This window comes from Pseudomonas sp. C7.1, assembly GCF_056312395.1.
This window is the reverse complement of sequence record NZ_JBWDTL010000003.1, coordinates 1600940-1657085: the sequence shown is the minus strand read 5'-3', so window position 1 is coordinate 1657085 and position 56146 is coordinate 1600940. Positions and strand designations below refer to the sequence as shown.

The 56146-nt window shown below is 57.8% G+C and carries 54 protein-coding genes and 3 pseudogenes (2 of these 57 cut by a window edge); 41 read left to right on the top strand and 16 right to left on the bottom strand.

Annotated elements, in window-relative coordinates:
* Positions 1 to 155: pseudogene (locus tag AC0T4W_RS11080) on the bottom strand (ATP-binding cassette domain-containing protein); its annotated part reaches 222 nt to the left of the window's first position; the annotation flags it as partial.
* A gap of 554 nt (positions 156 to 709) precedes the next feature.
* On the opposite strand from AC0T4W_RS11080, the gene AC0T4W_RS11075 reads away from it, so the two are divergent.
* Positions 710 to 1219 (top strand): ProQ/FinO family protein, encoded by a 510-nt coding sequence (locus tag AC0T4W_RS11075; RefSeq protein ID WP_476319047.1) that lies wholly within the window; start codon positions 710 to 712, stop codon positions 1217 to 1219.
* A gap of 109 nt (positions 1220 to 1328) precedes the next feature.
* On the opposite strand, the gene AC0T4W_RS11070 is transcribed toward AC0T4W_RS11075, so the two are convergent.
* The 4 genes and pseudogenes from AC0T4W_RS11070 to ytfE form a co-directional block, all read right to left on the bottom strand.
* Entirely contained in the window at positions 1329 to 1778 is a 450-nt protein-coding gene (locus AC0T4W_RS11070) for a ribonucleotide reductase subunit alpha (RefSeq protein ID WP_476319046.1), read from the bottom strand.
* 229 nt (positions 1779 to 2007) lie between these two features.
* On the bottom strand, positions 2008 to 2199 hold the full coding sequence (locus tag AC0T4W_RS11065) for a DnrP protein (protein ID WP_476319045.1): 192 nt from the start codon (positions 2197 to 2199) through the stop codon (positions 2008 to 2010).
* A gap of 9 nt (positions 2200 to 2208) precedes the next feature.
* Positions 2209 to 2891: pseudogene (locus tag AC0T4W_RS11060) on the bottom strand (Crp/Fnr family transcriptional regulator).
* Between the two features lie 197 nt (positions 2892 to 3088).
* Positions 3089 to 3775 (bottom strand): iron-sulfur cluster repair protein YtfE, encoded by a 687-nt coding sequence (gene ytfE / locus AC0T4W_RS11055; RefSeq protein WP_476319044.1) that lies wholly within the window; start codon positions 3773 to 3775, stop codon positions 3089 to 3091.
* A 152-nt stretch (positions 3776 to 3927) separates the two neighbouring features.
* Here ytfE and norR point away from each other — a divergent pair, with 152 nt between their 5' ends.
* The 4 genes from norR to AC0T4W_RS11035 all read left to right on the top strand — a co-directional run bounded on the left by norR (position 3928) and on the right by AC0T4W_RS11035 (position 7898).
* A complete protein-coding gene (gene norR / locus AC0T4W_RS11050) occupies positions 3928 to 5457 on the top strand; it encodes a nitric oxide reductase transcriptional regulator NorR (protein WP_476319043.1) in 1530 nt (509 codons plus the stop codon).
* A 416-nt stretch (positions 5458 to 5873) separates the two neighbouring features.
* Entirely contained in the window at positions 5874 to 6878 is a 1005-nt protein-coding gene (locus tag AC0T4W_RS11045) for an oxygen-independent coproporphyrinogen III oxidase (protein WP_476323581.1), read from the top strand.
* Positions 6879 to 6986: 108 nt separating this feature from the next.
* Positions 6987 to 7409: a hypothetical protein gene (locus AC0T4W_RS11040; RefSeq protein ID WP_476319042.1), complete on the top strand. Its 423-nt coding sequence runs from the start codon at positions 6987 to 6989 to the stop codon at positions 7407 to 7409.
* A gap of 48 nt (positions 7410 to 7457) precedes the next feature.
* The gene (locus tag AC0T4W_RS11035; protein ID WP_476319041.1) at positions 7458 to 7898 is read left to right on the top strand and encodes a hypothetical protein; all 441 of its coding nucleotides are present in this window, start codon (positions 7458 to 7460) and stop codon (positions 7896 to 7898) included.
* Positions 7899 to 7940: 42 nt separating this feature from the next.
* Here the strand turns inward: AC0T4W_RS11035 and AC0T4W_RS11030 are convergent, their stop codons facing one another.
* A complete protein-coding gene (locus tag AC0T4W_RS11030) occupies positions 7941 to 8276 on the bottom strand; it encodes a cupin domain-containing protein (protein WP_476319040.1) in 336 nt (111 codons plus the stop codon).
* 277 nt (positions 8277 to 8553) lie between these two features.
* On the opposite strand from AC0T4W_RS11030, the gene AC0T4W_RS11025 reads away from it, so the two are divergent.
* From AC0T4W_RS11025 to AC0T4W_RS10980, 10 genes are all read left to right on the top strand, one after another.
* Positions 8554 to 9300, top strand: a complete 747-nt coding sequence (locus AC0T4W_RS11025; RefSeq protein WP_476319039.1) for an SDR family NAD(P)-dependent oxidoreductase — start codon at positions 8554 to 8556, stop codon at positions 9298 to 9300.
* Between the two features lie 261 nt (positions 9301 to 9561).
* Entirely contained in the window at positions 9562 to 10353 is a 792-nt protein-coding gene (locus tag AC0T4W_RS11020) for an AAA family ATPase (RefSeq protein WP_476323578.1), read from the top strand.
* Positions 10337 to 10936: a cytochrome c oxidase subunit 3 gene (locus tag AC0T4W_RS11015; protein ID WP_476319038.1), complete on the top strand. Its 600-nt coding sequence runs from the start codon at positions 10337 to 10339 to the stop codon at positions 10934 to 10936. Before AC0T4W_RS11020 ends, AC0T4W_RS11015 begins: the two co-directional genes overlap by 17 nt.
* A gap of 14 nt (positions 10937 to 10950) precedes the next feature.
* Positions 10951 to 11208: a cytochrome C oxidase subunit IV family protein gene (locus tag AC0T4W_RS11010; RefSeq protein ID WP_476319037.1), complete on the top strand. Its 258-nt coding sequence runs from the start codon at positions 10951 to 10953 to the stop codon at positions 11206 to 11208.
* A 288-nt stretch (positions 11209 to 11496) separates the two neighbouring features.
* Positions 11497 to 11937, top strand: coding sequence for a c-type cytochrome (locus AC0T4W_RS11005; RefSeq protein WP_476319036.1), 441 nt, complete (start codon positions 11497 to 11499; stop codon positions 11935 to 11937).
* 3 nt (positions 11938 to 11940) lie between these two features.
* A complete protein-coding gene (locus AC0T4W_RS11000) occupies positions 11941 to 13371 on the top strand; it encodes a cbb3-type cytochrome c oxidase subunit I (protein ID WP_476319035.1) in 1431 nt (476 codons plus the stop codon).
* Positions 13372 to 13479: 108 nt separating this feature from the next.
* Positions 13480 to 15321: a nitric oxide reductase activation protein NorD gene (locus AC0T4W_RS10995; RefSeq protein ID WP_476319033.1), complete on the top strand. Its 1842-nt coding sequence runs from the start codon at positions 13480 to 13482 to the stop codon at positions 15319 to 15321.
* A 164-nt stretch (positions 15322 to 15485) separates the two neighbouring features.
* Positions 15486 to 16103, top strand: coding sequence for a molybdenum cofactor guanylyltransferase MobA (gene mobA / locus AC0T4W_RS10990; protein WP_476319032.1), 618 nt, complete (start codon positions 15486 to 15488; stop codon positions 16101 to 16103).
* Positions 16090 to 17277, top strand: coding sequence for an NnrS family protein (locus AC0T4W_RS10985; RefSeq protein WP_476319031.1), 1188 nt, complete (start codon positions 16090 to 16092; stop codon positions 17275 to 17277). Before mobA ends, AC0T4W_RS10985 begins: the two co-directional genes overlap by 14 nt.
* Positions 17278 to 17288: 11 nt before the next feature.
* Positions 17289 to 17729 carry a CopD family copper resistance protein gene (locus AC0T4W_RS10980; RefSeq protein WP_476319030.1) on the top strand — a complete coding sequence of 147 codons (441 nt, stop codon included), beginning with the start codon at positions 17289 to 17291 and terminating at the stop codon, positions 17727 to 17729.
* 95 nt (positions 17730 to 17824) lie between these two features.
* On the opposite strand, the gene AC0T4W_RS10975 is transcribed toward AC0T4W_RS10980, so the two are convergent.
* Positions 17825 to 18172 (bottom strand): hypothetical protein, encoded by a 348-nt coding sequence (locus AC0T4W_RS10975; RefSeq protein ID WP_476319029.1) that lies wholly within the window; start codon positions 18170 to 18172, stop codon positions 17825 to 17827.
* A gap of 640 nt (positions 18173 to 18812) precedes the next feature.
* On the opposite strand from AC0T4W_RS10975, the gene moaC reads away from it, so the two are divergent.
* The 4 genes from moaC (at position 18813) to AC0T4W_RS10955 (ending at position 20721) form a co-directional block, all read left to right on the top strand.
* On the top strand, positions 18813 to 19280 hold the full coding sequence (gene moaC / locus AC0T4W_RS10970; protein ID WP_476319028.1) for a cyclic pyranopterin monophosphate synthase MoaC: 468 nt from the start codon (positions 18813 to 18815) through the stop codon (positions 19278 to 19280).
* Positions 19281 to 19346: 66 nt separating this feature from the next.
* Positions 19347 to 19994 carry a pyridoxamine 5'-phosphate oxidase gene (gene pdxH / locus AC0T4W_RS10965; RefSeq protein ID WP_476319027.1) on the top strand — a complete coding sequence of 216 codons (648 nt, stop codon included), beginning with the start codon at positions 19347 to 19349 and terminating at the stop codon, positions 19992 to 19994.
* A gap of 18 nt (positions 19995 to 20012) precedes the next feature.
* Entirely contained in the window at positions 20013 to 20261 is a 249-nt protein-coding gene (gene moaD, locus AC0T4W_RS10960; RefSeq protein WP_476319026.1) for a molybdopterin converting factor subunit 1, read from the top strand.
* A 1-nt stretch (position 20262) separates the two neighbouring features.
* Entirely contained in the window at positions 20263 to 20721 is a 459-nt protein-coding gene (locus AC0T4W_RS10955; RefSeq protein WP_476319024.1) for a molybdenum cofactor biosynthesis protein MoaE, read from the top strand.
* A 51-nt stretch (positions 20722 to 20772) separates the two neighbouring features.
* Here AC0T4W_RS10955 and AC0T4W_RS10950 read toward each other — a convergent pair whose 3' ends face one another.
* Positions 20773 to 20988, bottom strand: coding sequence for a DUF3079 domain-containing protein (locus tag AC0T4W_RS10950; protein ID WP_476319022.1), 216 nt, complete (start codon positions 20986 to 20988; stop codon positions 20773 to 20775).
* A 173-nt stretch (positions 20989 to 21161) separates the two neighbouring features.
* Here AC0T4W_RS10950 and moaB point away from each other — a divergent pair, with 173 nt between their 5' ends.
* The 5 genes from moaB to ubiT all read left to right on the top strand — a co-directional run bounded on the left by moaB (position 21162) and on the right by ubiT (position 25418).
* Positions 21162 to 21716: a molybdenum cofactor biosynthesis protein B gene (moaB, locus tag AC0T4W_RS10945; RefSeq protein WP_476319020.1), complete on the top strand. Its 555-nt coding sequence runs from the start codon at positions 21162 to 21164 to the stop codon at positions 21714 to 21716.
* Positions 21713 to 22951 carry a molybdopterin molybdotransferase MoeA gene (locus AC0T4W_RS10940; protein WP_476319018.1) on the top strand — a complete coding sequence of 413 codons (1239 nt, stop codon included), beginning with the start codon at positions 21713 to 21715 and terminating at the stop codon, positions 22949 to 22951. Before moaB ends, AC0T4W_RS10940 begins: the two co-directional genes overlap by 4 nt.
* 79 nt (positions 22952 to 23030) lie before the next feature.
* Entirely contained in the window at positions 23031 to 24026 is a 996-nt protein-coding gene (ubiU, locus tag AC0T4W_RS10935; RefSeq protein WP_476319017.1) for a ubiquinone anaerobic biosynthesis protein UbiU, read from the top strand.
* Between the two features lie 7 nt (positions 24027 to 24033).
* A complete protein-coding gene (locus AC0T4W_RS10930; RefSeq protein WP_476319016.1) occupies positions 24034 to 24924 on the top strand; it encodes a U32 family peptidase in 891 nt (296 codons plus the stop codon).
* Positions 24918 to 25418: a ubiquinone anaerobic biosynthesis accessory factor UbiT gene (gene ubiT, locus AC0T4W_RS10925; protein ID WP_476319015.1), complete on the top strand. Its 501-nt coding sequence runs from the start codon at positions 24918 to 24920 to the stop codon at positions 25416 to 25418. The genes AC0T4W_RS10930 and ubiT overlap by 7 nt, the downstream gene beginning before the upstream one ends.
* A gap of 66 nt (positions 25419 to 25484) precedes the next feature.
* On the opposite strand, the gene AC0T4W_RS10920 is transcribed toward ubiT, so the two are convergent.
* Together AC0T4W_RS10920 and AC0T4W_RS10915 are read right to left on the bottom strand one after the other, a co-directional pair.
* The gene (locus AC0T4W_RS10920; protein ID WP_476319014.1) at positions 25485 to 25883 is read right to left on the bottom strand and encodes a putative zinc-binding protein; all 399 of its coding nucleotides are present in this window, start codon (positions 25881 to 25883) and stop codon (positions 25485 to 25487) included.
* 38 nt (positions 25884 to 25921) lie between these two features.
* Positions 25922 to 26602, bottom strand: a complete 681-nt coding sequence (locus AC0T4W_RS10915; protein WP_476319013.1) for a Crp/Fnr family transcriptional regulator — start codon at positions 26600 to 26602, stop codon at positions 25922 to 25924.
* Positions 26603 to 26783: 181 nt separating this feature from the next.
* On the opposite strand from AC0T4W_RS10915, the gene can reads away from it, so the two are divergent.
* Complete coding sequence (gene can / locus AC0T4W_RS10910) at positions 26784 to 27410, top strand: carbonate dehydratase (protein WP_476319011.1); 627 nt, start codon at positions 26784 to 26786, stop codon at positions 27408 to 27410.
* 617 nt (positions 27411 to 28027) lie between these two features.
* Here can and AC0T4W_RS10905 read toward each other — a convergent pair.
* Positions 28028 to 28417, bottom strand: a complete 390-nt coding sequence (locus AC0T4W_RS10905) for a hypothetical protein (RefSeq protein ID WP_476319010.1) — start codon at positions 28415 to 28417, stop codon at positions 28028 to 28030.
* A gap of 134 nt (positions 28418 to 28551) precedes the next feature.
* On the opposite strand from AC0T4W_RS10905, the pseudogene AC0T4W_RS10900 reads away from it, so the two are divergent.
* A pseudogene (locus tag AC0T4W_RS10900) lies at positions 28552 to 28749 on the top strand (IS110 family transposase); the annotation flags it as partial.
* Between the two features lie 10 nt (positions 28750 to 28759).
* Here the strand turns inward: AC0T4W_RS10900 and AC0T4W_RS10895 are convergent.
* The 5 genes from AC0T4W_RS10895 to AC0T4W_RS10875 form a co-directional block, all read right to left on the bottom strand.
* Entirely contained in the window at positions 28760 to 29059 is a 300-nt protein-coding gene (locus AC0T4W_RS10895; RefSeq protein WP_476319009.1) for a lipoprotein, read from the bottom strand.
* 1425 nt (positions 29060 to 30484) lie between these two features.
* Positions 30485 to 30919 carry a GNAT family N-acetyltransferase gene (locus tag AC0T4W_RS10890; protein WP_476319008.1) on the bottom strand — a complete coding sequence of 145 codons (435 nt, stop codon included), beginning with the start codon at positions 30917 to 30919 and terminating at the stop codon, positions 30485 to 30487.
* Between the two features lie 77 nt (positions 30920 to 30996).
* Entirely contained in the window at positions 30997 to 31470 is a 474-nt protein-coding gene (locus AC0T4W_RS10885; protein ID WP_476319007.1) for a hypothetical protein, read from the bottom strand.
* Between the two features lie 969 nt (positions 31471 to 32439).
* Positions 32440 to 33078 carry a two-component system response regulator NarL gene (narL, locus tag AC0T4W_RS10880; protein WP_476319006.1) on the bottom strand — a complete coding sequence of 213 codons (639 nt, stop codon included), beginning with the start codon at positions 33076 to 33078 and terminating at the stop codon, positions 32440 to 32442.
* Positions 33075 to 34874 carry a HAMP domain-containing protein gene (locus AC0T4W_RS10875; RefSeq protein WP_476319005.1) on the bottom strand — a complete coding sequence of 600 codons (1800 nt, stop codon included), beginning with the start codon at positions 34872 to 34874 and terminating at the stop codon, positions 33075 to 33077. Before AC0T4W_RS10875 ends, narL begins: the two co-directional genes overlap by 4 nt.
* A gap of 234 nt (positions 34875 to 35108) precedes the next feature.
* Here AC0T4W_RS10875 and AC0T4W_RS10870 point away from each other — a divergent pair, with 234 nt between their 5' ends.
* From AC0T4W_RS10870 to nosZ, 15 genes are all read left to right on the top strand, one after another.
* The gene (locus AC0T4W_RS10870; RefSeq protein ID WP_476319004.1) at positions 35109 to 36392 is read left to right on the top strand and encodes an MFS transporter; all 1284 of its coding nucleotides are present in this window, start codon (positions 35109 to 35111) and stop codon (positions 36390 to 36392) included.
* A gap of 2 nt (positions 36393 to 36394) precedes the next feature.
* Positions 36395 to 37810 (top strand): NarK family nitrate/nitrite MFS transporter, encoded by a 1416-nt coding sequence (locus AC0T4W_RS10865; RefSeq protein WP_476319003.1) that lies wholly within the window; start codon positions 36395 to 36397, stop codon positions 37808 to 37810.
* A gap of 99 nt (positions 37811 to 37909) precedes the next feature.
* Positions 37910 to 41695, top strand: a complete 3786-nt coding sequence (locus AC0T4W_RS10860) for a nitrate reductase subunit alpha (protein WP_476319002.1) — start codon at positions 37910 to 37912, stop codon at positions 41693 to 41695.
* Between the two features lie 11 nt (positions 41696 to 41706).
* Complete coding sequence (narH, locus tag AC0T4W_RS10855; RefSeq protein ID WP_476319001.1) at positions 41707 to 43245, top strand: nitrate reductase subunit beta; 1539 nt, start codon at positions 41707 to 41709, stop codon at positions 43243 to 43245.
* Positions 43246 to 43247: 2 nt separating this feature from the next.
* A complete protein-coding gene (gene narJ / locus AC0T4W_RS10850; protein ID WP_476319000.1) occupies positions 43248 to 44003 on the top strand; it encodes a nitrate reductase molybdenum cofactor assembly chaperone in 756 nt (251 codons plus the stop codon).
* A complete protein-coding gene (gene narI, locus AC0T4W_RS10845; RefSeq protein WP_476318999.1) occupies positions 43996 to 44691 on the top strand; it encodes a respiratory nitrate reductase subunit gamma in 696 nt (231 codons plus the stop codon). Before narJ ends, narI begins: the two co-directional genes overlap by 8 nt.
* 79 nt (positions 44692 to 44770) lie before the next feature.
* Positions 44771 to 45721 (top strand): peptidylprolyl isomerase, encoded by a 951-nt coding sequence (locus AC0T4W_RS10840; protein ID WP_476318998.1) that lies wholly within the window; start codon positions 44771 to 44773, stop codon positions 45719 to 45721.
* A 44-nt stretch (positions 45722 to 45765) separates the two neighbouring features.
* On the top strand, positions 45766 to 46758 hold the full coding sequence (gene moaA, locus AC0T4W_RS10835) for a GTP 3',8-cyclase MoaA (protein ID WP_476318997.1): 993 nt from the start codon (positions 45766 to 45768) through the stop codon (positions 46756 to 46758).
* A 251-nt stretch (positions 46759 to 47009) separates the two neighbouring features.
* Positions 47010 to 49028, top strand: coding sequence for a ribonucleoside triphosphate reductase (locus tag AC0T4W_RS10830; protein ID WP_476318995.1), 2019 nt, complete (start codon positions 47010 to 47012; stop codon positions 49026 to 49028).
* Positions 49029 to 49096: 68 nt separating this feature from the next.
* Entirely contained in the window at positions 49097 to 49246 is a 150-nt protein-coding gene (nrdD, locus tag AC0T4W_RS10825; protein WP_476318994.1) for an anaerobic ribonucleoside-triphosphate reductase, read from the top strand.
* Between the two features lie 83 nt (positions 49247 to 49329).
* A complete protein-coding gene (locus tag AC0T4W_RS10820) occupies positions 49330 to 50067 on the top strand; it encodes an anaerobic ribonucleoside-triphosphate reductase activating protein (RefSeq protein ID WP_476318993.1) in 738 nt (245 codons plus the stop codon).
* 161 nt (positions 50068 to 50228) lie between these two features.
* Entirely contained in the window at positions 50229 to 50591 is a 363-nt protein-coding gene (locus AC0T4W_RS10815; protein WP_476318992.1) for a cupin domain-containing protein, read from the top strand.
* Positions 50592 to 50875: 284 nt separating this feature from the next.
* Positions 50876 to 53140 (top strand): TonB-dependent receptor plug domain-containing protein, encoded by a 2265-nt coding sequence (locus tag AC0T4W_RS10810; RefSeq protein ID WP_476318991.1) that lies wholly within the window; start codon positions 50876 to 50878, stop codon positions 53138 to 53140.
* Positions 53141 to 53507: 367 nt separating this feature from the next.
* Complete coding sequence (gene nosR / locus AC0T4W_RS10805) at positions 53508 to 55676, top strand: transcriptional regulator NosR (RefSeq protein WP_476318990.1); 2169 nt, start codon at positions 53508 to 53510, stop codon at positions 55674 to 55676.
* A 54-nt stretch (positions 55677 to 55730) separates the two neighbouring features.
* Positions 55731 to 56146: the start of a TAT-dependent nitrous-oxide reductase gene (nosZ, locus tag AC0T4W_RS10800; RefSeq protein WP_476318988.1), read on the top strand. 1525 nt of this gene lie beyond the right edge of the window; the window shows 416 of its 1941 coding nt (coding positions 1-416); the start codon lies at positions 55731 to 55733; the stop codon falls past the right edge of the window.

Here is a 56146-nt window from a genome sequence, read left to right as displayed (position 1 = left end):
AGAAAGCCGGCGCACAGGTGTAGCAGCGTGGTCTTGCCGCAGCCGGAAGGGCCGACCAGGGCGACAACTTCGCCAGCGTTGAAGGGGGCGTTGCGCTGGTCGCTATTGAACAATGGCTCGTTGTTGTTGATGTGCCGCTCGGGATCGCCGGTCATCTTCCAGCCTTCGCCGCCTACCGTCAGCAGGTGCGAGCCCACTGGCACCAGGTAAGAGGTGCGCAGGCCGTGGGTGATAAATCTGACGTCGTTGCGCGCCTGGTTGCGGTCAAGCGTTGACGAATAAGAGCGGATTTCGCGGTAAACCTCCTGACGATAAACTTCGGTATTTAGCGTGCCCTCGCCGAGGCGGTTCTCCAGCCCGAGTTGATACAGCTCGCGGCGTTGCTCCGGCGAATGCAAGGTCACTTCACCGAGCCGCGCCGGCGAGGGTACTGGCGCTGAAGGCGAAACAGGCTAGCGCGAGAGGATGAATGCGAAAAATCATTGAACGACTCCCCAGAGTAGAAGCCGGCGCAAAAAAAAGGCCGGTTGCGTGGAGTCGATTGTTTATTAATAATAACGATTATCATTTGATTTCAGTCAAGTTTTGCTGATGCCGGCCAAAACCCGACCCTCATAATTAATCATGCCGCCTCTTGATTAGGCTGTGTCAAACGTCTGCATGGGATAACCTTGCACTTCATTTCAACCATGAAGCTGCGAACTGAACGATGGGTTTTGAACAACTAGCTGAGTTACGTGACCGCCTGCGGGCCGAAAAGGTGCAGGTAAAGACTGATAATACGAAGCAGCCTATGCGCAAACCTTCTGCGCAGACGAAGCCTCGCGAGCAAGATCCTGCGGTAGAAGCGATCTGGCTATTGCAGAAGCACTTTCCATTGGCCTTTCCGGTCAGTCCGGCCCCCAAGGTTCCGCTGAAGGAGGGCATTCTCAAGGATGCCGAGCAACACCTGGAGCTGCTCGGCATAACCAGCGAGCAGCTCAAGCAGGGCCTCGCTACGTGGTGCCGAGGAAGTCGATACTGGGCGAGCATGACGGAGAATGCGCCGCGCTTGGACTTAAGCGGCCAGGCTGTAGGCGTGGTGACGGCGGCTCAGGCCCTTCACGCGAAGCATCAGGCGATGCGGCAGCGCGGACAAGTGCGACGGAATCAGACAAAGCCGAAAGCGCTTACACAGGCCGAGGCAGTCGATACCGCTGCGGAGCAGATTGTGGTTTAAAAAACTCGCGCTCGGCACCGAGTCGGCAGGTCAATGACGAAGTGCGCGAGGCGATGATGAGGCGGCTCCTTTTCAGCTATCGCCTTAAGTAAGCGTAAGGCTTGCGCAACTATAAGAAGCGCACGGGTGCCCCGTCTTTGTCGAATGCCATGTAGTTAGATAGGTCGCCACCATTTTCTACAGTGGTTTGCATAACGGTCAGCGGTTGTGTTGCGTCATCAGAGCTGGGCATTATTCCATTGCGTCCGGAAAGGCAAGCCACTAGTACAATGTGCCATGCTTGTTCCATAGTTTCAGCTTCTGATACTAAATCAGCAAAAGTTCCAAGTTCTTCCAGGGTTTTATCAACGCACATTACTGGTTGTAATTGACCCCCTTGGCCAGAATGAAAGCGAGCGGCTTCTTCGGTTTCATGATCTTCAGGTAAAGATGCTTTTAAGAAAACAAAGAGTACCCGCTGTGGCTCTGATTGGTTTTTCGCTGCTAGCAATAAAGATTCATAGTCTGTGATATTAATTTTATGCTCTCCTTTAATTGCCTGATAGTTAGTGTCTGGCATATTTGTGGCTTGCCGTGTGATCGACTTAAACGTGGATGGTCAAGTCTTGGGCATGTAGTCCCGTCAGGCCAAGTGGCATTGGCGTTGCGGGTTAGTGCTCTCGCATTACCGGCGCTAGCATAATCAGTGCTGTGTTGAGCTAAAAATAACTGTTTTCCAGTACAAAGGTATTATTTTGAACGCTTCCTTCGTGCTTTTCTATATCCCCAAAGGGGTAGTTGAGGCCGGTTTAGAACAGTGCTCGTGGTAGCCATACGATCATTATTAAGCAAAATATTGTTAGCGCAGCGCAAAACCAGATGAAGCGACGCTCGCGTTGCTGTTTATCGCGCTGGTTATGGGCTGGCAAAAGCATGCCGCAGTTGTGACAGTCAGTGCTGTTCTCTGGGTTTTCACGCTGGCAATATAAGCATTTAGGCATGGGTGGACCTCACTCGAACTGTTCCAGCCGAAAACGGTTGAGGATGTTGATCTGGCGTCCACTCTGACTGATGACTTTCTCGTCAATTAGGCGGCGAATCACCCGTGAAAAGGTTTCAGGTTGGATTGATAAATGGCCGGCGATCAACTGTTTGGCCATGGGTAGATTGAAACTACTGATGTTCTCATTGCATTGGCCAAGCTGATTTAGCAGGTAGCGCACCACGCGATGTGTGGAGTTTTTCAGGGACAAGGTTTCGATTTCATTCAAGCGCTGCTGCATACGCCCCGAGAGTCGACTAATCAGCGCGAACGCTAGGCGGTTATTACTTTGCAGCAGGTGCAGATAAACACTGCTGGACAGACGATAAAGCTGCGTAGGCTCAAGTGCTTCGGCACAGGCACTGTAATTTGCCGAATCCGTCAGTAGCATGGCTTCGGCCACGGTCTGGCGCGCGTGAGGACATCAAAGACTTTTTCTTGGCCATCGGCGGCCAAACGGAAAACTTTCACCGAGCCGCTGATGACGAAATAAAACGAAGTGGCCGACTCACCTTGGCGAAATAGAGGCGAGCCTTTATCAATATTGAGCAGGTGGCTGCTGCTCATGAGTTCTTCCATTTGCTCTTCGTTCAAGGGCTCGAAGAGGTGATGGCTGCGAAGTATCTGTTGATGTACGCGATGCAACGCCATGACGGGTATCCTGATCCGAGGGTATGCCGAGCCAGACAAACGCTGCTCGATCCGGGTGTAGCTTTGTAAAGGTTAAATGACCAACTCCATTGCAAGGCTTGTAGCGCCGGCGAGGGTTGAGGCCACTAACAAGAACCAGATCATCGGCTGTAGGGCTCGGCCCAGCGCGCCATTGCCCGCTTGCTTGTTTGCGTCGCTCATACAGTCGGCCTAGGCATGGGGTTGAGGGCGTTGATAAACAGCACGTTGTTCTCCAGGTGAATGTGCTGCATTAGGTCGCGAACAAATTCGTCGAGCCCTTGATACAGCACGCGCCAGGTATTGCAGGCATTTTCCGGTGGGGTGATCTGCTGCGTGAGTTCGAGCAAGCGCCGTAATGCTTCGCTGTGATGTTCATGCTCCATACGCATTACCGAAATGGGCGCTGCAGTCTTTGGGCCGAGACCATCGAGCAAGGCGGGGAACAGTATTTGTTCCTCCTTGAGCATGTGGCTTTCGAGTTCCTGCCGCATGTAGCGAAGCAAATCTGTTAGGCCGGCAGGGCAGTCATCGCGGTCGTCGTGTACCTGCTCCACGCGCTGCGCCAGGCGGATCAGTTCCGGCAATTGCTCACGATGACGCGCGTGATAGCGGGTAAGAATGTGGTTTATCAGCTCGGCTTCCGGCGCCACGTACCAGTCCACCTCGTCGCTGTTGAGCGCTTCCAGTGCCTGCAGTTCGGCCAAAATGACGTCGGTGTCCATGCCACGTTGCGCGGCAGCCTCGCTTAGAGTCAGGTCGCCGGCGCAGTAGAAGTCGAGTTTGTGTGCATGAAAAATGCGTGTGGCGCCGGGTATCTCGCCAGCGATACTGCCGAGCGATTGCTGCAACAGGATGTGATTCATGGCAGCTTCCTTGATTGCTAAGGGGGGTGCTGTCATCTGTTGCAGTTCGTGTGCCAAAAATAAGTTATTGAAAAATAAGCAGTTATTTTTAAGTGTGGTTATAAATACCCTGACTTGATAGGGTGAAAAAAACCATTTGGGTAAATATGACCATGTTGTACGAAACGCTGCTTGCTGACTTGCTCGTTGATTTGCCCAATGCCGTACGCCTGCAGCGCCTAGTGAGCACCTTGCGTGAGCGCTTTCACTGTGGCGCAGTGGGCCTGCTGCGGCTGGATGGCGACAGCCTGCGCCCGGTGGCGGCTGAAGGGTTGGTGCATGAGGCCTTGGGCCGGCGTTTTGTAATTGCGCAGCACCCGCGCCTGGCGGCGATCATGGCGAGTCGCGAGCCGACCTGGTTCGAGCCTGATAGCCGCTTGCCAGACCCTTATGACGGTTTACTCGACAATCACGTTGGCGAACCTCTGCCAGTGCATGACTGCATGGGCATGAGCCTGTATGTCGAGGGGCAGTTGTGGGGGGCGCTAACCCTGGATGCGCTGCACCCTGGCACCTTTGACAGCGAGACTCGGCGCGACCTGCAGCGCTACAGCCTGCTGATTGAAGCGGCGGTGCGGGTTACCCGCCTGGAGCAAGAGTCTCGCAGCTTGCGCCTGTCGCGTAGTGAGGTGCACACCCCACAGCAGTTGATCGGCGAAGGCGAAATCATCGGTCAGAGCACGGCCATCCGGAATTTATTGGCAGAGCTTGAAGTGGTGGCGGTTTCTGAACTGCCGGTCTTGCTACTGGGTGAAACCGGGGTAGGTAAAGAGCTGTTCGCGCGGCGTTTGCATGCGCTGTCCAAGCGCTGCAATAAGCCGTTGATTCAGGTCAACTGCGCCGCCCTGCCTGAGTCGTTGGCCGAAAGTGAGCTGTTTGGCCACGTCAAAGGCGCCTTCTCCGGGGCCGCCGCTGATCGTCCAGGGCGCTTTGATGCGGCTAATGGCGGCACTTTGCTGCTCGATGAGGTGGGCGAGTTGCCGCTTAGTGTGCAGGCCAAACTGCTGCGCGTGCTGCAGAACGGTGAGATCCAGCGGCTGGGCGCGGATAAGCCGCTGCATGTAGACGTGCGCATCATCGCGGCGACAAATCGAAACTTGCCAGACAGTATTCGCGATGGACACTTTCGCGCCGACTTGTACCACCGGCTTTCGGTTTACCCCGTGCTGATTCCGCCACTGCGTGAGCGTGAGCAGGATGTGCTGATGCTCGCCGGTCATTTCCTCGAGCTCAACCGCGCACGCCTTGGGCTGCGCAGCATGCGTTTATCCCCCGCAGCAGAGCGCGCCATGCTCACCTATGGGTGGCCAGGCAATGTGCGCGAACTCGAGCACGTGATCAGCCGAGCGGCGGTCAAGCTGCTCAGTCGCGGTGCCAGTCGCATGCAAATCCTTACGCTGGAGCCAGACCTGCTTGATCTGGATAGCTCGGCTGAGCAGTCAGTAAGCCCTGTCCCAGTGTTGACGCAGGGGGAACCAGATGTTCGCGTGCAGGCGCTGCGTGAAAGTGTCGAAAACTGCCAGAGGCAGAGTATTCAACAGGCGCTGGACACCTTTGCGGGCAACTGGGCCAGCGCTGCGCGGGCGTTGGAGCTTGATCCCAGTAACTTGCACAAGCTGGCGCGACGCCTGGGTTTGAAATAGCTCATACGCTTGCGCTTGACTCAGGTCAATTACCCGTGCGGGGTTCGCCCTGACACTGCAGGTTGTTTAAGCGCCGGGAGCGCATTATGCCTGTAGATATCCAGTGGAGCCGCCAGTTGATCAAGCGCTACGGGCATGCTGCGGCTGCATGCGGTGATTACCCGCCGACCGGCCCGCTCCAGCAGGGGTTTGCGGCGATTGATCTGCTCCGGGCATTGCGCAATGGCCAGCGGCCGTTGCATTTGGCTGTCAGCTTGGCGCCTATGCAGGGCGCGCTTAGCGACCGCTACCTTGCTTGCTTAAGTCGCGAAGTCGAACTGCTCAGTTGTCACGTTGGCGCTAGGCAGCCGGTTCAACGGCTACATTTGAGCCGTGGCGCCGTGAGTGCCGAGCAACTGCAGCGATTGCTTGCATTGGTGCGCAAGCGTTTTTCTGTTCACGCCTCGGCATTCGGCGATGACAGCGTCGAGATAGATCCGACGCAGACCGATTGGGCCCGCATGGGCTTGCTCCGCGAACTGGGCTTTAATCATGTCAGCATTGGTGTGGCGGATGCCTTTTCGCCGGCCGCTGGAGTGGTTGTGGATTTTCGTGACCCACGCAAGACTCGCTGGCTGATGGAGGCGGCGCGCACCCTGCAATTCACCTCAGTGAATATTGATCTCGGCTACGGCCGAGCCTGGCAGAGTCTAAACAGCTTTAGGAACAAGCTGGCTGCGATTATCGAACTGCAGCCTGGGCGGATCTTGCTTTTCGATTACGCCTATCCGCCTCAGCGCTATCGCTCCAGCCAGCGCCGCAGTGCGCGCGACTTCGCCACGGCCCCCGACACGCAAGCCATGTATCAGCACGCGCTCGAGAAACTCGACGCGGCCGGTTATTGCTATATCGGCTTGGGGCAATTCGTATTAAAAGATGACCCCCTGGTCGGGGCCCGCGAGAGCGGGAATCTGCAGCTCAATGGGCTGGGCTATAGCTGCGAAGCCAATGCTGACCTGCTGGGTATCGGGGCGGGGGGTATTAGTCAAATTGGCATGCTGCAAATGCAGAATCGGCGTGATTTGGCCAGTTATCAGGCGCAACTGGCGAATGATCAGTTAGCGACTTTCTATGGTCGTCACTGCTCTGTGCAAGAGCAATTGCAGGCTGTCCTGAGTGAAGCGCTGCTGTGTAATTTGCAAGTCGATTTGCAGGCCCTGGAGGTACGCTTTGGCGGGTTGGCGCGCGACTATATGAGCGCGTGCCGGCCGGCGTTGGAGCAGATGGCGGCAGATGGCTTGCTGCAACTGACGCCCCAGGCTCTGAGTATTATGCCGGCAGGGCGTCTGTTAGTTGGCGCGGTGTGCAAGGTGCTGGAGCAGGGCCGAACGGAGCCCGCCGCGACGCAGCGGCGGTTTGGTAATCTGTCGACAATGCGTTGAGCAGTGCAGCGACTATAAGGCAGTGGTATAAATAACCATGCAGTAGTCATATCTACCATTTATGGTTTGGTAATTTGTACCTTTATTGAATTTATAGTATTGATTTATATGGATAAATTATTGGCATGTTTTGTGATGGTACTGGGTGATACTCATAACCTAAGCAAGGAATATGTCATGCGTAAAATCATCACGTTGTGCACCGTTGCTGCTCTGTTAAGCAGCCCTCTAGGACATGCTGAACAGATAGTCTCGGCGCAAAGCGATACGTTGGTCGGCGGTGGGTTTAGTGGTCTAACGGGCTTCATGCTCGGCGGTGCGGCAGGTGGCCCGTTGGGCGCGCTGATTGGAGGTGGTCTCGGCTACCTGGCAGGTAGTCAGGCGCAGCAGGCGATGGGAATGGAGCAGACGCTTTATGTGCTCAAGGATGAAAATGGCAACACACGCAGCGTTCGTTCTTCTGATGCTCGCTTTGTCGAAGGACAACAGGTGACTTTGCAGGGGTCGCATATCACGGCATCCGCGCCATAGTTGGCAGGCTGTCTGAGGGCCGTTAGTGGATAAACAAGAGGGTGTTGTGTGTGGTATGCGCTGTTTCATGCGTTACATCTGCTAGCGGCCATCGCGTTTGTCGGTGTGGTGTTTTTTCAGTTAGTGATTTTGGCAAGTGTCAAAAGTCAACTCGATTACTCAATCTTGCCAGCGCTGGAGCATGCGCTGAGTATGCGCACGCGGGTGGTGCTGCATTGGGTGGTGTTGCTGTTGTATGGCGCCGGCATTGGCTTGGCCTGGCACTATCGGCAGGTGCTGAGTGCGCCGTTTTCGAGCAGTTTCGCAACGCTGTTGACACTGAAAATTACCTTGGCCCTGGCCGTGTTCATTAGCTACGGCGCATTGGCAATGTTACTGCGCCGTGGGCGCATGACCCCCACGATGTATCGCAAACTGCACTGGGCCGTGCTGTTACAAATGCTCGCCATCGTGCTGTTGGCCAAGGCAATGTTCTACCTCCACTGGTAGACCACTGAGACTACCCCTACCGTCCTGGTGGGGGTGGCAATGCTAATCGCAAGCCGGCAGCCGTATTAAGGTAACCAGCACGATGGCGTCTACCTTGGCCTGCAGGGCGTGTTCCACGTCTTCCGCGACGAACATCAGTTGATGCTCGTGCAGCCTTTGCCAGAGCCCATCAACCTCCACTTCGACACAGCCTTGCAGGCATTGAATGGTCAGGGGGCCGTCTACGGCATGGCCGGGTATTACCTTGCCGGCCTCCAGCACCAAGCGCATGACCTCTAAGCGCGGGGCGCACACCAGCGCCTGGGAAATCTGCGTCGCCGTGGTCATGGCAGGCAGTAGCTCGATAACCTCACCTGAATCTGCGTGTTTTAGAGCCATAAGATTGATCTCCACAATAAGTTGGGTGTCGACCATAACGCAGAGAGCCGGCAATGTTCAAAGCGCACGATAGTCGCAAACGCGGCGCTACGGCGGTTTATCTGACGCCGCCGCGCAACCTCTGTTGGAAGGTAGTTTTTCAACAGCCTGTTAGTGGAAGGTTGCCGCGCGCCGTGCGGCATACGTGGTGCACAAAGCTGATTGCAATCAAGTCGCCCAACGTGCTTGTGCCTGTACAAAGACTTGTCAGTCACCGTGCGGGTATGTGGAGAGTTCGATGGACAGCGAGTTTGCGGATCGTCTGGTGGTGGTCACCGGCGCCAGTTCGGGAATCGGTCTGGCGTTGACGGCGCAACTGTTGCGGCAAGGCGCACGTGTGCTCGGTATGGCCCGCAATGTGCTGGGTTTGCAGGCGCTGCAGCGCAGCTATCCGCAGCAGTTATTGCTGCAGGCTGGCGATGTCACCCATAGCGCCGATCTGGAAGCGCTACGCCAGCGTGCGGTAGAGCAGGGTGGGGTCGATTACCTGGCCGCCTGTGCTGGCTGTGCCGAGTTGGCTGGTAGCTTGGATCAGGCCGCGTTTGAGCGGCAGTGGGCGGTCAACGGCGCCGGGGCGCTGAATACCCTGGCGGCGTTGCGCGGCGCCTTGAGCAACACCAGTTCGGTGGTCTTTCTCGGCAGTTTTCTGAGTCGCTCGAGCATTTCTGGGCTCGCCGCCCATGGCGCTGTCAAGGCTGCTCTGATGGCCCACGTACGCACCCTGGCGGTGGAATTTGCCGCACTGGGAGTGCGTATCAATCTGGTGTCTCCAGGCCCCACAGCCACTGGGCTGTGGGCTGGCTTGGGGTTGCCCGAAGATGAGCTGGAGCAACTGGTTGACAGCCTCGGGCAGCGCCTGCTGCCGGGACACTTTCTGGATGCTGCAGCGGTCGCGCGGGTGATCGTCTTTCAGCTGTCAGAGGGCGCGCGGGGTGTTTACGGGCAGGACTGGGTGGTGGATAACGGCTACAGCCTGAGGGCTTGATGGGGTGAGTTGTCCGTATCGTCGCCCGCACTCAGCAATGCTGTCGCACCAAAGGCCAACAAAGCCCTGCACCGCACGCGCTCACAAGCCATGCCGCAATTGCCGTCAATGTCGCTTGGATAATGGGCTGTTTTTAAGCGTGCTTGATCCGAATCAAGAGTTCCGCGCGCACGCCTTGAGCCCCTGGCTGACGGCGAGTAGCGTGCAAGCCTGAACAGCCGTGCAATGAGGTGCGTCGTGAATGCTCCACTGAATTTGGCCCTGCCGGCCTCATCGTCATCCCAGCCTTTCTACCAGGCCAGTGGCAATGAAGAAGTGCTATTTGAACATGCCTGGCAGCATGGTTTGCCGGTATTGATCAAAGGCCCTACAGGCTGCGGCAAAACGCGTTTCGTGCAGCACATGGCCCATCGTCTGAATCTGCCACTGTTTACTGTGGCGTGCCACGATGACTTGAGTGCCACCGACCTGGTTGGCCGTCATTTGATCGGCGCGCAAGGTACCTGGTGGCAGGACGGCCCGCTGACCCGAGCGGTGCGCGAAGGTGGCATCTGCTATTTGGATGAGGTGGTGGAAGCGCGACAGGACACCGCCGTGGTGCTGCACCCGCTGGCCGATGATCGCCGCGAACTGTATCTGGAGCGTACCGGCGAAGTGTTGCGCGCACCGCCTGGTTTTATGCTGGTGGTGTCCTATAACCCCGGCTATCAGAACCTGCTCAAAGGCATGAAGCCGAGCACCCGCCAGCGCTTTGTGGCATTGCGCTTCGACTACCCGGAAGCGGCCGAGGAGCAGCGCATTGTCGCCAACGAGGCGCAGGTGGGGGCCGAGCTGGCGACGCAGTTGGTCAAGCTGGGGCAGGCGTTGCGGCGCTTGGAACAGCATGATTTAGAGGAGGTCGCCTCGACCCGTTTGCTGATCTTTGCTGCACGTATGATCAGCGCCGGCATGAGCCCGCGCGAAGCCTGCTTGGCCTGTATTGCTGAACCGCTATCGGACGACCCACAAACGGTTGCGGCGTTAATGGATGTAGTCGATGTCCACTTCGCTTGACCTGGAAGTATTTGCCGAGGCTCGGCCGCAGCAGCATCTGCCGGGCGATCTGGCGATGTGGTTTTTCATCCTCGCCGAGCTGACGGTATTTGGCCTGCTGATTCTGGTTTTCGCGGTGACTCAGGCCTTGAATCCGCAGCTGTTCCACGACAGCCGCCAGTTACTCGACAGCTCAACAGGCCTGGCATTGACCCTGAGCCTGCTCACCTCTGGGCTGTTCGCAGCCCTGGCCCAGGTGCAGGTGCGCCAGGCCCAAAGCCGGCGTGCTGCCCTGCTGCTACTGGCGGCGCTGCTTTCGGCCAGTGTTTACGTTGGCTTGAAACTCAGCGAATACACGCATTTGTCCAGCCTGGGGCTGGGGATGGAGCACAACACTTTTTTCACCTTGTATTGGATACTCACCGGTTTTCATTTTCTCCATGTGCTGCTCGGCATGCTGATACTCGCCTGGCTTGCCGAACGCTGCCGTCGCCGCGCCTATGGGCCGGGCAATTGCAGCGCGCTTGAATCTGGCGTGCTCTATTGGCATATGGTCGATTTGGTGTGGGTGATGCTGTTTCCGTTGGTGTATGTGCTGAATTGACTGAGGACACCGCGATGTCTGCTTCACGCACATTAATCACTTGCTGGCTGGGCTTGGCTGTGCTGTCCGTGGTCAGTGTGCGGCTAGGCAGCAGTGGCTCGACCTTGCTGTTGGCTACTGGTGTGTTGCTTGCGGCCTTGGGCAAAGCCTGGCTGATCGTCGACGGCTTTATGGAGCTGCGTCATGCGCCGCGCCTGTGGCGCTGGCTGCTGCTGGCCTGGCCGCTGACGATGGCGGCTGGAGTGCTGCTGATACTGCAGTTGTCTTCGTAGCCGGCATAAGCCCAGGCGCAATCCGGGAACAATTGCGCATTCACCGCCTTTTCCGGGTTTCATCCGGGCTACAAGAACCGCTGCAGGGTGGACATGCCGAAAGCTTTGTCCACCGCTGGCGGCCCAATGCCGGACAAACCTTCGGCATGTTCGGCCTACGATTAATCCCGTCCTCAATTCCCCATTCGCTATATCCGAGCATAAGCATCGGTCTTTCTTGATCGCCATCAAGCAGGTTTCGTTAGCAGGCTTCCTAAAATGGTCACGCCAAGCAAAGAGGACGCGACCATGTCAGAAACCTTCACCAAGAGCATGGCCCGGAATATCTACTTTGGGGGAAGCGTGTTCTTCTTCCTGGTATTCCTGGCCCTGACCTATCACACAGAGCAAACCTTTCCAGAACGCAGCAACGAGTCAGAAATGAACGAGTCGGTGGTGCGCGGCAAGACGGTTTGGGAAAACAACAACTGCATCGGCTGCCACAGCCTGCTGGGCGAGGGTGCCTACTTCGCGCCCGAACTGGGCAATGTGTTCACCCGGCGTGGCGAGGATGCGGCCTTCAAGCCGTTTCTGCATGCCTGGATGAAGGCGCAACCCCTGGGCATTCCGGGCCGTCGAGCGATGCCGCAATTCAACCTCAGCGAGCAAGAAGTGGACGATATGGCGGAGTTCCTTAAATGGACTTCGAAGATCGATACCAACGACTGGCCGCCAAACAAGGAGGGCTGAGAGATGGCCATCATAAACCCGCACCTCAAATTCCAATCGCAAGCCGTGGCCAAGCCGTACTTCGTGTTCGCCCTGCTGCTGTTCCTTGGGCAGATCCTGTTCGGCTTGATCATGGGCCTGCAGTACGTGGTCGGCGACTTTCTGTTCCCGTTGATCCCCTTCAACGTGGCGCGCATGGTCCACACCAACCTGCTGATCGTCTGGCTGCTGTTCGGCTTTATGGGCGCGGCCTACTACCTGATTCCCGAGGAGGCCGACCGCGAACTGCATAGCCCGCTACTGGCGATGATCCTGTTCTGGGTGTTCGCTGCCGCCGGCGTGCTGACCATTCTCGGCTACCTGTTCGTGCCCTATGCGGGTCTGGCGGAAATGACTCATAACGAGCTGTTGCCGACCATGGGCCGTGAGTTCCTCGAACAGCCGACCATCACCAAAATCGGCATCGTGTTGGTCGCCCTGGGCTTTCTCTACAACATCGGCATGACCCTGCTCAAAGGTCGCAAGACCACCGTCAGTATGGTCATGATGACCGGCCTGATCGGTTTGGCTGTGTTCTTCCTGTTCGCTTTCTATAACCCGGAAAACCTGGCGCGCGATAAGTACTACTGGTGGTTCGTGGTGCACTTGTGGGTGGAAGGCGTGTGGGAGTTGATCATGGGTGCGATGCTCGCCTTCGTGCTGATCAAGGTCACCGGGGTGGACCGTGAAGTGGTCGAGAAGTGGTTGTATGTGATCATCGCCATGGCTCTGATCACCGGTATCCTCGGCACCGGTCACCACTTCTTCTGGATAGGTGCGCCCGAGGTCTGGCTGTGGGTTGGCTCGATTTTCTCGGCGATGGAACCCATACCCTTCTTCGCCATGGTGCTGTTTGCTTTCACCATGGTCGGTAATCGGCGTCGGCAACACCCGAACCGTGCTGCCACCTTGTGGGCCAAGGGCACTACTGTGACCGCGTTCCTCGGTGCGGGCGTGTGGGGCTTCCTGCACACTCTGGCACCGGTGAACTACTACACCCACGGCTCGCAGCTCACCGCAGCCCATGGTCACCTGGCGTTCTACGGCGCCTATGCGATGATCGTGATGACCATGATCAGCTACGCCATGCCACGTTTGCGCGGCCTTGGTGAGGCACCGGACGCGCGGGCGCAGACCATCGAAATCTGGGGCTTCTGGTTGATGACACTGTCGATGATAGCGATCACTTTGTTTCTTACCGCGGCTGGTGTGGTGCAGATCCAGTTGCAACGCTGGCCCTCGGATGGCACTGCGTTGTCGTTTATGAACACTGTGGATCAGATGGCCGTGTTCTTCTGGTTGCGTCTGGCTGCCGGAGTGGTCTTTTTGATCGGTTTGCTCTGCTACCTGTACAGCTTCAAGCAGCGCGGCCGGGCCACGGCTAGCGGTGAAGCGGCTCTAGCTGCTTCGGCTTGAGCGATGCGGCAGGTCGCTAGATAGATTTCGGCCCGGCTGGTACAGCGGGCCGTTTTTGCATTTGGCTGCGGGCCTTTGGCGCGCAGCACAGCGAGCAAGGTGATACAGATGGCCTTTACCATCGAAGTGGAAGAGTGGGTGGGCAGTGTTTGGCATCGCTTTATCACCCGGCATGCCAGCCCTGACTTTCCTGAGGCGCGGGTTGAGCTGGCCAGCATGCAACGACCTCTGGCATTGCTATTTCGCGCCATGGGTGGCGGTAGCGGCGTCGGCGTGGAAGCTGCCAGTGCCCGCGATCTGCTATTGCGACGCAATCTGTTGCAACAGGTGGCAGGTACTTGCAAGCAAATGCCCGTGGCCTGGTGCGATGCCAATAATCTGCGCTTGCCGCCGAGCCTGGCTGTGTACCCGGAAGTCGCGTTGAATCAGGATCTCTATCGTTGGCTGGCGCTGCTGGCCGCGCAAGCGGGGGAGATGCGCCACTGGGCGCGGGACAACCAGCGCTGGACCCTGCAACTGCTGGAAACCTACCCGGCCATGCGCCCGCGTTACCAGCGTCTGGTCGATGCTCACCTGCACTTGCGCCCGAACCCTGTTTCGTTGGCAAAGGGCGAGGCCGAGCTGGAGATGGCACTTTGTCAGGCCTTGCGCGAGCCGGGCAGTGTCGAGCATTTCCCGCGTAGCGAGCGGGCCCCTTGGCCGTTGCCGCTGTGGCTGTACCCGGCGCAAAACCTCGGCGAACCCCAAGCCTGTGATCTGGGCGAGGAAAGCGAGGGCAACCTGCTGACTCCGCCGGGCGAAAGCCAGGGCGGCCCCAAGCGTGCCAAACGGGTCGAGGAGAGCTCCAGCAAGGGAGGTCTGTTGATATTTCGCCTGGAGAACCTGTTCAGCTGGTCCGAGCATGTCGAGCTGGATCGCTGTACGGACGACAGCGAAGACCTGGACGCCGCCCGTGTCGCCGAGGACCTCGACGAACTGGCCTTATCCAAGCAACGCCTGCGCAAGGGCGGCGGGCTCAAGCTGCACCTCGACCTGCCGCCGGCGGATGTTGACGACATCCCCCTGGGCGAGGGCATCAAGTTGCCTGAGTGGGATTACCGCCAACGCAGCCTGCGCGAGGATTTCGTCAACCTACAGATGATGGTGCCACGCGGTAGCGAGGCGCAGCCCCTGTCACCGCGCCTGGTGCCATTGGCGAAGCGCCTGCGTCGCCAGTTCGAGCACTTGCGCAGCGACCGCCAGTTGCTGCGTCAGCAAACCCAGGGCTCGGAGCTGGATATGCAGGCCTGGCTGGATTTTCATGTCGAGCGTCAGCATGGCCAGTGCGTTGATCGCGGTCTATTTATGGAGCATCGTCAAACCCGGCGCGACCTGGCCTGTCTGTTGCTGGCGGATGTCTCTATGTCCACTGACGCCCACCTGGACGACCAGCGTCGGGTGATCGAGGTGATCGCTGACAGTCTGTTGCTGTTCGGCGAGACACTCTCGACGCTAGGCGACAATTTCGCCCTTTATGGTTTCTCCTCGCTACGCCGCCAGCAGGTGCGCATGCAGGAGCTGAAATCGTTCCAGCAGCGCTACGATGACACCACCCGAGGGCGCATCCAGGCACTCAAGCCCGGCTATTACACCCGCATGGGCGCAGCCATCCGCCAGGCCACCGTGCTGCTCAGCGCCTGTAAGCAGCGGCGCAAGCTGCTGTTGTTGGTGACCGATGGAAAGCCCAACGACCTGGACCTCTACGAAGGCCGGTATGGCGTCGAAGACACCCGCGAGGCGGTGCTGGAGGCGCGCCGCGCCGGCTTGCTGCCGTTCTGCATTACCATCGACCAAAAAGCTGGGGATTATCTGCCCTATATGTTCGGCGCCAATGGCTACACCCTGATTCGCCAACCAGAGCAACTCCCTTTGCGTCTGCCGCAGCTGTATCGGCAATTGACACAACGCTGAGCGTTGTCGACTACGTTGCAAGGCGTCTGGCCCTGGTGTCAGTGCCAATAATGTGCAGTAGTCAAGTTTATGGACGGGCAGGCCAGCACTTGTAAGTTGACCTTTATCAAGCGTGGTTTTGCTGAGTTAATGCATGATGCAGGTATTACGATGAGGGGCGAGACATGCAGGTGAGTTTTTCCGGGCTGGTGCTGAGTGGAGGTCGAGGCAGCCGCATGGGCGGAGTCGACAAAGGCCTGGTGAGCTGGCATGGCACGTCGATGGCCGAGCAGGTTTGTCGACAGCTTAGGCCGTTGGTGTGTGAAGTACTGGTGTCGTGCAACCGTAACCAGGCACGTTATGCGACATTTGCCACGCGTGTTCTGGGCGATACCCAGCAGGATTACCCCGGCCCCTTGATGGGTATTCTGCAGGGGCTGAGAGCGTTGCGGGGTTCGCATCTGCTCGTGGTGCCTTGTGATTTACCGGCCATCAGCACGGCCTTGCTGGTGAGCCTGCAAACTTTGTCTCGAGCGCACCCAGAGCGACCTGTGGTGGTCCGCCAGGGCGCATTTTTGCAGCCCTTGGTGTGTGTGTTGCCGGGTGCTCTCGGCGAGGCAGTGGAGGCTGCCTGGGCGGCAGGCGAGCGTAGCCCCGCTCATTTATGGCAGCAGTTGCATGCCGTTGAGCTGCCTTGTACTGAAGATGATCCACAGCTGACCAATGTGAATACTCCGCTAGTGCTGGCTGAAGCACTTGAACCCGGCAGAGACAATAAACGGAGCACCTATGCAGGTTACTGATAAGCGCCAGGCCATGGCCATTACGCCGCTGTTGCGTTTGGGCTTTCGGCCATTTTTTTTGTTTGGTGTGGTGTTGGCTGCTCTGGCTATTCCACTGTGGGTGGTTGCCTGGCTTGGTGGCGCGTCGTTCCCTGCGCCGCAGGGGAGCTGGTTGGCGTGGCACCGGCATGAACTGGTGTTCGGTTTTGCCGGTGCCATTATCAGCGGCTTTCTGTTGACGGCCGTGCAAACCTGGACCGGCCAGGCAAGTATTTCGGGCAGACCGTTGGGGCTGTTGGCCGTGCTCTGGCTGTTGGGGCGGTTGAGTTGGTGGTTGCCCTCGGCTGAGGCGTTGCTGGCGCTCAATGTGCTGTTTTTGCTCGCAGTAACGGCGGTGATAGCGCGTTTGTTGTGGGTCGTTCGGCAACAGCGTAATTACCCGATTGTTGCGGTATTGCTGTTGTTGACGGCTGCCGACACCCTGACCCTGCTCGGCGTGCTGCAGCACAACGATGCCTGGCAGCATCAGGGCAGTCTGGCGGCGGTATGGCTGGTGGTGACGATGATGACGCTGATCGGCGGCCGAGTGATTCCGTTCTTCACCCAGCGTGGGTTGCTGCGCACAGCTGCCGTGCAACCCTGGCCGTGGCTGGACTGGTCGTTGCTGTTGGGCAGCGTAGTGGCGGGCGTGCTTACCGGTCTTGGTTGGCTTTCACTGCCGTCTGTAATGGCCGGTGTGTTGCTGATGGTGCTGGGCATTGGTCATGCTGTGCGCTTGTACCGCTGGTTTGATCGCGGCCTGTTGGGCGTGCCGCTGTTGTGGTCGTTGCATCTGGCGTATGCCTGGCTGGTGATTGGCTGTGTGGCCTTGGCGCTGTGGCATTGGGGCGCGCCGATAACGGCCAGCCAGGCATTGCACGCACTGACCGTAGGCTCGGTCGGTGGGCTAATTCTGGCGATGCTGGCACGGGTTTCGTTGGGCCACACGGGTCGCCCGCTGACATTGCCCAAAGGCTTTGCCGTAGCGTTTGTGCTACTCAACCTGGCCGCGCTGGTGCGTGTTGTTGGGGTGTCGTTTGCCTACCAGCCGGCTTTGTGGCTGGCGGCATTGTGCTGGAGCCTGGCTTTTGCGCAGTACCTCTACTGCTACGGACCCATGCTGTGCCGCACCCGGGTCGATGGCCATCCGGGTTAAGGAGAGAGGGGTTGATGTATCTACTGCTCAAATTCGTGCACCTGTGCGCGGCTGCGTTCTTTATAGGCGGGGTGTTCTTTGAGGTGATGATCCTCAGTCGGGCCGCGCGTCAATTACCGGCCGAGCCCCGCGAGCAATTATCCAAGGCCCTTGGGCAGCGTGCGCGTGGCGTGATGCACTGGGTGATTCTGGCGCTGTATGGCGCCGGGCTGGCCTTGGCCTGGAATTTTCGCGCCGTGCTTGTTGATCCGTTTGCCAGCAGTTTTGCTATCTTGCTTACCCTGAAAATCTGCCTGGCATTGAGCATTCTCGGGCATTTTTTGGCGGTGGTTTGGCTGATGCGCACTGGGCGGATGAATCCGGCGCGTTCACGCTTGATTCACCTGAGCGTACTTGCGCAGATGATACTGATCATTTTCCTGGCCAAAGCGATGGTCATCCTCACCTGGTGACTATCAGGTAGGCACATCACGCTCACCAGAATACACAAGGCCCGCAGTCAGCGGGCTTTGGTGTCAGTATGGTGTAAACACCTACGAGCAGTTGCTTAAAAAAACGCGGGAAACGGGCTGATGACTGCGTTCAAATGGCTGAAAAACAGGAACCCCGAAATCAGTACCGCGTTGATTGACCAGGCCACCGTGAGAAAGCGGGCAATCTGCCCATAGATAGGTTTCCCGACATTATCGGCATTGCGCCAAACGGCATTCAAAACCCAGGCGCTGTAAGCGACAAACCCCAGTAACAATAAGCCAAGCTGCGGCGTGCTCAGTTGGTTGAAGACCAGCATTATTGAGCCAAACAGCACATGGCTGACGGCCACGCCGTAAAGCCAGAAAGCTATCCACAGCGGTGTGCTTCCGGGGTCATTCAAAGCATCTTGAAGCTTGTTCATGTCACTTACCTCCCAGGGTGCGGATTGTCTTTGTAAACTGACGCCGCACGGTTATGAGCGTGATCGTTCTGTTTTTTACACCTCTTCGGTATACAGCTTAGTGCATTGTGAGATTTCCAATGCGCGCTGCTGGCTTCTTAAACCGCAATAGCCAAACCGCGCGATCGTTGAGTCGCAAAAAATCGGCCTATCTAGCTATTTAGGCCTTCCTCGTTGAGTGCCCGTTGGAACAGCAGGTTAAGTGCTGAGCGTGCTATTGCAACTCTCATGCCGAGATCAGGCTTGATGCAAATCAAAGGTTTGCAGGTAGCAGAGGTTTAATCTACTCGGCATCTCCAAGGCGCCGGGTACCAGGAATGGTAAATTTGACCTCGCTGCAGAGTGGCCTGTTGGCCGACCTGACCGGCCAGGAAGTCACCGCCGCCCATTCGCATGCGGCGTTTGGTCACTTGTCTGCGTGCAGAAGTCACCTGCAGCGCCTTAGTGCTGATGCATTTAGACGGCGAAGGCCTGCGCCCGCAGGCGGTGGCGGGGTTGCTCCAGGAGGTGCTTGGGCGAAGCTTTAGCCTTGCACGTCACCCTCGTCTGGCGCAGATACTGGCGCGTCGTCTCAATCTGAACTGACCTATGAGGAACCACAATGCTGACTCACCTTGATGCTCAGGGCCGCGCCAATATGGTCGACGTCTCGGACAAGCAGGCCACCACCCGTGAAGCCTTGGCTGAAGCCCGTGTGCGCATGCTGCCGAGCACCTTGCAAATGATCGTCGCCGGCGGCCACCCCAAAGGCGATGTGTTTGCCGTGGCGCGGATTGCCGGCATCCAGGCGGCTAAGAAAACCGCCGACCTGATCCCGTTATGCCATTCGCTGATGCTGAGCAGTGTCAACGTCGAGTTGCAGGCTGAGGGCGATGACTGTGTGCGCATTCAAGCGCGCTGCAAATTGACCGGCCAGACCGGGGTGGAAATGGAAGCACTGACCGCCGCCAGCATCGCCGCGCTGACCATTTATGACATGTGCAAAGCAGTGGATCGGGGCATGCAGATAGAGGTCGTGCGTCTACTTGAAAAAAGTGGCGGTGCCTCCGGAGATTTTTCTGCACATTGAGTTTGATCAAGGTGCGCCTGCGGCGAACTGTTGACATGGGCTCACCGTTAATCTGGAGCCATTGTCATGAATGAACATCTGCACAACATGCGTCGCCAATACCGGTGTGATGCGCTTTTGGAAAGTCAATTAGGCGACGACCCCGTCAGCCTTTTACAAGCTTGGTTGCAGCAGGCTATTGAGTGTGAAGTAGCTCCTGTTGAGGCCAATGCGATGTTTTTAGCCAGCGTCGACGGGCATAACCGACCACATGCTCGCGTGGTTCTACTAAAAGCACTGGAGGCCGATGGGCTGGTCTTTTACAGCCACTACGGCAGTGCCAAAGGCGCAGACTTCGTGCTGAACCCCTATGCCGCCGCGACCTTTCACTGGCCAGGATTAGAGCGTCAAGTGCGTGTGGAAGGTGTGATTGAAAAAGTCACGGCCGATGAATCGGATCGTTATTTTCACAGCCGGCCATTGCTCAGCCGTTTAGCCTGTATGGCCAGTGCGCAGAGTCAGCCTGTGGCCAGTCGTGATGAGCTGGAGTTACGCATGCATGAGGTTCAGCAACAACACGCGCAAGCCGTACCAGAGCGCCCCCAGGACTGGGGTGGTTATCGCCTATCGATGCAACGGATCGAGTTCTGGCAAGGTCGCCCCGACCGCCTGCATGACCGTATCAATTTTTCAAAGCAGGTTTCGGGCTGGAGCCGCGAACGCCTGGCTCCCTAACGGTTAAGGAAGTCACTCATGCTCACCATTCATTACTTTGCTCGCTACCGCGAACAATTAGGTTTAGAACACGAACAATTGGCTTGGCAGCCCGCATTGACGACCATTGGTGCGCTGCGCGAACTGTTGGTTGTGCGAGGCGGTTGTTGGGTCGAGCTGGCGGCTACAAATCTGATGTGCGCGCGCAATCAAGAGCTGTGCAGCCTCAACGAGGCGCTGAGTGACGGCGACGAGGTGGCCTTCTTTCCGCCTGTGACCGGTGGTTGAAATGAGTGTCGTGGTATGCGGCGAACTGTTCGACGGTGGTGAGTTGCTCAACGCCTTGCATGGTCGTCATCAAGGTGTGGGGGCCGTGGTCAGCTTTGTCGGTTATGTACGTGATTACAACGAAGCGCATGCGGTGCATGGGCTGTTTCTAGAACATTATCCGTGCATGACCGAAAAAGCCCTCGCCGCAATCGAGGCTGAGGCCCGCGCACGCTGGCCGTTGTTTGCGGTGGAAATTGTGCATCGCGTAGGGCTGTTATCACCCAGTGCGCCAATCGTGTTTGTTGGGGTCAGCAGTGCGCACCGGCAAGCGGCGTTCGAGGCCTGTGCTTTTATCATGGACTATCTGAAAACCCGCGCCCCGTTTTGGAAGAAAGAGCACGACGGCCTTACGCAGCACTGGGTTGCGGCGCGCGCCAGCGATCAGCACGCCGCGCAGTGTTGGCGTGGGGAAACCTAATGGCGGGTTAAGGTTTTTCTGATCAGCCTTAGCAGGCCGTTGAAAAACTACCTACGTTTTCAACGGCCTGCTAGGTATTACGCTGTTGGCCGGTGGCTCAATGCCCCATTCGCCGATCAGGTGCCAGTCATCCCCGAACATTTCCATGGGGTGCATGGTGCGCTCTGAGCCGTTACCGCAGGCCAAATCATCTTTCGCGCAGTAGCGGTCGCAGCCCCAGCAGATACGTTCTGGGTGTTTGGGTTGCAGGGGGAATATCTTGCTCACAGGGCAGCCCCTTTAGGCCGACATATGCACTCAGGTTAGGCCCCTGCCGGGGTTGAGCCTTGATCTCGATCAAGTCCGCCTAGATTGCCCATGGGGGATACCTCCAACGAGGAATGGGCGAGGTCGCGCGCTCGGCGCAGGCTTACGCCTAAGGACTTTTGGAGAATTGCAGCATGGCCCATTTATCCAGCGACGTATTCCACTCATTGCGTATTGCAGTGCTCACGGTCAGTGACACCCGCACCTTGGCTACCGACACCTCCGGCCAGACGCTGATCGAAGGCCTGGAGGCGGCCGGTCACGCCTTATTCGAGCGCGCCATTGTGCCGGATGACATTTGGCAGATTCGTGCGCGCCTTTGCGCCTGGATTGCCGACCCATTGGTGCAAGCGGTGTTGATCACTGGCGGTACTGGTTTCACTGCGCGCGACAATACCCCGCAGGCGGTGATGCCCTTGCTAGATAAATCGGTGGACGGTTTTGGCGAGTTGTTCCGCCACGTATCGCTGGCGGAAATCGGCACCTCCACCGTGCAGTCTCGTGCGCTGGCAGGTATCAGCAATGGCACGCTGGTGTGCTGCGTGCCGGGATCGCCGGGCGCATGTCGCACCGCTTGGAACAAGATTCTGCTTGAGCAATTGGATAGCCGTACGCGGCCGTGCAATTTTGTTCCGCACCTCAAACAGTTGCCGCAACAACCGGTCAGTACCTGCGGTAGCCGCACATGAGTGCCTGCGGTTGTGATGCGCATGGCCAGAGCTTGCGCCCCGTTGATCAGGCCATCGCTGAGCTACTGACCCGCGTGCCTGCCGCGCTGCCCAGCGAGCGCGTCGCGCTAAGTGAGGCCGTTGGCAGGGTGCTCGCCGAGGATGTGCGAGCGCCTGGGCCAATGCCTGCATGGGACAACAGCGCCATGGACGGTTACGCCCTGCGCGCTGCTGATGTGCCTGCTGAAGGTGCCTGGCTACCCCTGGCCGGGCGCATTGCTGCGGGTGACAGCGCCTTGCACGCGCTACCCGCGGGGCATGCGGTGCGGATTTTCACCGGTGCACCGCTACCGCCCGGCGCCGACAGTGTGGTGGCGCAGGAGCAGGCTGAGGAGGAGGGCGCTGCTGTGCGGTTGCCCGCGACCAAGCTGGGCAGCCATGTACGCCGTTGCGGCGAGGAATTTGCTCTAGACAGCTGCGTGCTGGAGGCTGGGCAGCGCTTGCGCCCGCAAGAGCTGGGGCTGTTGGCCAGCCTGGGCGTGGCTGAAGTGCAGGTGTATCGGCGCTTGCGCGTGGGCTTGTTAAGCAGTGGCAATGAGTTGCGCGAACCGGGCGAAGCCCTACAGGCCGGGCAAATCTACAATGCCAACCGCTACAGCATCGCGGCCATTTTGCGTGGCCTGGGCTGTGAGGTGGACGACAGTGTGCTGTTGATTGACGAGCTGGCTGCCAGCTGCGCTGCGTTACGTTTGGCTGCCGCGCACTGCGATGTGTTGATCAGCACCGGTGGGGTGTCGGTGGGCGAGGAGGATCACCTCAAGCACGCCGTAAGTGAATTAGGCGAGTTGCAGCTGTGGCGGTTGGCGATCCAGCCGGGCAAGCCGTTGGCGTTCGGCCATGTCTGCGGCACTCCCTGGATTGGTTTGCCGGGCAACCCAGCGGCGGCGCTGATTACCGCCCTGGTGGTGGCGCGGCCTTATCTGCTGCGGGCTCAAGGTTGTCGCGAGGTTATGCCGCAGCCGCTGCGTATTGCGGCCGGTTTTACCTGGAGCAAGGCCAATAGCCGCCGCCAGTACTTGCGTGCGCGTTTGCAGCTGTCCGCTGGGCAGCTGTGCGCGGTGCCGCATGCCAAACAAGGTTCGGCAATGCTCACCGCCGCTTGCTGGGCTGATGGCCTGGCGATTGTCGAGTGTCAGCGCACCTTAGTGGACGGTGAGCTGATCGACTTTCTGCTCTTTGACAGCTTGTTGCACTGACCCGGCTTGACCAGCGTCAAGGGTGAATCCTGGCGCGCACCCTAGAGTGTCGTCACGCTTTTAGACAGAGGGATTCAGCATGCATCTGGTATGTCCGGCGGGCAGTTTGCCCGCCCTCAAGGCGGCCTTGCAGCAAGGTGCGGACGCGATTTATGTAGGCTTTCGGGATGACACCAATGCCCGTCATTTTGCCGGCCTTAACCTTGATGACAAGCAGCTCGATGGCGGCCTGCAACTGATTCGTCAGCGTGGCAAGCAGCTTTATGTAGCGGTCAATACCTATGCTCAGCCGCAAGGTTGGACGCGCTGGCAGCGGGCCGTGGATCAAGCCGCTGATTTGGGGGTGGATGCACTGATTGCGGCCGACCCAGGTGTGCTGGCCTACGCCAGCCGGCGTTATCCCGATCTCAATTTGCACTTGTCCGTGCAAGGGTCAGCCACGAATGCTGCCGCGCTGAGCTTCTACCAACAGCGTTACAACATCCGCCGTGCGGTATTGCCGCGTGTGCTGTCGTTGGCGCAGGTGCGCCAGCTGGCGGAAAAAAGCACGGTGCCGCTGGAGGTTTTCGCCTTCGGCAGCCTGTGCATCATGGCCGAGGGGCGTTGCCATTTGTCGTCCTACGTCACGGGTGAATCGCCCAACCTATGCGGCGTGTGTTCGCCGGCCAAAGCAGTGCGTTGGCAAGAGGATGCCGATGGCCTCAGTTCGCGCCTCGGCGGTGTGCTGATCGACCGTTACAGCCCTGGGGAGCCGGCGGGTTACCCGACCCTGTGCAAAGGCCGCTTTATGGTCAACGGCCAGCGTTTCCACGCCCTGGAAGAACCGACCAGCCTGAATACCCTGGACCTGATTCCGCAACTGGCGCAAATCGGCATTGCCGCTGTGAAAATTGAAGGCCGTCAGCGCAGCCCTGCGTATGTCGAACAAGTCACCCGCGTATGGCGCGCTGCGCTGGATGCCCACGCCAAGGCGCCTGCGAATTTTAGTGTATTACCGCAATGGCGCGGTGCGCTCGATACGTTGTCGGAAGGCAGCCAGAGCACCCTGGGCGCCTACCATCGTTCCTGGCAGTGAGGCGGTTATGAAACTGAGTCTGGGCCCTGTGTTGTTTTATTGGAGCCGTGAAAAGCTTCTGGATTTTTACGCCGAGATGGTGAACCAGCCGCTCGATATCATCTATTTGGGCGAAACGGTGTGCTCCAAGCGGCGCGCCTTGTCGCTGGACGACTGGCTGGGACTGGCCCGCGAGCTGCGCGAATGCACCAAGGCCGAACTGGTGATCTCCGGTTTGGCGTTGATCGAAGCCGCCTCCGAGATGTCCAGCCTCAAGCGTTTGTGCCACAACGGCGAGCTGTTGGTGGAAGCCAACGACATGGGCGCCGTGCAGCTGTTGCATGAGCAAGGCCTGCCTTTTGTCGCCGGTCCTGCGCTCAACCTGTACAACGCTCCGGCCTTGGCCGAGTTGCAAGACTGTGGCTTGCAGCGCTGGGTGCCGCCGGTGGAGTGTTCGGCGGCGCTGCTGCACGACTGTCTGGAGCAGCTCGATGGGCTGGGCCGGCCACGCCCGGAAGTGGAGCTGTTTGCCTACGGCCATCTGCCCTTGGCGTACTCGGCACGCTGCTTTACCGCCCGTGCGGAAAATCGGCCCAAGGACGACTGTCAGATCTGCTGCATCAGCTACCCCGAAGGTATTCCGTTGCTCAGCCAGGAAGGTGAGGCGCTATTCACCCTCAACGGCATTCAAACGCTTTCGGCTCGAGTCAATAACCTGCTGGCCGACTATCCGGCGTTGCAGCGCAGCGGCATTGATTGTTTGCGTTTGAGCCCGCGTGCCGAAGGCATGGCGCAGGTAGTAGCGGATTACCACGCGGTGCGCCAAGGCGGCCTGCCGCCGCTGCTGGCGCAGGGCTGCAATGGTTACTGGCATGGCCGTCCGGGCATGCTCAATGTAGAGGAGGCGGGCCTGTGTTAAGTGTTCAGCAATGGGCGCTGCGCAGCGCCGATCCTTTGTTAGGTCTGGCCAAGCATGTGCCCTTTACCCTGCAGCGCTGGGTGCTGGAAGCGGCTGTAGCCCGCCTTTTTTCCGCCCCCGTGAGTGAGGGCGCGTTCGATTTGCTGCAGGGCCGCTGGCTGCGCCTGGAAGTCAGTGATCTGCAGTTGGGCTGGTGCATCACCCGAAACCGTCAAGGCTTACGCATGGCTGCGCGGGCCCCTGTGGATGTATGCATTCGCGGTAATTGGCGTGAGTTCGTGTTGCTTGCCAGCCGCCAGGAAGACCCGGATACCCTGTTCTTCCGGCGACGGCTGGTCATCGAGGGTGATACCGAGTTGGGCCTGGCGATGAAGAACCTGATCGACAGCCTTGACCCCGACCGACTTCCGCCGCGTTTGTGGCGCTCGTTATGCCGAGTGGGGGAAGTGCTGCGTGATGATCTGGCGCAACAGGCAGCTGCCAAGGCCAGTTAGCGCCTCTGTATGCGCCCGGTGTTAAGCCTGTGGCGCAGCAGACAACCCTGAGGAACGGAAGCCACGTCAGGCCAGGGTATTCTGCGCCAAGTTATGCAAACGCCGGTCGCTGGCAATCAACTCGACCATTTCGCCATAGACTAGGTCAACGGTTTCGCCGCTGAAGTCTTCGCCGTAGCGCTTCTTCAAGCCCAGACTGCTGAGGATGATATGCACGTTGGCCTTGACCCCATGTTGCTCAAGACAGCCACGTACACACTCTAACTTGCAGCCGTCGAGCGCGAGAATTGGCTGGCCACTGTTGGCCCGGTTGACCAGCGAAGCCACGCGACCGCCGACGCCTGCGATGCAGGACATTTCCGCCAACCCGGCCCGGTCCAGGCGCACGGCCAAGGTATTGGCCAGTTGCGCCACATTCGAGCAGCCGGAGCAGGAATAAACCAGGGGCAGGGTAGGGGCGGACATAAGCACTCCTTTGGTGAGCTACCGCATCAAGACGGTGCTCACTCGTAGTAGTTGGCCAGGTTGGGGCGGTCCAGTACGCGGATATTGCGGCGTTCCATGGCGATCAGCCCAGCGTCGATTAAGCGGTGCAGGATGCGTGAGAAGGTTTCCGGTTGGATGCCCAATTGCGAGGCAATCAAGCGTTTGGGCACGCTGAGCTGAATCTGGTCGTTACCGTCATCGCCTTGTTCTTGGCACAGGAAACGCACCACGCGGCGGCTGGCGTTGCCGGCGGTGAGGGTGTCGATTTCGTCGAGGCGCTGGTGCAGACGAATACTCAGGTTGGCCAGCAGGTCGAGACAGATCTTCGGCTGTTCTTCCAGCAGGCGTCGGTAGTGGGTGCCATCAATGCTGATCAAGTTGCTGGTTTTCAGCGCGTTGCAGGTTACGGGGTAATGTTTTGTCCCGGTAAACAGCAGGGCCTCAGCAAAACTCTGGCCGGGGTGAATAACCTCCACCAACTTTTCCTGGCCCTCGAACAGTACGCGGGTGAGTTTTACCTGGCCATTGAGCAGCAGGTAGAAGCGATCGGCAATATCGCCCTGGTGAAATAACGCTTCGCTGCTGTCCAGTTTGCGGTGAATAGCCAGGCAGCTGACTTCGTTGAACAGCACCTCGGGCAACCGGTTGAACAGGTGGTGCTGGCGCAAGGCCTTGAGGTTTTCTGAATCGGTCAGCATGGGGACACCTCCTAAGCTGCCATCCTATGCGCCCCGCTTAACTACGCCCATTCCCCCATGGGGCTACCTCTAAGGAGGCAGTGCGCAATAACGGCGTATTCGCAGATGCTATGGTCCGGCATGCGTGCGTGCGGCGTGACGCTGTGAGTGCCAGCAATCACTGATCAAAGAGGGCGGCTCTGTGGATGTGAAACAGCTGTTGAGTAACAACCGTAACTGGGCCGAGTCTGTGAGCGCTCGTGATCCGGATTTTTTCCCCCGGTTAGCGCGCCAGCAGAAACCAGAGTTTCTCTGGATCGGCTGCTCCGACAGTCGCGTACCCGCGAACGAAGTGGTCGGGATGATGCCCGGTGAGCTTTTTGTGCATCGCAACGTAGCCAATATGGTGGTTGCCACCGACATGAACTTTCTCTCGGTGCTGCAATATGCTGTGGATGTGTTGCAGGTCAAGCAAGTGATTGTCTGTGGCCACTATGGCTGTGGCGGAGTGCGAGCGGCACTGGGACATGAAACGCTGGGGCTGATCGACAACTGGCTACGTGCACTCAAGGCGTTGTATCACCAAAACCTGGAGCGCTTTCGCGGCTTGGAAGCGGAACAGCAGGTCAATTTACTGTGCGAGCTGAACGTACAGCGCCAGGTGCGCAATGTCTGCCATACCACCATCGTGCAGAACGCCTGGAAACGGGGCCAGCCGTTGCTGGTGCATGGCTGGATCTACGGGCTAACCGATGGCCTGGTCAACGACCTGAACGTAACGGTCAGCGGGCCGAATCAGCTCGACGACAGCTTTCTCTACGAGCAGTGAATGCAGGCTGGCGCGCCGAAAATTGCTTGTTCCCACGCGCCTGAGTGGGAATGCAGCCGGTGACACTGTAAATGTTACTTTTAGGCTAAGTAGAACTAACGTTTGGCTAAAGGGTGGGCTTTAGCCCGGCCCAGTGAGCGAAGCGAGGGTTTTAACTGGTTTTTATGAGCATTTTAGTTTATTGACTTGACTATAATGTTTCTAACAATCTCAACAGAGTCTTTGTTGTTGCCAGCTACGGCCACGAAAAGTTTGCTGCTTGATTCAGATATGCCGATGCACTTCACGACAACCCGATTGCTTTTTACGTTACCGTAAATGCCGTATTCGTTTTCGACTTGATTGTAGAGTTTAATTTTTTGAAGAATAAAAGAGCTTTGAATTTCACATGCCTCTTTTGATTTGCTTAGATCTTTAATCCAAGACCATAACTGCGGTGGCTTCTCTATTTCAGTGGCGAAAATTTGAAATGTAGATAGTGATAAAAATATTAGCGTAAGCAATCTCATTTTTGAAACCTCGGCGGTTATTGTGAGTATTCATAACGTTTGGTTAAGGAGCTGGCTTTAGCTCGTCCCAGTGAGCGAAGCGAACGGTTTGAAACTTTTATTAGACGCTTAACCGATTGGCCTGCCTTTTAGGTGGTTCAAATGGTAGAAAACTAGCCGGGTCGCCAATACAAACGCAGGGGTCAGTACGATTATGGGTAGTACAGCTGGTATCCATGGCAAAACACATATAGTGCCGATTACTGTGCCGGTAATTGGAACTGATTTATGAAGTTTCTTTTCAAATGCCCAAGCAACACCCATGGCGATTAGTATGGCCCAGGCGATTAAGCCAAATGTCCATGAAAAGACAGCCAAGATACTGCCAGCTGACGATGAATAGGGCCAGCCAAAGCCGATCATGCTTGGAATAATTGTGAGCGCCGCAGCTAAACTGAATGAAAATAAAACAGTCAGCGTGACATTGAGTAGTCGAAGGATTGTGGTTTTTCGTTTCATGGTACCTAACGTTTGGTTAAGGGCGGGCTTTAGCCCGTCCCAGTGAGCGAAGCGAGCGGTTTGAATGTAATGGACTCTCCCCGCGCCACAGTTCTATACCGAAACCGGTAATGGCTGAAATTGGGAGTGTCGTGATGAAGCGAATAGCAGTTGATCTGGTCAAGTCCGTTTACCAAGTTTCCGAGAGTGTCCGTTCCGGCCAAGTGGTGCAGCGCAAGCGGCTGAACCGAGAGGCGTTTAAGCGATATATACAGGAGCAAGCCGAGCCGGTCGAGTGGGTGATGGAGGCCTGCGGTACGGCCCACAACTGGGGGTGGGTCGCGCAGGCTCTCAGTTGTTAGGTTATTCAGGGGCATCTTCACAAATTGCAGTAAGACCAAGAATAGTAGTTGGCGTGTCACCGATATGTGTTTTTGTGGCGATGACCATGTTTGCATTGATGTCACCTTCTAATCTATATGGTTTTCCGTTGCATACCTTGTTTGCTTTTCTGTTGATTTTTCTCAGTAGTTCTTCACGAGAATTGAAAACGCTGGCGTGACTAGTAATTGCATATTGCCCAGGAGCAACCTCAGTTGCTGCAGTCCACGTACATCCAGTAAGGACTGTTGTTATGAGGCTAGTGAGTATTATTTTCTTCAATTGTATAAATTCCTATAGATACCTAACGTTTGGTTAAGGGGCGGGCTTTAGCCCGTCCCAGTGAGCGAAGCGAGCGATTTGAACCAATTGTTAGGGCTTTACCTGTGATCAGTTGTTCAGCTCGATATTTTAAGGCTAAGCATAATCTGTTCTGGGCAAAAACTAATGAGAATTTTTCTGCGGGTGATCTATTTTTGTTGTGGTGGAGAAATAAAAAATTTTATTAAATTTCATGTGCCTGGCTCTTAAATAAACATATGGCGCATATTATCGTCGACTAGAATAAATTTTGAGAGCGTACTCTACTGTCTCCGACCAAGTGATGGCAAGCCACCACTAACTTCTCTCGGATGGCTGTCATAGCCAGTTCGGTAGCCAGATTTTTTGTATGTTCTGAACTGATGAAGCTCGCCGGGTGTTGGCTTGCGCCCATGTTTTTCCAAGAAATGTGCATTTAGCATTTTAATGCACAGCTCCATAGTTATCTTGCATTGCGGGCATTTACTATTCTTCTGCTTTTTAAGTTTCTTCCGAGTTTTATCCATATTTCAGGTGCCCTAACGTTTGGTTAAGGGGCGGGCTTTAGCCCGTCCCAGTGAGCGGAGCGAACGGTTTGAACCACTTGTTAGGTGCTTTCCCTATTGTGAAGTGAATTTATTTGACTTTAGTTTGATAATTATTATGGCAGATAGTAGCGCTGGGCCGCCTCCGCAAACATATATTGTAATTAGTGTTTCCCATAGCTCCTTGTGTGGTTTTCCTTCATGGGAAGTCAGCATAAAAGCTAGAAGAAATAAAAATTCAATAGCGCCTAGAGCTAGACCGAAAACAATATGCCGTGGCAGCTTTGATGTCTTGTAGTTGTTATATTTAATCGCAATATTCCATGCGCAGTAAATGCCGTAGCCAAATAGCGTAATGGGTATAATTTTCCAGATTGAAAGTGTGATTAAGGATGTAGCTATTGCGTAAAAATAAATAGCAGTTGTCGGTAGTATGAGCGCACCAACTATAGTGTATTTTAAAGCGCGCGCAGTGAGTTTGTTGCTAATCAATTTTTAAGGTTTCCATGTCGAGACTGCACCTAACGTTTGGTTAAGGGGCGGGCTTTAGCCCGTCCCAGAGAGCGCAGCGAACGATTTGAACCAGTTGTTAGGCCTGGCCTGCCCGACACAGTAGCCGCCGCAACGCAGAAAGAAAAGGCAGACGACGTACAGTCGAAAGCCGGACGCGGTAAGTTAATTGTTACGGTATTCGGCACAAACCAACTCCCTTTAATAATGCCACTGACTAAGCGATTTATTGGCGACGCGGTGTTGTGAGTAAAACCAACCCAAGATGAATTTCCGGAGGCTGCCTAACGTTTGGTTAAGGGGCGGGCTTTAGCCCGTCCCAGAGAGCGAAGCGAACGATTTGAACCAGTTGTTAGGCGTCAACACGGCACTCCATTCGAAGTAAATTATGTTCAGCGCCAACGACGAGATAGCCAAGCCGCTCGTACAATGATCTAGCTGGATTATCTTTGAATACTTTTAAGCGAATTGATACAAGGTCTCGGCTTGCGGCAATTGAAGTTGCTTGAGATATTGCCCAAGTACCAATGCCTTTACCTAGGTTTTTTTCAGAAAGATGAATATCCCGAATGTATAAGCATGAGCCACTAGAGCTAAAGCTCATAAAGCCAACCTCGGCTTCTGATTTGTAAATTATATAATTTTCAAGCATTTCCCATTCTCGCAGAAAGCTATCATCGCTCCATTCAATTCCGTAAAGCTGGTAGTACTGGCGCATATTAGCTTTAGCCAATTTGTGGGCAAATGGTGCGTGATTAACGGTGGCGAGCGATATTCGAAGGTCCATCTTTGAAGCCTAACGTTTGGTTAAGGGGCGGGCTTTAGCCCGTCCCAGTGAGCGAAGCGAACGGTTTGAACCAATTGTTAGCCATTTACCGACCAATGCTTTAGTTTAATTATCTGGTATTTAAACCAAATTGCGACGGGTATAAGAAGAATTGCCATGGATTCTTGTGTGTTTATCGCAGAGATAAATGGTATTACACGAGAGCCGAAAGACCAGGCGATGAATACGCCAGCCCAAAATAGAAACATATTATTTGTAAAGCGTGCAGTAAGCGTTAGGGCTTTAGCCAAGCGGATTTTCTCATGCTTGGGTATTTCTTGAGTACGAATTGTGAATATGGTTAGACTGGAAATTGCAAAGCTCAAGATTATAAAAAGAGAGAAGCCAGACTCGGAGTAGCGCCAGTTAAGAATATTGGCGAGCAACGGATTAATCTCTGTGTTTTCAGTCAGCATTCCAGCTGAGTAAAGAATCCACACCAAAGCCATTAAGGCAGGTGTAAAAAGAAGGCAGTATTTTCCTTCATTCAAAGATCTAAGAACGAACTTCATATTTTTCCTTGTGGGCTAACGTTTGGTTAAGGGGCGGGCTTTAGCCCGTCCCAGCGAGCGCAGCGAGCGATTTGAACCATTTGTTAGACGCTCGGATGTACGCATAATTTAAAGCACCGCTTTCCTGCTTGTAACGCGTTACGCGATGAACCTGGCGAAACGCAATAAATTTAATGTTTGCACTGCAACTGAAAAACCACGATTTCAACGTGCCTCAATGGCAAGCGGCGTAAGCACAGCAACCGCAAGACTAAACCCGAGAAAGCCCCGAAAGCAATCGTGCGGCCTTACGAACAACAATTACGCAACGAACGAAACGCGATAAATCCAATGTTTGCAATTTAACGACCTGAGCGCGGTGTTGAAAAATGCCACAAATATAACGGGCGTCCGTTCAGCCAATACACATTTCAAACTGTGAAAACCTCGCAAGAAAACGTGCGTTGTTACGAGGGTACGCGTTACCAAAAAGCAATTTAAAAGCACTGTTGTCTAACGTTAAATAGACACCAAATGGTGCAATAGCGTGTTTACGGGCGTGGTGGATAACATTCCTTGTCCTTCTGGCAGACGCTCTAGGCTGGCTCTTGCCGTAGATGAGTGATCACAAAAGGGCGTTATACACCAAGTCCGGAAAGCCTCGGTTGCTCGGCCAGGTTCACCTGAGTCGAGACTGAACTGAGGTTTGTTATATCGGTTTTTATCACAGCAGTCACCGCCAACGTGGCAAAAGGATGGCAGGTCTTTGACCGCGCGTGCCCATGCTGGAAACCGCTTTGCGGTTTTCTGCCCGACGCTGAGTACGTGGGTTTGGCTGTGGGCTTTGGGATCGGCTATGTCTTGGCTAGGCAAGATTGCATAGCTTCCACCGGCGGTTGGTGCGTGATTGTCAGAAGTCAGTAGAGGAGGGGGGAGGCCTCCGCGTTGTAAAGAGAGAAGACGACGATGCTCCAAGCACCGATGTAATCCCTAGCGCAAATGCTCCATTGCCCAAACCGCCGCTTCAACCCGCGAACGCAGCCCAAGCTTATGCAGCAGGTTTTTCACATGAACTTTAACCGTACCCTCGGTGATGCCGAGCTTGTGCCCGATTACTTTGTTGCTGTGGCCGGCGGCGATGGTTTTCAGCACCTGGCGTTCGCGATCGGTGAGGTCGACTTGCGAGCTGGTGTGGGGCGAGCGTAGCGCTTGGGCGAGGATGCGGGTGAGGGTAGGGCTGACCACCAGGCTGCCTTGCAGGGCGTCGCGGATCGATTGGATCAGTAGTTCCGGCTCCATGTCCTTGAGCAGGTAGCCGTCGGCATCCAGGCGCATGGCATCGCGGATGTCGTCTTCGGAGTCGGACACGGTAAAGATCAGAATTTTGCCGGCAAAATTCAGTTCGCGCAGGCGTTTTAGGGTCTGCAGGCCGTTCATGGTCGGCATATTGTTGTCCAGCAGGATCAGCTCGGGCTGTAACTGCTCGACCAGTTGCAGAGCTTCTTCGCCATGCCCGGCCTCGCCGATGACCTTCAGGTCCTCTTCGAGTTCGAGCAGCTGGCGCATGCCACGGCGCATCATCGGGTGGTCATCGACAAGCAGGATGCTGTGGCGGATCGGCGAGCTCATGCGGCGCTACCTTCTTCGTGATGCCCGAGAAACTCGGGGCGGAACTGCAAATGGATGCGGGTGCCCTTGGGCAACCGGGGTTCGATATCGAGCTGGCCATGCAGGCTGCGCGCACGCTCCTGCATGATGGTCAGGCCATGGTGCTGACGCGGGTCGAAGCCGGCAACCAGGCCGCAACCATCGTCCTCGACCAACAGCACGACCTGTTCGCCAATCTGGCGCAGCTGCAGCCAGGCGTGTTTGGCCTGGGCATGGCGAGCGCAATTGGACAGCGCCTCGCGGGCGATCTGCAACAGGTGGATCTGCTCGCTGGCCGAGAGTTGAAAGGCTAGACGGTCGATCTGCAACTCGGTGCTGAAGGCGCCGCGTTTGGCAAATTCTTGCAGGGTGTCCTTGAGTTCCTGATCGAGTCCGCCGTCCTGGATCTGTAGGCGGAAGGTGGTCAGCAGTTCGCGCAGTTGCCGGTAGGCGCTGTTCAGCCCGTCACGCAGTTCGTCGCTGACGGTTTCCAGGGCTTGTGCACTTTCGCCGCGACGGATCAGGGTTTGCAGGCGGCTGACTTGCAGTTTCATGTAGGACAGTGCCTGGGCCAGGGAGTCATGCAGCTCGCGGGCAATGATGGTGCGTTCGTCGAGCAGCAGCAGGCGGTGTTCCTGTTCGCGCTGGCGTTTGAGCGACAGCGCGGTGCCGATCAAGTTAGCCAGGGCTTGGATCAGCGCGGTTTCCCATGCTTGCGGCTTATGGCCGTCACGGTAATAAGCTTTCAGTTCGCCCAGGTCGTTGCCTTGGTTGCTGATGCTGAACGTGGCCTGGCTGGGGTTGCTCTTGCGTTCGCAGGTGTCGCATTCGCTGCGCGCACAGACCTCGCGGGTTTCGCTGCCATGCAGGGCCAGCAGTTGCTCGCTGGGGGCCTGGATGTTGTCCTGCAGGCACAGGGTCAGACGCAGGCCGGGCAGGCGCTGCTGGAAACGGTTGATCAACTCGTCGAGGCGCTCGGCATTGGCCTGGCGGGTGGCCAGGCTGCGGCTGCTTTGGTAGAGCAGTTCCAGGGCCGCATTGGTTTGCGCCAGGGTCTGGATCTTCTGCGCCACTCGGCTTTCCAGGGTGCGGTGCGACTCCTCGATGGTCTCGGCCATGGCATTGAAGCTCTCGGCCATCTGCCCAAGCTCGTCAGCCGAACGGAACTCGACCCGCGCGCCATGATCGCCATTGCGAAAACGCTCGGCGGCGCGCACTAGCTCTTGCAGCGGGCTGATCACATTCAGCTGCAGTTCGTACATACCCACCAGCAGGATGATCACGGTAATCAGCAGCGCCGCGCCCTGGATACTTTGTTGCCAGCCCTGCCGGCGTTCGCTCTGTTTCTGCAAGAGCAGAACGAAATGTTCCAGCTGTTCGATGAACGCTTCGCTGTGTTGCTGAAAGGCGAGCTTGTCGCCGCGATCCAGCGCCGGGCGCAGCTGTTCCTGCCAGAGCCGATGAATATCGCGGTAGGCACTGGGCAGCGGGGCGTTCGAGCTGGCGCTGATATGTTGCTGCAGGCTGCCGTCCAGGCGCAGTTGCAGGTCGTCACGCAACGCGGTGATAGTTTTCGGGGGCGCACCGGCTTCGAGTTGCCAGTTCAGGCGGTAGGTGGCCATGCGCAAGGAACCTGCGGTATTGATCGCCGCCGCATCGTCTTCACTGAACCAGGCAATCAGCCCGGCACTGAGCGAGCTGCCCAAGGCCAGTATGGCGATCAGGGTCACTGCCAAACCGGCCCTGACCGGCAGTGAACTACGCATCCATCTCAACATCGTACCGACTACCTCTAAAGAACTTGGCCGGCCTGCAGGGCTGCGGGCACGGATTTATATAATTTATAACTATTTGTTTTTAAAAGAGTTTTATCAATAAAGCAGGCCTACCCCTTAAGAGGTAGGCGGTGACAGGGAAGAGCAAAACTGCTCTGAATTCATTGACCTAGGTCAAGTGAATCGCCCCTTTGCCTATCTAGTGTGCCATCCATGGTTCGCCAATTGGGGGTCGCGATGGCTAGTTTGAGAACACAACAGGGTCTGGTTCTGGGAATGAGTACCCTGGCGTTCACTATCTGCTTTATGGTCTGGATGATGTTCGCCGTACTCGGCGTTCCGATCAAGGAGTTGCTGCAGCTCAACGATACCCAGTTTGGCTTGCTGGCTGCCACGCCGGTGCTGACCGGGTCTCTGGTGCGGTTGCCGCTGGGTATGCTCACCGACAGGTTCGGCGGGCGCATCGTGTTCTTCCTGCTGATGCTGGTTTGTGTACTGCCGATCTACATGATCAGTCTGGCCACCGAGTATTGGCACTTCCTGGTCCTCGGTCTGTTCGTTGGCCTCGCCGGCGGCTCGTTTTCGGTGGGTATCGCCTATGTCGCCAAGTGGTTCGAAAAGCAGAACCAGGGTTTTGCCATGGGCGTCTTCGGCGCCGGTAACGCCGGCTCCGCGCTGACCAAGTTCGTCGCGCCGGCGATCATTGCCGCAGCCAGCTGGCAGATGGTGCCCAAGGTCTACTCGGCGATCATGTTTATCACCGCGCTGCTGTTCTGGTTCTGCACCTACGAGAACAAGGCCCATCGGGTGCGCAGCAACGTGTCCCTGGCCGATCAGCTGCGCACCCTGAAAGATCCCAAGGTGATGCGTTACTGCCAGTACTACTCGATTGTCTTCGGTGGCTATGTGGCCCTGGCCCTGTGGATGACCAAGTACTACGTCGAGGAATACGGCTTCAACCTGCAGAGCGCCGCCTTGCTGGCCGCCTGCTTCTCGCTGCCGGGTGGTGTGCTGCGCGCCATGGGTGGCTGGATGTCGGATAAGTGGGGCGCGCAGAGCGTGACCTGGTGGGTGATGTGGGTGAGCTGGGTGTGCCTGTTCCTGCTGTCCTACCCGCAGACCGAATTGATTGTGCAAACCGTCAATGGTCCGCAGACCTACAGCATCGGTCTCAATGCCTGGAGCTTCACCGCGCTGCTATTCGTCGTCGGCATCGCCTTCGCCTTCGGCAAGGCTTCGGTGTTCAAGTACATCTCCGATGACTACCCGGACAACATGGGTGCCATCTCCGGCATCGTCGGTCTGGCCGGCGGCCTCGGCGGCTTCATCCTGCCGATCATGTTCGGTGCCTTGGTCGACCTCACCGGCGTGCGCTCCTCCAGTTTCATGCTGATGTACGGCGTGGTCTGGGTCTCCCTGATCTGGATGTACTTCAGCGAAGTTCGCAAAACTCCCGTTATGGGCCTGACGACTCCCGAAAAGTCCAAGGCTCCTGCTTTCCTGCCGCCTGAAGGAGAATGAACATGTCTGCAACCAAGAATCCCCCGGTCACCGGGCGGCCCAGCCAGGGACCGGTTATTCACGACTGGCGGCCGGAAGATCCAAACTTCTGGGGCAGCGTCGGCAAGCAGATTGCCACCCGCAACCTGTGGATTTCCATTCCCGCGCTGCTGCTGGCCTTCGCCGTATGGATGGTCTGGAGCGCGGTGACCGTGCGCCTAAACAGCATCGGCTTCACCTTCAGCAACGACCAGCTGTTCTGGCTGGCGGCGCTGCCCGGTTTGTCCGGTGCCACGCTGCGGATTTTCTACTCCTTTATGGTGCCGATCTTCGGCGGGCGCAGATGGACTGCCCTGAGCACCGCCTCGCTGCTGCTGCCTGCAGTGTGGATGGGTTTTGCCGTGCAGGACACCAGCACCACCTATAGCGTGTTTGTGATTATCGCGCTGCTGTGCGGTTTCGGCGGCGGTAACTTCGCTTCGAGCATGGCCAATATCAGCTTCTTCTATCCCAAGTCGCAGCAAGGTACAGCCCTGGGCCTGAATGCCGGCCTGGGCAACCTCGGTGTGTCGGTGATGCAGTTCGGTGTGCCGCTGGTAATCGGTGTCGGCCTGTTTGGCGCGGTCGGCGGGCAGGCCCAAGAGCTGGGTGACGGTGGTCAGCTGTGGCTGCAGAACGCCGGCTTTATCTGGGTGCCGTTCATCATCGCGGTGGCGGTAGCGGCATGGTTCGGCATGCACGACCTGACCAGCGCTCAGGCGTCCTTCAGCGAACAGGCGGTAATTTTCAAGCGCAAGCACAACTGGTTGATGTGCTGGCTGTACCTGGCCACTTTTGGCTCCTTTATCGGCTTCGCCGCCGGCTTCCCGATGCTGATCAAAACCCAGTTTCCCGGTGTCGATCCGCTCAAGTTCGCCTTCCTCGGCCCCCTGGTCGGCGCCCTGGTGCGCCCGGTGGGTGGTTGGCTGGCGGATAAGCTGGGCGGCGCGCGCGTCACCCTGTGGAACTTCGTGCTGATGATCGCGGCGGTGTTCGGCGTACTGGCCTTTATCCCGGTGGCCGGCACTGAGGGCAACTTCTACGGCTTTCTGGCCATGTTTATGTTGCTGTTCGTCACCACCGGCATCGGCAACGGCTCCACCTTCCGCATGATTCCGGTGATTTTTCGCACCCTGCATGAGCGCAGCAGCGCGGGGCAATCGGCGGCAATCAAGGAGCAGGCGCTCAAGAATGCCGGCAAGGAAGCCGCCGCAGTACTCGGTTTCAGCTCGGCGGTGGCGGCCTACGGCGCCTTCTTTATTCCCAAGTCTTTCGGTACTTCGATGGCGCTGACCGGCGGCCCACAAATGGCCCTGTATGTGTTCATCGGCTTTTACGTCAGCTGCATCCTGGTGACCTGGTGGTGGTACTCGCGCAAGGGGGCGGAAGTTTCCTGCTAACGAAATTCCGCGACCCTCGCTACGGGCGAGGGCAGTAACCAATCGAATCATTGCCTGTGTGGGACGTAGATCCTGCGGCAAGCCTGAGAGGAAAAAGAGATGAGTCATCTACTCGACCAATTGCGTTTCTTCAATCGCAAACAAGGTGAGTTCGCCGACGGTCATGGCGAGACTCGCATAGAGTCCCGCGACTGGGAGAACGTCTACCGTTCGCGCTGGCAGTACGACAAGATCGTGCGTTCCACCCACGGGGTGAACTGCACCGGCTCCTGTTCGTGGAAGATCTACGTGAAGAACGGCCTGATCACCTGGGAAACCCAGCAGACCGACTACCCGCGTACCCGCAACGACCTGCCCAACCACGAACCGCGCGGCTGCCCCCGTGGTGCCAGCTACAGCTGGTACATCTACAGCGCCAACCGCCTGAAGTATCCGAAGGTGCGCAAGCCGCTGCTCAAGCTCTGGCGCGAAGCGCGGGCCACCATGGCGCCAGTGCAGGCCTGGGCGAGCATCGTCGAAGACCCGGTCAAAGCCACCAGTTACAAAAGCAAGCGCGGCATGGGCGGTTTCATCCGTTCCAGCTGGGACGAGGTCAACGAGATCATCGCTGCGGCCAACGTCTACACCGTCAAGGAGCACGGTCCGGACCGCGTGGTCGGCTTCTCGCCGATCCCGGCCATGTCCATGGTCAGCTACGCCGCAGGTTCGCGTTACCTGTCGCTGATCGGTGGCGTGTGCCTGAGTTTCTACGACTGGTACTGTGACCTGCCGCCGTCCTCGCCGCAGGTGTGGGGTGAGCAGACCGACGTGCCGGAATCGGCCGACTGGTACAACTCCAACTACATCATCGCCTGGGGCTCCAACGTGCCGCAGACGCGCACCCCCGACGCGCACTTCTTCACTGAGGTGCGTTACAAGGGCACCAAGACCGTGGCCATTACCCCGGATTACTCCGAGGTTGCCAAGCTGACCGACCTCTGGCTGAACCCCAAGCAGGGCACCGATGCGGCGCTGGCCCAGGCGTTTAACCACGTTATCTTCAAAGAGTTCCACCTCGACAAGCCGAGTGCCTACTTCACCGATTACGTGCGCCGTTACACCGACTTCCCGGTGCTGGTGCTGCTTAAGGATCACGTCGGTGACACGCCTGAGCTGAACGGCTACCAGCCGGATCGTTTCCTGCGCGCCGCCGACCTGGCCGACAACCTCGGCCAGGAAAACAACCCCGAGTGGAAAACCATCGCTCTGGACAGCGAAACCAATCAGTTGGTCTCGCCGCTGGGTTCGATCGGCTACCGCTGGGGCGAGAAGGGCAAGTGGAACATCGAAGCCCGCGAGGGCGGCGAGGGTCGTGAGGTCAAGCTGCAACTGAGCCTGATCGACGATAAGGCGGACGGTGCTGACGTAGTAGAAGTGGCCTTCCCCTACTTTGGCGGCCAGACCCACGAGCACTTCCAACACGTGGCCGGTGAAGCCGTGCAACTGCGCCGGGTCCCGGTGCGCTCAATCACTTTGGCCGACGGCACGCAAGCCAAGGTCGCCACCGTGTTCGACCTGTCGGCGGCAAATCTTGCCATCGACCGTGGCCTGGGTGGCGGCAATGTCGCCAAGGATTACGACGACGCCACGGTGCCGGGCACCCCGGCCTGGCAGGAACTGATCACCGGTGTCAGCCGTGAGAAGGCGATCCAGATCGCCCGCGAGTTCGCCGACAACGCCGACAAAACCAAGGGTCGCAGCATGATCATCGTCGGTGCGGCGATGAACCACTGGTATCACATGGACATGAACTACCGTGGGCTGATCAATATGCTCATGCTCTGCGGTTGCGTCGGCCAGACTGGCGGCGGTTGGGCTCACTACGTGGGCCAGGAAAAACTGCGTCCGCAGTGCGGCTGGCTGCCCCTGGCCTTCGGCCTGGATTGGAGCCGTCCGCCACGGCAGATGAACGGCACCAGCTTCTTCTATGCGCACTCATCCCAATGGCGCCATGAAAAGATGAGCATGCACGAAGTGCTCTCGCCGCTGGCAGACAAGTCGCAGTTCCCCGAGCACGCGCTGGACTACAACATCCGCGCCGAACGCGCCGGCTGGTTGCCGAGCGCCCCGCAGATGAACCGCAACCCATTGCAGATCACCCGTGACGCCAAGGCCGCCGGCATGTCGCCGGTGGATTACGTGCTCAAGTCACTGCAGGATGACTCCCTGCGGTTCGCCTGCGAGCAGCCGGACAACCCGGCCAACTTCCCGCGCAACATGTTTATCTGGCGTTCCAACCTGCTGGGCAGCTCGGGCAAGGGCCATGAGTACATGCTCAAGTACCTGCTCGGCACCAAGAACGGCGTGATGAACGAAGACCTCGGCAAGCGCGGCGGTTTCAAGCCGAACGACGTCGAGTGGGAAGACGAAGGTGCGATCGGCAAGCTCGATCTGGTTACCACCCTGGACTTCCGTATGTCGTCTACCTGCGTCTACTCGGACATCGTCTTGCCGACGGCGACCTGGTACGAGAAGGACGACATGAACACCTCGGACATGCACCCCTTTATTCACCCGCTGTCTGCGGCCATCGATCCGGCATGGGAATCACGTTCCGACTGGGAGATCTACAAGGGCATCGCCAAGGCCTTCTCCGAAATGTCGGTCGGCCAACTGGGCGTCGAGCAGGACCTGGTGACCATCCCGATGCTGCACGACAGCCCCGGCGAACTGGCCCAGCCATTTGGCGGTATCGACTGGAAAACCGCCGGCGAAACTCCGGTGCCAGGCAAAAACTGCCCAAACATGACCGTGGTCGAGCGCGACTATCCGAACGTCTACAAGAAGTTCAGCTCCCTTGGCCCCTTGCTCGACAAGCTCGGCAACGGCGGCAAGGGCATCAACTGGAACACCGAGCATGAGGTCGAGTTTCTCGGCGAGTTGAACCACAAGGTGAATGCCGAAGGCATCAGCAAGGGTCGGCCACAGATTGAATCGGCCATCGATGCCTGCGAGGTGATTCTCACCCTGGCCCCGGAAACCAACGGCCATGTGGCGCTCAAGGCCTGGGCGGCGTTGTCCGAGTTCACCGGCCTGGATCACAGCCATCTGGCGATCAGCAAGGCGCACGAGGCGATCCGTTTCCGCGATATCCAGGCGCAGCCGCGCAAGATCATCTCCAGCCCAACCTGGTCGGGTCTGGAAGACGAGAAGGTCAGCTACAACGCCGGCTACACCAACGTGCACGAGTACATCCCGTGGCGCACCATCACCGGCCGCCAGCAGTTCTACCAGGATCACCCGTGGATGCAGGCCTTCGGCGAGCAAATGATGAGCTATCGGCCGCCGATCAACACACGCACCATTGATTACGTCAAAGGCAAGCGGCCCAACGGCAACACCGAGATCGTGCTGAACTGGATCACCCCGCACCAGAAGTGGGGCATCCACAGCACCTACACCGACAACCTGATCATGCTTACGCTTAGCCGTGGTGGGCCGATCATCTGGCTCTCGGAAACCGACGCCAAGCGCGCCGGCATCGAGGACAACGATTGGGTCGAGTGCTTCAACGCCAACGGCGCTCTGACCGCCCGTGCGGTGGTCAGCCAGCGGGTCAAGGACGGCATGGTGATGATGTACCACGCCCAGGAACGCATCGTGAACGTGCCCGGCAGCGAGACCACCAAGACGCGCGGCGGCCACCACAACTCGGTGACCCGCGTGGTGCTCAAGCCTACCCATATGATCGGTGGCTACGCCCAGCAGGCTTACGGCTTTAACTACTACGGCACCGTGGGTTGCAACCGCGACGAGTTCGTCGTGGTGCGCAAGATGGACAAGGTTGACTGGCTGGACGGCACAGACGACGAAGCCCTGCCACAACCCCTGCCACAAGACATTTGAGGAGCATTGCCATGAAAATTCGTTCGCAAGTCGGCATGGTCCTCAATCTGGACAAATGCATCGGTTGCCACACCTGTTCGATCACCTGCAAAAACGTCTGGACCAGCCGCGAAGGTATGGAATACGCCTGGTTCAACAACGTCGAAACCAAGCCGGGCATCGGCTACCCCAAGGAATGGGAAAACCAGGACAAGTGGAAGGGCGGCTGGGTGCGCAACAAGGACGGCTCGATCAACCCGAAGATCGGCGGCAAGTTCCGCGTGTTGGCGAACATCTTCGCCAACCCGGATATGCCGAGCATCGACGACTACTACGAGCCGTTCGATTTCGACTATCAGCACCTGCACACCGCACCGCTGGGTGAGCACCAGCCGACCGCACGGCCGCGCTCGGTAATCTCCGGCAAGCGCATGCAGAAAATCGAGTGGGGGCCGAACTGGGAAGAGATTCTCGGCACCGAGTTCGCCAAGCGTCGTAAGGACAAGAACTTCGACAATATCCAGGCCGACATTTATGGCGAGTATGAAAATACGTTCATGATGTACCTGCCGCGTCTGTGCGAGCACTGCCTCAACCCAACCTGCGCGGCCTCCTGCCCAAGCGGGGCGATTTACAAGCGCGAAGAAGACGGCATCGTCCTGATCGATCAGGAAAAATGCCGGGGCTGGCGCATGTGCATCAGCGGCTGCCCGTACAAGAAGATCTACTTCAACTGGAAGAGCGGCAAATCCGAGAAGTGCATCTTCTGCTACCCGCGTATCGAAGCCGGCATGCCCACCGTGTGCTCGGAAACCTGTGTGGGGCGGATCCGCTACCTCGGCGTGTTGCTGTATGACGCCGACCGCATCCTTGAGGTGGCCAGTACGCCGAATGAGCAGGACCTGTATCAGAAGCAGTTGGAGATCTTCCTCGACCCTAATGACCCTGCCGTAATCAAGCAGGCACTGGCCGATGGCGTGCCGATGTCGGTGATCGACGCTGCGCAGAAATCCCCGGTGTACAAGCTGGCGGTGGACTGGAAGCTGGCCCTGCCGCTGCATCCGGAATACCGCACGCTGCCGATGGTCTGGTACGTACCGCCATTGTCGCCGATCCAGAACGCCGCGACCGCAGGCACCGTGGGCATGAACGGGGTGATCCCGGATGTCGACAGCCTGCGCATCCCGCTGCGTTACCTGGCCAACCTGCTTACCGCTGGTGACGTGGCGCCGGTCAAGCTGGCGCTCAAACGTCTGTTGGCGATGCGTGCCTATAAACGCTCCGAGCAAGTGGACGGCGTGCAGGACCTGCAAGTGCTGGCCGATGTCGGCCTGAGCGTGGCCCAGGTCGAAGACATGTACCGCTACCTGGCCATCGCCAACTACGAAGACCGCTTCGTGATTCCCTCGGCGCACCGCGAAGACGCCATGACCGATGCCTTCGCCGAGCGTTCCGGTTGCGGTTTCAGCTTCGGCAGTGGTTGCAGTGGTAGTTCGGACACCAACATGTTCGGCGCGAAAAAGGCCAACAAGCGCGACGTGTTGAAAACCGTACAGATCTGGGAGGAATGAGCATGCAAATTCTCAAGGTAATTTCATTGCTGCTGGACTACCCCACCGAGCTGTTAGTGGAGGGCCGCGCCGAGTTGGCCCACGCCATCGACGCGGCGCGGGAAATCAGCCCAGCGCAACGCGGCGACTTGCAGACACTGCTGGCGCTGATCAGTGACAACGATCTGATGGATGGTCAGGAGCACTACAGCGCGCTGTTCGGTCGTGGCCGCTCGTTGTCGCTGCTGTTGTTCGAGCATGTGCATGGCGAGTCCCGCGACCGTGGCCAGGCCATGGTCGACATGATGGCGCAGTACGAGGAAGCCGGTTTTGCCATCGGCGTCAAGGAGCTGCCGGACTATATCCCGCTGTACCTGGAGTTCCTCTCTACCCGTGAGGACCTGGAGGCCCGCGAGGGCCTGGCCGATGTCAGCCATCTACTGACGCTGTTGGCCACCCGCCTGGATGAGCGCGAAAGCGTCTATGCCAGCTGCTTCCGTGCGCTGCTACAGATTGCCGGGGTTGAGCCCCAGCAAGCCATGGCCGAGATGCGTGAGCAGGTTGCCGCAGAAGTACGCGATGACTCGCTCGAAGCCCTGGACAAGATCTGGGAAGAGGAGGCCGTGGACTTCCTCCAGGCCGAGCAGCAGGACCGCTGCCCAAGCCAAACAACGATGCCGGGCAAGGCCCGCGAAGAAGTGCCGGTGCCGTTGCACTGGGTCGATTTCAAGCAAGCAGAGCCGGCCGCCGAGCCTGTTCAGGAGGTGGGCAATGTCTAGCATCAATCTGTTGGCGTTTGGGGTCTATCCCTATATCGCCGTGGCCATTTGCATCATCGGCAGCTGGGCGCGTTTCGACCTGTCGCAGTACAGCTGGAAGGCCGGTTCGAGCCAGATATTCGCCCGTTCGGCGGCCGAGCGGCGCTATATGCGTATCGCCAGCAACCTGTTTCACGTCGGCGTGCTGTTTATCCTGGCCGGTCACTTTGTCGGCCTGCTGACCCCCGAGGCGCTTTACCACTCGGTAATCAGCACCGCCAACAAACAACTGGTGGCCATGGTTTCCGGCGGCTTCTTCGGCGTGCTGTGCCTGATCGGCCTGCTGATGCTGCTCAAGCGACGCCTCGGCGATCCTCGCGTACGGGCCAGTTCCAGTACCTCCGACGTTCTAGTCCTGGTAGTGCTGTTGGCGCAGCTGCTGCTCGGCCTGGCCACTATCTTCGCCTCGGCCGACCATATGGACGGTTCGGTGATGGTGATGCTGGGCAACTGGGCGCAATACACCGTGACCCTGCAACCATTGGCCGCCGCCGCTGCCATTGCGCCGGTGGCACTGGTCTACAAGCTGCACGTGTTCCTCGGCCTGACCCTGTTCGTGCTGTTCCCCTTCACCCGCCTGGTGCACATCATCAGCGCGCCGGTGTGGTACCTGGGCCGGCGCTATCAAATAGTGCGGCAAAAAGGCTGAGCCTGCGGTTTTGGCCAGTTAACTAAATCATCTGTTGTGCAGGGCACGCTGTGTCCTGCACTGAGCGAGGAGTGCCGTCATGGCGTGTGGATGCGGTGGAGGAAATGGGGGCGGGGGTTGCGCAGGTGGGCAAGAGCCTGTTCTGGCGCCAGTTGAAGTGCCTGCCGTGCAGACGTTTATTGCGCCGGTGCGCGAGGCCGACAATCAAGCGGCCAGCGAGGCACCGGAGCTGATTGCCTCAAGCGAGCAAGAGTGGCCTCGAATCAAAGTCAATGGCATCGGTCTGGCGGTGGAGCATATTGCTCAGGAGCTTCAATACCATCCGGCTGATACTCGCCAGGAAGCGGTGTTTTTGGCCAGCCAGGCGCTGGTGATCCGTGAACTGTTGACCCAGCGCATCAACGCGCTAGGCCTCAAGGTACACCCGGTTGATGGCGAAAGCCGCGAAGAAGCGGCCATTAGCGAGCTAATTGAGCGCGAGGTGATACTGCCCCGCGCAGATACTCAAGCGTGCCGGCAATATTACGACAATAACCGCGAACGCTTTGCCAGCGCGCCGTTGTTGGCTGCGCGGCATATCCTGCTGGCCTGCGCGGCGGATGATGTAGAAGGGCGCTCGCTGGCCAATGAGCAGGCGCATACTCTGCTCGCGCAATTGCAGGCGGATGCCAGTCTTTTTGGTGCGTTAGTGCAAGCCCATTCGGCTTGTCCTTCCAAGGCTCAGGGTGGCGCGCTTGGGCAGATCAGCCAGGGGCAAACGGTCCCCGAGTTTGAGCGACAGCTGTTTCGCCTACCGGAAGGCTTGGCTGGCCGGCCACTAGAAAGCCGTTACGGTTTTCATCTGGTATGGGTGGACCAGCGTATCGAGGGCAAGCAGCTGCCTTTCGAGGTCGTCGAAGGCTCAATCCGCGCCGAGCTGGATCAGCGCGTTTGGCAGGTAGCCGTGGTGCAGTACATCAAAGGCCTGATCGGTGCTGCGGACATCCAGGGCATTGTGTTGCAAGGCGCGGATTCGCCTCTATTGCAGTAATCAGCGCCCGGTCGCTTAAGACCAGGCGCATCGAGGAGCGTGAGATGGAAAGCAGTCTGCAGGATGGTTTTGGCCGTCACATCGATTACCTGCGCATGTCGGTGACCGATCGCTGTGATTTTCGCTGTGTCTATTGCATGGCTGAAGACATGACCTTTCTGCCGCGCCAACAAGTGCTGGGCCTGGAGGAGCTGTACCGCCTGGCTGACCTATTTGTGCGCAATGGCGTGAAGAAAATTCGTCTCACGGGCGGTGAGCCGTTAGTGCGCAAAGGCATTGTTGGCCTGTGCGAGCGCATTGACAGCCTGCCCGGCTTGCGTGAGCTGGTGATGACCACCAATGGCTCGCAACTGAGCAAGCTGGCGCAGCCGCTGGCTGATGCCGGGGTCAAACGGTTGAATATCAGTCTTGATAGCCTGCGTGCCGAGCGCTTTCACGCCATTACCCGTACTGGCGAACTGGCGCAGGTATTGGCTGGCATCGACGCCGCGAGTGCGGCAGGTTTCGAGCGGGTCAAGCTCAATACCGTGGTGATGCAGGGCCGTAATGCCGATGAAGTGGTTGAACTGGTGGATTACGCCGTCAACCGTGGATTGGATATCAGCTTTATTGAAGAAATGCCGCTGGGTGACGTGGGGCGCTCGCGTGGCGAAAGTTTCTGTTCCAGTGACTGGGTGCGCGAGCGAATTGCCGAGCGCTACAGCTTGGTCGACAGTGCCGAGCAAAGCGGTGGACCGGCACGCTATGTGCGACTGAAAGATTTTCCCGATAGCCGTATTGGCTTTATCTCGCCGCACAGCCACAACTTCTGCAGCACCTGCAACCGTGTGCGGCTCACCGTGGAAGGGCGCCTGTTGCTGTGCCTGGGTCACGAAAACTCGATTGATCTGCGCGCGCTGCTACGCCGTTACCCGGAAACCGATACCCCGTTGTTGAGTGCTATCAATGCCGGTCTGGCGCGCAAACCCCTGCGCCATGAGTTCAGCGTGAGCGGTGAGGTGCAGGTGCTGCGCTTTATGAACGCCAGCGGCGGCTGACCCGCTAGAACCCTCCTCGACCTGCTCTGCAGGTCGCTTGCCATGTGCGGGCCTATTGGTCGGCCCGTGGCTTTTTTGCTTAATGTCCTCATGGCTTTGCACGCGCTTTTTGCAGTCAGGGCTCTCATCACAGTGGCTTTTCCGTGGTTCTTGACCGTGGTCAAGTTATAACCTGCCTTCGCGAGTAGATTGCACATCATGTTGTGTTTATTTCTGGTTTTATAACTAGATGATGTGTTTTGGAGGTGGTGATGCAGCACGATGAAAAAACCTTTCTGCCACAGGTATTGCTCAAGCGCGATGGCAGCGAAGTCCCCTTTGACCTTGGCAAGATCGAGCGCGCCATTGACGCCGCTGCCCAGGCCTGCGGGGAGTTCACCCGCGAGGAGGTACGTGCCCTGAGTGATGCCGTGCATGCACGCTTGATTCCTGCGCATCCGCTCGATGTGGAGCGGGTACAGGACACCGTGGAACGGGTGCTGATGGAGTCGGGTTACTACGCCACCGCCCGTGCTTATATCGTTTACCGCGAGCGTCATGGTCGTCTGCGCCGCGACCGCCACAGCCTGATCGACGTAGCCGCGTCGATGAACGAATACCTGTCACGCGAAGACTGGCGCGTGCAGGCTAACGCCAACCAGGGCTATTCGCTCGGCGGGCTGATTCTTAACGTGGCTGGCAAGGTCACCGCTAATTACTGGCTGGACGAGGTTTACAGCCCAGGCATTGGCGCCGCTCACCGCGAAGCAGATTTGCATGTGCATGACCTCGATATGCTCGCCGGCTACTGTGCAGGTTGGTCACTGCGCACCTTGCTTAACGAAGGCCTCAACGGCATTCCCGGTCGGGTTGAAGCAGGGCCGCCGCAGCACCTGTCCAGCGCCCTGGGGCAGATGGTCAACTTCCTTGGTACGCTGCAGAACGAGTGGGCCGGTGCCCAGGCATTCAGCTCTTTTGATACGTACCTGGCGCCCTATGTGCGCAAGGACAACCTCAGCTTCGCCCAAGTGCGCCAGTCGGTGCAGGAGTTCATCTATAACCTCAACGTGCCGTCGCGTTGGGGCACTCAGACGCCGTTTACCAACCTGACCTTCGACTGGGTGTGCCCAGAGGATTTGCGCGAGCAAGTGCCGTTGATTGGCGGGGTGGAAATGCCGTTCGCCTATGGTGACCTGCAGGCCGAAATGGAGTTGATCAACCGCGCCTACATTGAAGTAATGATGGCCGGCGATGCCAAGGGCCGGGTGTTCACCTTCCCGATCCCGACCTACAACATCACCCATGACTTCCCCTGGGACAGCGAAAACGCCACACGCTTGTTCGAGATGACGGCGCGTTACGGCTTGCCGTACTTCCAGAACTTCCTCAACTCGGACATGCAGCCCAACCAGGTGCGTTCGATGTGCTGCCGCTTGCAGTTGGATGTGCGCGAGCTGCTCAAACGCGGCGGTGGGCTGTTCGGTTCGGCCGAGCAAACCGGCTCCCTGGGTGTGGTGACGATCAACTGCGCGCGCCTTGGCTATCTCTATAAGGGCGACAGCAGCGGCCTGCTCAAGCGCCTCGATCAGTTGATGGAACTTGCGATGGAAAGCCTGGAGGTCAAGCGCAAGGTGATCCAGCACCATATGGATGCCGGCCTCTACCCCTATACCAAGCGTTACCTGGGCACGCTGCGCAATCACTTCTCCACCATCGGCCTGAACGGCATGCACGAGATGCTGCGCAACTTTACCGGCGACGAGGAGGGCATGCATACGCCGAAAGGCCGCCAGTTCGCCGTGCTGCTGCTCGACCATGTGCGCGCGACCTTAGTGCGCTTCCAGGAGGAAACCGGGCAGATGTACAACCTTGAGGCGACCCCTGCGGAGGGCACCACCTACCGCTTTGCCAAGGAAGACCGCAAGCGTTACCCGGACATTCTTCAGGCCGGCAGCGTGGATGCGCCTTACTACACCAACTCCTCGCAATTGCCGGTGGGGTTCACCGACGACCCCTTCGAGGCGCTGGAACTGCAAGACGAGCTGCAATGCAAATACACCGGCGGCACCGTGCTGCACCTGTACATGGCTGAGCGAATTTCATCCGCCGAGGCCTGCAAAAAATTGGTGCGCACAGCCCTGGGCCGCTATCGCCTACCGTACTTGACGGTGACGCCTACGTTCTCGATCTGCCCGGTGCACGGTTACCTGGCCGGCGAACATGAGTTTTGCCCGAAGTGCGATGAAGCCCTACTGAACAAAAAGTCCTGCTGCGGTGCCTGCGGTGGCTGACTGTTTTCCTGCAACGCTAATTCTTTGCCAGTAGCACTCACTTTTTCCCCACAACAAGGAGCATCACCATGAGCACTGCCCAGCAATTACCAGAAGCCCAACGCCAACGCTGCGAAGTCTGGACCCGCGTGATGGGTTATCACCGCCCGGTGGCGGCCTTCAACCTCGGTAAGCAGTCCGAGCACCGTGAGCGTAAACATTTCGTTGAGTCTAAATAAGCCTGAGTAACCTGCCGCCGCCCGTTCAGCGCATTTCCCATGCGCGTGAGCGGGCGGCGTTTTGCGCCCAGCAAGGAGGTTGTATGAATAGCGCCTGCCAACAGCCCGCCGGGCCCGGTGCGCCGAACACGCCACTGCGAATCGGCGGCCTGCTGCCCATGACGACCCTCGATTACCCCGATCATTTGGCGTGTGTGTTGTTTTGTCAGGGTTGTGCCTGGCGCTGCAGCTATTGCCATAACCCGGAACTGATCCGCGCACGCCAACCCACCGATATCAGTTGGGAGCAAGTGTTGAGCTTTCTACACGCGCGCCGTGGTTTGCTTGAGGCTGTGGTGTTCAGTGGCGGTGAGGCGACCTTGCAAAAATCCCTGCCGAACGCCATGCGCAAGGTGCGTGAGTTGGGCTTCAAGGTGGGCCTGCATAGCGCCGGAATCAAACCGGGGGCTTTTCGCAGAGTATTGCCGCTGTGTGATTGGGTGGGGTTTGACGTCAAGGCGCTGGAGGGCGATGTGGCGCTGATCACTGGCGTGGCGGGCAGTGGCCAGGCTAACTGGAACAGCCTGGACATGCTGCTGGAAAGTGGTGTGGCCTATGAGTGCCGCACCACTGTGCACTGGCAGCTGTTTGATTGTCAGCGCCTGCAACGACTGGCTGAGCGCTTGGCCGGGCAGGGCGTGACGCACTTTGTGGTGCAGCTGGCGCGCGGGCAGAGCATGCTCGACCCTACGTTGGGAGCCAGTATTACGCCTGTTGAAGCGGCGCAATTGTGGCCTTATTTGCAGCAACTTTTCCCTCGCTTCGAATTGCGTGAGGCGTGAGGCGGATTATTGCTCAGGCCTTTGCGCAGGTGATTACGGCGGGTAGCTAAATCCTGTCGGTTGAACTTGATTTGTATCAACTCGAACGAGGCGCCCCGGCAGTAACCTAGCAACACGTTATTTTTTTGTATCAGACAGTCTCATAGGGTTAAGGCATCAGGATGAGAACAGAGGCGGAATCAAGAGTTTTTTCGGTGGCAGAATATATTCGTCCGTCTAACGGCGAACCGATTCGCTCAGTGGTTCTGGAAACCAACGATACGGTCGTTGTTGTTTGGCATGCCCACCCAAGGCAAGAAATAGCCGCTCATGTTCATCCTCACGGCCAAGATACTTGGACGGTTATCTCAGGTGAGGCCGAGTACTATCAAGGTGACGGCATAGTTACGCGTATTAAAGCTGGAGATATTGCCGTAGCAAGACCTGGACAAGTGCATGGTGCAATGAACTCCGGTTCCGTACCTTTTATATTTGTCTCAGTGGTTGCGCCGGGCAATGCCGGCTTTGCGTTATCTGAGAAATAGGCATCCAAATAAGAGTGCCAACGTTACTACGTTCTAATAATCGGTTGTACGGCGACCAGTTTTCCGCTGCTTGGCAGCTCGAAATCGGCGCGTGAGCCGCGCGTTATGTATAGCGCAGGCGTCTCTGAATTCAACGAGTGCGGATTCTCACTGTGTGCGCCTCGGCCCGTAACGCTTATATGTGCTCTTTTGCTGCGTGTTCCCCAGGTTGCTTTTACTCGGTGTTACTGCGCTATACAAAGTCGTGGTGATGCTGTTTGTTCACTCCATACAGGGATTTACTTATGTCCGCCACTTGTTATACCCGCTCTGCCGTCTTTATTGGCCTGTTGAGTCCGCTGGCGCTGGCTGTTGCTGCCGAAGTAAGCCCGGCCGGCAGTGCTGGTTATCTACAGTTGCCGGCCATTGTTGTGCAGGGCCAGCCCCCAGCTGAAGTCGCCGTGCAACCTACGGCCGAGCGCATTAGCAGCCTGATGCCGGCGACGTCCGATACGGCGAGCCTGCTGCGTGATGTGCCTGGTGTCAGTCTTAATGGTGCGGGTGGCCTGTCCAGTTTGCCGGCCATTCGTGGCCTGGCCGACGACCGGCTGCGCATCAAGGTCGATGGCATGGACCTGATCGCCTCCTGCCCTAACCATATGAATCCGGCGCTGTCCTATATCGCGCCGAGTAACCTGGGCAAGCTGCAGGTATTTGCCGGCATCACCCCGGTGAGTGTAGGGGGCGACAGTATCGGCGGTACCATTATCGCCGACTCTGTGGCGCCCGAGTTTGCCGCTGCGGGGGCAGATAGTCTGAATCAGGGGGAGGTCGGTACATTCTGGCGCAGCAACAATGATGCCCGTGGCGGCAATGTAGCCGTAATGCACGCCAGCGAGGTGTTCCACATCCGCTATAACGGCAGTTACAGCAAGGCCAACAACTACATGGCCGGTGCGCGCTTCAAAGACAGCCGCGCCACCGGTCGGTTCGGAGAGGGCGCTGCTCTGGATGAGGTGGCCTCGACCGCCTTTGAGCGCCGCGATCATGAACTGACTATGGCTTACAAGCTGGGCGAGGATCTGTTGGAGCTGAGCCTGGGTTACCAGCAGGTGCCGCAAGAATTGTTTCCCAACCAGCGCATGGATATGACGGATAACAGTCAGCAGCGTATCAACCTGCGGCACACCGCGCAGTTTGATTGGGGCAGTCTGGAAACACAGCTGTACCACGAGACGGTCGAGCACAAGATGGATTTCGGCCCGGACAAGCGCTTCTGGTATGGCGCGCTGTCCAAGGTTCCTGGCTCTGCTGACAGTCGCGCCTGTAGCCCAATTGGCCCTACCTGCGCCGCCGGTATGCCGATGGAAAGTGAAGGCAAGACCTTAGGGTTTAACGTTAAGTCCACGGTCGAATTGAGTGCACGTGATCTGCTGCGCGTGGGGAGTGAATACCAGCGTTATCGTCTCAATGACTACTGGCCTGCTTCAGGAGGAGGCATGTGGCCCGGCACCTTCGAGAACATAAAAGATGGGCAGCGCGACCGCATTGCGCTATTCGGCGAATGGGAGCGGCAGATCACCCCCGCTTGGTTGACCCAGCTCGGTGTGCGTTACGAGCATGTCGCCAGTGATGCGGGCAGCGTGACCGGCTATGGCGGCGCGCAAGGCAATCAGCGGCCCGAGGCGGCCGCCTTCAACGCCAGCGACCGTAACCAAAACGACAATAACTGGGATCTCACCGCCCTGGCACGCTACAACCATGACGCCCATCTGGATATCGAATATGGTCTGGCGCGCAAGGTGCGTTCGCCCAATCTTTACGAGCGCTACACCTGGTCCACCTGGGCCATGGCGGCGGGCATGAACAACTTTGTCGGCGACGGTAACGGCTATGTCGGTGACGTAGAACTCAAGCCGGAAGCAGCTCATATCGCTTCGGTGACCCTCGACTGGCACAGCGAGGATCGCCTCTACGAGCTCAAGGTCACGCCGTTCTACACCCGGGTTAATAATTTTATCGACGCAGTGGCGCTGCCGGGGCGCAGCGTCACCCCCCAGCAGTTCAACGTGCTGCAGTACGCCAACCAGTCGGCACGTATCTACGGCATGGATATCTCCGGGCGTATGCCACTGGCGAGTAACGGCCTGGGGTACTGGGGCTTGCAGGGCGTGATCAACTACAGCAACGGTAAAAACCGTGAGACGGGTGATGAGCTGTACAACAGCATGCCGCTCAACACCACCCTGGCCCTGACCCAACAGCACGGCGGCTGGAGCAACAGCCTGGAAATGCTCAGCGTCCAAGCCAAGAATGATGGCTCGGATGTGCGCAACGAAATTCATACAGCGGGTTATACCTTGTTCAACCTGCGCCTGAGCCACAGCTGGGACAAACTGCGGGTGGACTTTGGCGTGGAGAATCTGGCCGACAAGTTCTACTACCTGCCTACCGGTGGTGCCTACACCGCTCAGGGGCGCACCATGTCGATGAGCATGGGGCCGGCCTGGGGCACTGCTGTGCCAGGGATGGGGCGCTCGTTTTACACCGGCATCAACCTGCGTTTTTAACCGTTTGGGCCTATCGGGCTTCCCCGTGGCAGGGTGCGTTAAGACCGAAAGTCTTAATGCACTGGCTTTTCGGGGCAGCCTGGTCCATTTGCAGCAGTGGCTGGAGTGCAATCACCACGGCTGGCCGCCGGTAAGCCGCGCACAACAGAAGGCTTTTGGTGTGGCGGGTGCGCGGCTAAAAGCATAGTCGGCCGGCGTTGCATGACGCCCCCCCCCCTCGCCGGTTTAGGCGCTAACAGCGGATGGGTTTGAGCTCGTACCGGCAAACTTGATATGTATCAACTGGGAGGGAGGGCGATCGGCAGTACCCTATGGTCACCTTCTAATTTTGGCATCAGACAATCCCATGGCGTTAAAGCAACTCACGATGAGCCGCGGTCTTTTTTCATGGCCACGTGCCGGGGTGTTTTTACTGCTTTTTTGTTTAGCCCTCGGCGTTGAAGTGCACGCCAAGGACTATGGCGATATCGAGCAGCAGCGCATCGCGCACGTCTTCCCTGATGGTGTCTCGATCTCCGAGCCGCAAGGCGAGTTCAAGGTGCGCACGCTTTCCGGTCCGACGGGTGTGCTCGGTTATCTGTTCCAGAGCATTGACGTGGTCAATATACCGGCCTATTCCGGTAAGCCGGTGAACATGCAGGTGATTCTGGACCCTGTTGGGGTGATTCAGGATGCCTACGTGCTTGAGCACCATGAGCCGATTTTGCTGGTCGGCATTCCGGAGTCGAAGCTGCATGACTTCACCGCCAAGTACCAGGGCATCAGCGTCGAGCAGCGCGTGATGGTAGGCCGCTCGGGTGACCCTGAGGCCGTGACTATTGACGCCGTTTCCGGTGCAACTGTTACGGTGATGGTGGTTAATGAGATTGTTATGCGCGCCGCGCACAAGGTGGCGGTGTCGTTGGGCTTGGTCAAAGACCAGGCGGGCGTGAAGCTAAAGCCGGCTAAGGTGCGTGAGGATGTTTATCAGCCGGCCGATTGGGCGCAGCTGACCGGTAACGGCGCGATCCGCCGTTTGTTGCTGACCCGTGGTCAGGTCGACAAAGCGTTCAAGGGCAGTGAGGCCGAAGGTATTGACGAGGCTACGCCGGAGCAGGTCGATGACACCTTTATCGATATGTTCGCGGCCCATCTGAACCCGCCGACCATTGGCCGCAATCTGCTGGGCGACAATCAGTACCGCTTCCTGATTGAGGAGCTGAAACCCGGCGAGCAAGCCATCGTGGTGCTGGGTCGTGGTGAGTACTCCTATAAGGGTTCGGGCTATGTGCGCGGCGGGATTTTCGACCGCTTGCAGGTGCGCCAGTTTGGCGAGGTGATCAGCTTTCGCGATATGGACCATCAGCGCCTGTCCGACGTGTATGCCGCAGGTATGCCTGAGTTCGACGAGATGTCGATTTTCATCGTGCGGGCACAGTCCAAATTTGACCCCGGCGCGCCTTGGACTATGGAGCTGCTGGTGCGTCGACAAACCGGGCCGATCAGCAGTCAGTTCACCAGCTTCGAACTGCCTTATGAGTTACCCGAGGAGTATCTTGATCGGCCGTTGCCAACAGCGGCTGAGCTAGCTGCAGCCGAGGAGGCCAGCCGGCCTATCTGGCTGAATATCTGGTACCAGAAGAGCTTTCAGATTGGGGTGATCAGCGTTGCCTTGTTGCTGCTGACGATCATTCTATTCCTGCAAGACACCTTCGCCCGGCGCCCGCAGTTTTTACACTGGTTGCGCCGTGGCTATCTGCTCTTCACCGTGCTGTTTATTGGCTGGTACGCCCTAGGTCAGTTGTCGGTGGTCAACGTATTGACCTTCGTGCATGCGCTGGTCCAGGACTTCCGCTGGGAGTTGTTCCTCACCGATCCGGTCATCTTCATTATCTGGACCTTCACCGCAGCCAGCATTTTGCTCTGGGGGCGCGGAGTGTTCTGTGGCTGGCTGTGCCCGTTCGGCGCGCTGCAAGAGCTGATCAACGAGGCGGCGCGCAAGCTAAAAATTCGCCAGTTCGAGCTGCCTTTTGCCGTGCATGAGCGGCTCTGGGCAATCAAGTACATCATCTTGTTGGCGTTGTTTGGTTTGTCCCTGGAGTCGATGTCCACTGCCGAGCGCTTTGCCGAGGTCGAACCCTTCAAAACCGCCATTACCCTGAAATTTGATCGGCAATGGTGGTTTGTGCTCTACGCCGTGCTTTTGCTGGTGATCAATATTTTTACCCGCAAAGTTTACTGCCGCTACATCTGCCCACTGGGAGCTGCGCTGGCGATCCCGAGCAAGTTTCGTTTATTCGACTGGCTCAAGCGCCGCAAGGAGTGTGGCGATCCCTGCCAGCTGTGTGCCAAGGAATGCGAAATTCAGGCGATTCACCCGGATGGGCGGATCAATGCCAACGAGTGCCATTACTGCCTCGATTGCCAGATGACCTATCACAACGACAGCAAGTGCCCGCCGCTGATTCTCAAGCAGAAGAAGCGCAACAAAAAGACAGCCGTCAACGCCCAATTGATACCCGTAGTAGAAATCGCAGCCCCTACGCGCACCTCGTAAAAGTGTTTATGCAACGGGCGCAGGTCTTATGTATCTAGCCAAGGAGCACAATTGATGAGCGAAAAATCGAAAAATATGCCAGTAACCGTTACCGAACAATCGGCACAGGCGCTGGAAACGGCCAGCCTTAGCCGCCGTAGCTTCCTCGGTGCCAGTGCTATGACCGGCGCGGCCTTGGTTGGCGCCACGGCATTGGGCAGCGCCGTGATGACGCGCGAGTCCTGGGCGGCAGCGGCCAAGGACGCGAAGCAGAAATACCATGTAGCGCCGGGCGAGTTGGATGACTACATCGGCTTCTGGAGCGGCGGTCACCAGGGTGAAGTGCGCGTGTTGGGGATTCCGTCCATGCGCGAGCTGATGCGCATCCCGGTATTCAACGTGGACTCTGCAACCGGTTGGGGCCTGACCAATGAAAGCCGCGCCATTATGGGCGACAGCGTCAAGTTCCTTAACGGCGACTGCCACCACCC

Bases quoted from the DNA above. Each gene is read 5' to 3' on its own strand.
- AC0T4W_RS11075 (WP_476319047.1), top strand. From the start codon at position 710: ATGGGTTTTGAACAACTAGCTGAGTTACGTGACCGCCTGCGGGCCGAA.
- AC0T4W_RS11070 (WP_476319046.1), bottom strand. From the start codon at position 1,778: ATGCCAGACACTAACTATCAGGCAATTAAAGGAGAGCATAAAATTAAT.
- AC0T4W_RS11065 (WP_476319045.1), bottom strand. From the start codon at position 2,199: ATGCCTAAATGCTTATATTGCCAGCGTGAAAACCCAGAGAACAGCACT.
- ytfE (WP_476319044.1), bottom strand. From the start codon at position 3,775: ATGAATCACATCCTGTTGCAGCAATCGCTCGGCAGTATCGCTGGCGAG.
- norR (WP_476319043.1), top strand. From the start codon at position 3,928: ATGTTGTACGAAACGCTGCTTGCTGACTTGCTCGTTGATTTGCCCAAT.
- AC0T4W_RS11040 (WP_476319042.1), top strand. From the start codon at position 6,987: ATGGATAAATTATTGGCATGTTTTGTGATGGTACTGGGTGATACTCAT.
- AC0T4W_RS11030 (WP_476319040.1), bottom strand. From the start codon at position 8,276: ATGGCTCTAAAACACGCAGATTCAGGTGAGGTTATCGAGCTACTGCCT.
- AC0T4W_RS11025 (WP_476319039.1), top strand. From the start codon at position 8,554: ATGGACAGCGAGTTTGCGGATCGTCTGGTGGTGGTCACCGGCGCCAGT.
- AC0T4W_RS11015 (WP_476319038.1), top strand. From the start codon at position 10,337: ATGTCCACTTCGCTTGACCTGGAAGTATTTGCCGAGGCTCGGCCGCAG.
- AC0T4W_RS11010 (WP_476319037.1), top strand. From the start codon at position 10,951: ATGTCTGCTTCACGCACATTAATCACTTGCTGGCTGGGCTTGGCTGTG.
- AC0T4W_RS11005 (WP_476319036.1), top strand. From the start codon at position 11,497: ATGTCAGAAACCTTCACCAAGAGCATGGCCCGGAATATCTACTTTGGG.
- AC0T4W_RS11000 (WP_476319035.1), top strand. From the start codon at position 11,941: ATGGCCATCATAAACCCGCACCTCAAATTCCAATCGCAAGCCGTGGCC.
- AC0T4W_RS10995 (WP_476319033.1), top strand. From the start codon at position 13,480: ATGGCCTTTACCATCGAAGTGGAAGAGTGGGTGGGCAGTGTTTGGCAT.
- mobA (WP_476319032.1), top strand. From the start codon at position 15,486: ATGCAGGTGAGTTTTTCCGGGCTGGTGCTGAGTGGAGGTCGAGGCAGC.
- AC0T4W_RS10985 (WP_476319031.1), top strand. From the start codon at position 16,090: ATGCAGGTTACTGATAAGCGCCAGGCCATGGCCATTACGCCGCTGTTG.
- AC0T4W_RS10975 (WP_476319029.1), bottom strand. From the start codon at position 18,172: ATGAACAAGCTTCAAGATGCTTTGAATGACCCCGGAAGCACACCGCTG.
- moaC (WP_476319028.1), top strand. From the start codon at position 18,813: ATGCTGACTCACCTTGATGCTCAGGGCCGCGCCAATATGGTCGACGTC.
- pdxH (WP_476319027.1), top strand. From the start codon at position 19,347: ATGAATGAACATCTGCACAACATGCGTCGCCAATACCGGTGTGATGCG.
- moaD (WP_476319026.1), top strand. From the start codon at position 20,013: ATGCTCACCATTCATTACTTTGCTCGCTACCGCGAACAATTAGGTTTA.
- AC0T4W_RS10955 (WP_476319024.1), top strand. From the start codon at position 20,263: ATGAGTGTCGTGGTATGCGGCGAACTGTTCGACGGTGGTGAGTTGCTC.
- moaB (WP_476319020.1), top strand. From the start codon at position 21,162: ATGGCCCATTTATCCAGCGACGTATTCCACTCATTGCGTATTGCAGTG.
- AC0T4W_RS10940 (WP_476319018.1), top strand. From the start codon at position 21,713: ATGAGTGCCTGCGGTTGTGATGCGCATGGCCAGAGCTTGCGCCCCGTT.
- ubiU (WP_476319017.1), top strand. From the start codon at position 23,031: ATGCATCTGGTATGTCCGGCGGGCAGTTTGCCCGCCCTCAAGGCGGCC.
- AC0T4W_RS10930 (WP_476319016.1), top strand. From the start codon at position 24,034: ATGAAACTGAGTCTGGGCCCTGTGTTGTTTTATTGGAGCCGTGAAAAG.
- AC0T4W_RS10920 (WP_476319014.1), bottom strand. From the start codon at position 25,883: ATGTCCGCCCCTACCCTGCCCCTGGTTTATTCCTGCTCCGGCTGCTCG.
- AC0T4W_RS10915 (WP_476319013.1), bottom strand. From the start codon at position 26,602: ATGCTGACCGATTCAGAAAACCTCAAGGCCTTGCGCCAGCACCACCTG.
- AC0T4W_RS10905 (WP_476319010.1), bottom strand. From the start codon at position 28,417: ATGAAACGAAAAACCACAATCCTTCGACTACTCAATGTCACGCTGACT.
- AC0T4W_RS10890 (WP_476319008.1), bottom strand. From the start codon at position 30,919: ATGGACCTTCGAATATCGCTCGCCACCGTTAATCACGCACCATTTGCC.
- AC0T4W_RS10885 (WP_476319007.1), bottom strand. From the start codon at position 31,470: ATGAAGTTCGTTCTTAGATCTTTGAATGAAGGAAAATACTGCCTTCTT.
- narL (WP_476319006.1), bottom strand. From the start codon at position 33,078: ATGAGCTCGCCGATCCGCCACAGCATCCTGCTTGTCGATGACCACCCG.
- AC0T4W_RS10875 (WP_476319005.1), bottom strand. From the start codon at position 34,874: ATGTTGAGATGGATGCGTAGTTCACTGCCGGTCAGGGCCGGTTTGGCA.
- AC0T4W_RS10870 (WP_476319004.1), top strand. From the start codon at position 35,109: ATGGCTAGTTTGAGAACACAACAGGGTCTGGTTCTGGGAATGAGTACC.
- AC0T4W_RS10865 (WP_476319003.1), top strand. From the start codon at position 36,395: ATGTCTGCAACCAAGAATCCCCCGGTCACCGGGCGGCCCAGCCAGGGA.
- AC0T4W_RS10860 (WP_476319002.1), top strand. From the start codon at position 37,910: ATGAGTCATCTACTCGACCAATTGCGTTTCTTCAATCGCAAACAAGGT.
- narH (WP_476319001.1), top strand. From the start codon at position 41,707: ATGAAAATTCGTTCGCAAGTCGGCATGGTCCTCAATCTGGACAAATGC.
- narJ (WP_476319000.1), top strand. From the start codon at position 43,248: ATGCAAATTCTCAAGGTAATTTCATTGCTGCTGGACTACCCCACCGAG.
- narI (WP_476318999.1), top strand. From the start codon at position 43,996: ATGTCTAGCATCAATCTGTTGGCGTTTGGGGTCTATCCCTATATCGCC.
- AC0T4W_RS10840 (WP_476318998.1), top strand. From the start codon at position 44,771: ATGGCGTGTGGATGCGGTGGAGGAAATGGGGGCGGGGGTTGCGCAGGT.
- moaA (WP_476318997.1), top strand. From the start codon at position 45,766: ATGGAAAGCAGTCTGCAGGATGGTTTTGGCCGTCACATCGATTACCTG.
- AC0T4W_RS10830 (WP_476318995.1), top strand. From the start codon at position 47,010: ATGCAGCACGATGAAAAAACCTTTCTGCCACAGGTATTGCTCAAGCGC.
- nrdD (WP_476318994.1), top strand. From the start codon at position 49,097: ATGAGCACTGCCCAGCAATTACCAGAAGCCCAACGCCAACGCTGCGAA.
- AC0T4W_RS10820 (WP_476318993.1), top strand. From the start codon at position 49,330: ATGAATAGCGCCTGCCAACAGCCCGCCGGGCCCGGTGCGCCGAACACG.
- AC0T4W_RS10815 (WP_476318992.1), top strand. From the start codon at position 50,229: ATGAGAACAGAGGCGGAATCAAGAGTTTTTTCGGTGGCAGAATATATT.
- AC0T4W_RS10810 (WP_476318991.1), top strand. From the start codon at position 50,876: ATGTCCGCCACTTGTTATACCCGCTCTGCCGTCTTTATTGGCCTGTTG.
- nosR (WP_476318990.1), top strand. From the start codon at position 53,508: ATGAGCCGCGGTCTTTTTTCATGGCCACGTGCCGGGGTGTTTTTACTG.